The organism is Herbiconiux ginsengi, from assembly GCF_900107435.1.
In the GTDB taxonomy this organism is placed as follows: domain Bacteria; phylum Actinomycetota; class Actinomycetes; order Actinomycetales; family Microbacteriaceae; genus Herbiconiux; species Herbiconiux ginsengi.
This window is the reverse complement of the sequence record NZ_FNPZ01000011.1, coordinates 1-47,837: the sequence shown is the minus strand read 5'-3', so window position 1 is coordinate 47,837 and position 47,837 is coordinate 1. Positions and strand designations below refer to the sequence as shown.

The 47,837-nt window shown below is 69.8% G+C and carries 44 protein-coding genes and 1 tRNA gene; 20 read left to right on the top strand and 25 right to left on the bottom strand.

The features are described from left to right. Window positions 1-152: 152 nt before the first annotated feature. On the bottom strand, window positions 153-815 hold the full coding sequence (locus BLW00_RS22610) for a nucleoside/nucleotide kinase family protein (protein ID WP_245741752.1): 663 nt from the start codon (window positions 813-815) through the stop codon (window positions 153-155). Between the two features lie 197 nt (window positions 816-1,012). Between BLW00_RS22610 and BLW00_RS22605 the strand changes: the two genes are divergently transcribed. Both BLW00_RS22605 and BLW00_RS22600 read left to right on the top strand, forming a co-directional pair. Continuing rightward, the gene (locus tag BLW00_RS22605; protein WP_092558564.1) at window positions 1,013-1,741 is read left to right on the top strand and encodes an SDR family oxidoreductase; all 729 of its coding nucleotides are present in this window, start codon (window positions 1,013-1,015) and stop codon (window positions 1,739-1,741) included. A gap of 59 nt (window positions 1,742-1,800) precedes the next feature. Continuing rightward, window positions 1,801-2,778: a LacI family DNA-binding transcriptional regulator gene (locus BLW00_RS22600; protein WP_407650990.1), complete on the top strand. Its 978-nt coding sequence runs from the start codon at window positions 1,801-1,803 to the stop codon at window positions 2,776-2,778. Between the two features lie 90 nt (window positions 2,779-2,868). On the opposite strand, the gene BLW00_RS22595 is transcribed toward BLW00_RS22600, so the two are convergent. Both BLW00_RS22595 and BLW00_RS22590 read right to left on the bottom strand, forming a co-directional pair. After that, window positions 2,869-4,017, bottom strand: a complete 1,149-nt coding sequence (locus BLW00_RS22595) for a Gfo/Idh/MocA family protein (protein ID WP_092558560.1) — start codon at window positions 4,015-4,017, stop codon at window positions 2,869-2,871. Then, window positions 4,014-4,886 carry a class I fructose-bisphosphate aldolase gene (locus tag BLW00_RS22590; protein WP_092558558.1) on the bottom strand — a complete coding sequence of 291 codons (873 nt, stop codon included), beginning with the start codon at window positions 4,884-4,886 and terminating at the stop codon, window positions 4,014-4,016. Before BLW00_RS22590 ends, BLW00_RS22595 begins: the two co-directional genes overlap by 4 nt. A gap of 133 nt (window positions 4,887-5,019) precedes the next feature. On the opposite strand from BLW00_RS22590, the gene BLW00_RS22585 reads away from it, so the two are divergent. Both BLW00_RS22585 and BLW00_RS24300 read left to right on the top strand, forming a co-directional pair. Continuing rightward, entirely contained in the window at window positions 5,020-6,075 is a 1,056-nt protein-coding gene (locus tag BLW00_RS22585) for a carbohydrate kinase family protein (RefSeq protein ID WP_092558556.1), read from the top strand. Between the two features lie 142 nt (window positions 6,076-6,217). Further along, on the top strand, window positions 6,218-7,492 hold the full coding sequence (locus BLW00_RS24300; protein ID WP_175494577.1) for a LacI family DNA-binding transcriptional regulator: 1,275 nt from the start codon (window positions 6,218-6,220) through the stop codon (window positions 7,490-7,492). Between the two features lie 69 nt (window positions 7,493-7,561). Here BLW00_RS24300 and BLW00_RS22575 read toward each other — a convergent pair whose 3' ends face one another. Then, complete coding sequence (locus tag BLW00_RS22575) at window positions 7,562-7,858, bottom strand: hypothetical protein (protein ID WP_092558552.1); 297 nt, start codon at window positions 7,856-7,858, stop codon at window positions 7,562-7,564. Between the two features lie 72 nt (window positions 7,859-7,930). On the opposite strand from BLW00_RS22575, the gene BLW00_RS22570 reads away from it, so the two are divergent. The 6 genes from BLW00_RS22570 to BLW00_RS22545 all read left to right on the top strand — a co-directional run bounded on the left by BLW00_RS22570 (window position 7,931) and on the right by BLW00_RS22545 (window position 12,095). Next, a tRNA-Cys gene (locus BLW00_RS22570) sits at window positions 7,931-8,001 on the top strand. Window positions 8,002-8,048: 47 nt separating this feature from the next. After that, the gene (locus tag BLW00_RS22565; RefSeq protein ID WP_092558572.1) at window positions 8,049-8,453 is read left to right on the top strand and encodes a TOBE domain-containing protein; all 405 of its coding nucleotides are present in this window, start codon (window positions 8,049-8,051) and stop codon (window positions 8,451-8,453) included. Continuing rightward, window positions 8,450-9,292: a molybdate ABC transporter substrate-binding protein gene (gene modA / locus BLW00_RS22560; RefSeq protein WP_092558550.1), complete on the top strand. Its 843-nt coding sequence runs from the start codon at window positions 8,450-8,452 to the stop codon at window positions 9,290-9,292. Before BLW00_RS22565 ends, modA begins: the two co-directional genes overlap by 4 nt. 119 nt (window positions 9,293-9,411) lie before the next feature. After that, window positions 9,412-10,287, top strand: coding sequence for an ABC transporter permease (locus tag BLW00_RS22555; RefSeq protein ID WP_092558548.1), 876 nt, complete (start codon window positions 9,412-9,414; stop codon window positions 10,285-10,287). Beyond that, window positions 10,284-11,564: a sulfate/molybdate ABC transporter ATP-binding protein gene (locus tag BLW00_RS22550; protein WP_092558546.1), complete on the top strand. Its 1,281-nt coding sequence runs from the start codon at window positions 10,284-10,286 to the stop codon at window positions 11,562-11,564. The genes BLW00_RS22555 and BLW00_RS22550 overlap by 4 nt, the downstream gene beginning before the upstream one ends. A gap of 156 nt (window positions 11,565-11,720) precedes the next feature. Further along, window positions 11,721-12,095 (top strand): iron chaperone, encoded by a 375-nt coding sequence (locus tag BLW00_RS22545; protein WP_175494575.1) that lies wholly within the window; start codon window positions 11,721-11,723, stop codon window positions 12,093-12,095. Between the two features lie 21 nt (window positions 12,096-12,116). Here BLW00_RS22545 and BLW00_RS22540 read toward each other — a convergent pair whose 3' ends face one another. The 4 genes from BLW00_RS22540 to BLW00_RS23700 are packed head-to-tail and all read right to left on the bottom strand — an operon-like array spanning window position 12,117 to window position 14,854. After that, on the bottom strand, window positions 12,117-12,674 hold the full coding sequence (locus BLW00_RS22540) for a CDP-alcohol phosphatidyltransferase family protein (protein ID WP_175494573.1): 558 nt from the start codon (window positions 12,672-12,674) through the stop codon (window positions 12,117-12,119). Then, a complete protein-coding gene (locus tag BLW00_RS23705; RefSeq protein WP_175494571.1) occupies window positions 12,671-13,384 on the bottom strand; it encodes a hypothetical protein in 714 nt (237 codons plus the stop codon). The genes BLW00_RS22540 and BLW00_RS23705 overlap by 4 nt, the downstream gene beginning before the upstream one ends. 31 nt (window positions 13,385-13,415) lie before the next feature. Next, window positions 13,416-13,910, bottom strand: a complete 495-nt coding sequence (locus BLW00_RS22535; RefSeq protein ID WP_092558540.1) for a nitroreductase family deazaflavin-dependent oxidoreductase — start codon at window positions 13,908-13,910, stop codon at window positions 13,416-13,418. A 38-nt stretch (window positions 13,911-13,948) separates the two neighbouring features. Further along, on the bottom strand, window positions 13,949-14,854 hold the full coding sequence (locus BLW00_RS23700; RefSeq protein ID WP_245741751.1) for an aggregation-promoting factor C-terminal-like domain-containing protein: 906 nt from the start codon (window positions 14,852-14,854) through the stop codon (window positions 13,949-13,951). A 342-nt stretch (window positions 14,855-15,196) separates the two neighbouring features. On the opposite strand from BLW00_RS23700, the gene BLW00_RS22525 reads away from it, so the two are divergent. Next, window positions 15,197-16,039, top strand: coding sequence for an NAD(P)H-hydrate epimerase (locus BLW00_RS22525; RefSeq protein WP_092558538.1), 843 nt, complete (start codon window positions 15,197-15,199; stop codon window positions 16,037-16,039). A 21-nt stretch (window positions 16,040-16,060) separates the two neighbouring features. Here BLW00_RS22525 and BLW00_RS22520 read toward each other — a convergent pair whose 3' ends face one another. From BLW00_RS22520 to BLW00_RS22510, 3 genes are all read right to left on the bottom strand, one after another. Next, window positions 16,061-17,242 (bottom strand): cation:proton antiporter, encoded by a 1,182-nt coding sequence (locus BLW00_RS22520; RefSeq protein WP_092558536.1) that lies wholly within the window; start codon window positions 17,240-17,242, stop codon window positions 16,061-16,063. A gap of 10 nt (window positions 17,243-17,252) precedes the next feature. Beyond that, the gene (locus tag BLW00_RS22515) at window positions 17,253-17,747 is read right to left on the bottom strand and encodes a cation:proton antiporter regulatory subunit (RefSeq protein ID WP_092558534.1); all 495 of its coding nucleotides are present in this window, start codon (window positions 17,745-17,747) and stop codon (window positions 17,253-17,255) included. Between the two features lie 373 nt (window positions 17,748-18,120). Next, the gene (locus tag BLW00_RS22510; protein WP_092558532.1) at window positions 18,121-18,612 is read right to left on the bottom strand and encodes a MarR family transcriptional regulator; all 492 of its coding nucleotides are present in this window, start codon (window positions 18,610-18,612) and stop codon (window positions 18,121-18,123) included. A 95-nt stretch (window positions 18,613-18,707) separates the two neighbouring features. Here BLW00_RS22510 and BLW00_RS22505 point away from each other — a divergent pair, with 95 nt between their 5' ends. Beyond that, window positions 18,708-19,769 (top strand): ATP-dependent DNA ligase, encoded by a 1,062-nt coding sequence (locus BLW00_RS22505; RefSeq protein ID WP_092558530.1) that lies wholly within the window; start codon window positions 18,708-18,710, stop codon window positions 19,767-19,769. Window positions 19,770-19,779: 10 nt separating this feature from the next. On the opposite strand, the gene ligD is transcribed toward BLW00_RS22505, so the two are convergent. Further along, on the bottom strand, window positions 19,780-20,817 hold the full coding sequence (gene ligD / locus BLW00_RS22500) for a non-homologous end-joining DNA ligase (protein WP_092558528.1): 1,038 nt from the start codon (window positions 20,815-20,817) through the stop codon (window positions 19,780-19,782). A gap of 93 nt (window positions 20,818-20,910) precedes the next feature. After that, on the bottom strand, window positions 20,911-22,446 hold the full coding sequence (locus BLW00_RS22495) for an SPFH domain-containing protein (protein WP_092558526.1): 1,536 nt from the start codon (window positions 22,444-22,446) through the stop codon (window positions 20,911-20,913). 152 nt (window positions 22,447-22,598) lie between these two features. On the opposite strand from BLW00_RS22495, the gene BLW00_RS22490 reads away from it, so the two are divergent. After that, window positions 22,599-23,546 carry a class I SAM-dependent methyltransferase gene (locus BLW00_RS22490; protein ID WP_092558524.1) on the top strand — a complete coding sequence of 316 codons (948 nt, stop codon included), beginning with the start codon at window positions 22,599-22,601 and terminating at the stop codon, window positions 23,544-23,546. Window positions 23,547-23,579: 33 nt separating this feature from the next. Here BLW00_RS22490 and BLW00_RS22485 read toward each other — a convergent pair whose 3' ends face one another. From BLW00_RS22485 to BLW00_RS22475, 3 genes are read right to left on the bottom strand one after another with little or no spacing between them, the layout of a single operon-like run. Beyond that, complete coding sequence (locus BLW00_RS22485) at window positions 23,580-24,353, bottom strand: SDR family NAD(P)-dependent oxidoreductase (protein ID WP_217634482.1); 774 nt, start codon at window positions 24,351-24,353, stop codon at window positions 23,580-23,582. Beyond that, the gene (locus BLW00_RS22480; RefSeq protein WP_092558522.1) at window positions 24,350-25,981 is read right to left on the bottom strand and encodes a flavin-containing monooxygenase; all 1,632 of its coding nucleotides are present in this window, start codon (window positions 25,979-25,981) and stop codon (window positions 24,350-24,352) included. The genes BLW00_RS22485 and BLW00_RS22480 overlap by 4 nt, the downstream gene beginning before the upstream one ends. Before the next feature lies 1 nt (window position 25,982). Further along, complete coding sequence (locus BLW00_RS22475; RefSeq protein ID WP_217634481.1) at window positions 25,983-26,897, bottom strand: alpha/beta hydrolase; 915 nt, start codon at window positions 26,895-26,897, stop codon at window positions 25,983-25,985. A gap of 219 nt (window positions 26,898-27,116) precedes the next feature. Between BLW00_RS22475 and BLW00_RS22470 the strand changes: the two genes are divergently transcribed. The 4 genes from BLW00_RS22470 to BLW00_RS22455 all read left to right on the top strand — a co-directional run bounded on the left by BLW00_RS22470 (window position 27,117) and on the right by BLW00_RS22455 (window position 33,253). Then, window positions 27,117-28,271, top strand: coding sequence for an ABC transporter substrate-binding protein (locus BLW00_RS22470; RefSeq protein ID WP_092558517.1), 1,155 nt, complete (start codon window positions 27,117-27,119; stop codon window positions 28,269-28,271). Further along, window positions 28,268-28,990 (top strand): SDR family NAD(P)-dependent oxidoreductase, encoded by a 723-nt coding sequence (locus BLW00_RS22465; protein WP_092558515.1) that lies wholly within the window; start codon window positions 28,268-28,270, stop codon window positions 28,988-28,990. Before BLW00_RS22470 ends, BLW00_RS22465 begins: the two co-directional genes overlap by 4 nt. 562 nt (window positions 28,991-29,552) lie before the next feature. Then, window positions 29,553-32,192 carry an ATP-binding cassette domain-containing protein gene (locus tag BLW00_RS22460; RefSeq protein ID WP_092558513.1) on the top strand — a complete coding sequence of 880 codons (2,640 nt, stop codon included), beginning with the start codon at window positions 29,553-29,555 and terminating at the stop codon, window positions 32,190-32,192. Then, window positions 32,189-33,253 carry an ABC transporter permease gene (locus tag BLW00_RS22455; RefSeq protein WP_092558511.1) on the top strand — a complete coding sequence of 355 codons (1,065 nt, stop codon included), beginning with the start codon at window positions 32,189-32,191 and terminating at the stop codon, window positions 33,251-33,253. The genes BLW00_RS22460 and BLW00_RS22455 overlap by 4 nt, the downstream gene beginning before the upstream one ends. Window positions 33,254-33,332: 79 nt before the next feature. Here the strand turns inward: BLW00_RS22455 and BLW00_RS22450 are convergent, their stop codons facing one another. The 5 genes from BLW00_RS22450 to BLW00_RS23695 form a co-directional block, all read right to left on the bottom strand. After that, on the bottom strand, window positions 33,333-34,067 hold the full coding sequence (locus BLW00_RS22450) for an SDR family NAD(P)-dependent oxidoreductase (protein WP_092558509.1): 735 nt from the start codon (window positions 34,065-34,067) through the stop codon (window positions 33,333-33,335). A gap of 2 nt (window positions 34,068-34,069) precedes the next feature. Next, a complete protein-coding gene (locus BLW00_RS22445) occupies window positions 34,070-34,693 on the bottom strand; it encodes an NADPH-dependent F420 reductase (protein WP_092558507.1) in 624 nt (207 codons plus the stop codon). A 353-nt stretch (window positions 34,694-35,046) separates the two neighbouring features. After that, the gene (locus BLW00_RS22440; RefSeq protein ID WP_092558505.1) at window positions 35,047-36,267 is read right to left on the bottom strand and encodes an MFS transporter; all 1,221 of its coding nucleotides are present in this window, start codon (window positions 36,265-36,267) and stop codon (window positions 35,047-35,049) included. A gap of 202 nt (window positions 36,268-36,469) precedes the next feature. Continuing rightward, window positions 36,470-37,861 carry a sensor histidine kinase gene (locus BLW00_RS22435; protein ID WP_175494569.1) on the bottom strand — a complete coding sequence of 464 codons (1,392 nt, stop codon included), beginning with the start codon at window positions 37,859-37,861 and terminating at the stop codon, window positions 36,470-36,472. A 498-nt stretch (window positions 37,862-38,359) separates the two neighbouring features. Next, window positions 38,360-39,007: a response regulator gene (locus BLW00_RS23695; protein ID WP_092558501.1), complete on the bottom strand. Its 648-nt coding sequence runs from the start codon at window positions 39,005-39,007 to the stop codon at window positions 38,360-38,362. A gap of 523 nt (window positions 39,008-39,530) precedes the next feature. Between BLW00_RS23695 and BLW00_RS22425 the strand changes: the two genes are divergently transcribed. Then, window positions 39,531-40,301: a hypothetical protein gene (locus tag BLW00_RS22425; protein WP_139256859.1), complete on the top strand. Its 771-nt coding sequence runs from the start codon at window positions 39,531-39,533 to the stop codon at window positions 40,299-40,301. Between the two features lie 197 nt (window positions 40,302-40,498). Here the strand turns inward: BLW00_RS22425 and BLW00_RS22420 are convergent, their stop codons facing one another. From BLW00_RS22420 to BLW00_RS22405, 4 genes are all read right to left on the bottom strand, one after another. Continuing rightward, a complete protein-coding gene (locus tag BLW00_RS22420; RefSeq protein ID WP_092558497.1) occupies window positions 40,499-41,938 on the bottom strand; it encodes an FAD-dependent monooxygenase in 1,440 nt (479 codons plus the stop codon). Next, complete coding sequence (locus tag BLW00_RS22415; RefSeq protein WP_092558495.1) at window positions 41,931-42,977, bottom strand: Gfo/Idh/MocA family oxidoreductase; 1,047 nt, start codon at window positions 42,975-42,977, stop codon at window positions 41,931-41,933. The genes BLW00_RS22420 and BLW00_RS22415 overlap by 8 nt, the downstream gene beginning before the upstream one ends. Window positions 42,978-43,121: 144 nt before the next feature. Continuing rightward, window positions 43,122-44,846: a sigma-54-dependent Fis family transcriptional regulator gene (locus tag BLW00_RS22410; protein WP_092558493.1), complete on the bottom strand. Its 1,725-nt coding sequence runs from the start codon at window positions 44,844-44,846 to the stop codon at window positions 43,122-43,124. 154 nt (window positions 44,847-45,000) lie between these two features. After that, window positions 45,001-45,723: a GntR family transcriptional regulator gene (locus BLW00_RS22405; protein ID WP_092558491.1), complete on the bottom strand. Its 723-nt coding sequence runs from the start codon at window positions 45,721-45,723 to the stop codon at window positions 45,001-45,003. A 152-nt stretch (window positions 45,724-45,875) separates the two neighbouring features. On the opposite strand from BLW00_RS22405, the gene BLW00_RS22400 reads away from it, so the two are divergent. Together BLW00_RS22400 and BLW00_RS22395 are read left to right on the top strand one after the other, a co-directional pair. Continuing rightward, window positions 45,876-47,369, top strand: a complete 1,494-nt coding sequence (locus tag BLW00_RS22400; RefSeq protein WP_092558489.1) for an NAD-dependent succinate-semialdehyde dehydrogenase — start codon at window positions 45,876-45,878, stop codon at window positions 47,367-47,369. Window positions 47,370-47,372: 3 nt separating this feature from the next. Beyond that, window positions 47,373-47,837: iron-containing alcohol dehydrogenase (locus tag BLW00_RS22395; protein WP_139256858.1), on the top strand; the 465-nt coding region annotated here is incomplete at its 3' end.

Below are 47,837 nucleotides of genomic sequence, written 5' to 3'. Positions count from 1 at the left end.
GGTGGGGGGCGGTCGGGGCGGCGGTGGCGGATCGGGAGGGGGCGGTCAGGCGGGCGAATCGGGGTGCGGGTGGCGGCCGGGGTGGATGGGGTGGGGGGCGGTGGCGGATGGGGTGGGGGTGGATGGGAGGCGGAAGTGGCTGGGCGGCCTCCTCAGAGCACCGTGGTCAGGTGCAGCAGCAGGTCGGCGTTGGTGCGGGTGGCGTCGACCACGGCCGCGTTCTTCTCGTCGACCTCGCGCACCCAGTCGGCCGAGTCGGCCGGCGAGTGCCCGTAGGAGACACGGCGGCGCACCAGCCGATCGCGGCGGAGTTCGGGCGAGACGTCGACGAACCACGATTCGTGCAGGTGCTCGCGCACCGCGCTCCAGCCGTGGTCGTCGGCCAGCAGGTAGTTGCCCTCAGTGATCACGAGCGGAACGGATGCGGGCACCGGCACAGCGCTGCCGATCGACTCCTCGAGGGCACGGTCGAACACCGGCGCGTAGACGGTGTCCGCGCCCGACGGGCCCAGGCGCCCGAGCAGGGCGACGAACCCGTCGACGTCGAAGGTGTCGGGAGCGCCCTTGCGGTCGCGGCGGCCGAGGCGCTCGAGCTCCTGGTTGGCGAAATGGAAGCCGTCTTGGCCCACGAGCACGGCCTGGCCGCCGAGACCGGCGATGAGCGCCGCGCACAGCGTCGACTTGCCGGCGCCCGGCGTTCCGGCGATGCCGAGGATGCGCCGCTCACCGCTCGCGATGAGCGCTCGGCACCGCTCGAGCAGGTCGTCGAGAGTGACGGGAGTCGCGTCGCTCTGGTCGCTCGGGTGGTCGCTCACCGGTGTCCTCCTGGTCGTCGTCGACGGGCTCGGACCGTGCCGGGATGACGGTCCGCCGGGCCTACCGTACGCAGGGCCGGGCATCCGTGTCAATCGAAATGACACCGGTGACACGAATTCTCATGACACGGGTGTCATCCGCGTCATTCCGTGGTTATGATGGTGCGGCCACCACCCCTCGTTCGAACGGAAGAACCATGACTGACTTCACCGGCCGCACCATCCTCGTCACCGGCGCGTCCGGCGGCATCGGAGGCGCGACCGTGCGCCACCTCGTCGAGGCGAACGCCACCGTGCTGGCCTCGGGCCGCAACGTCGAGCAACTCGAGAAGGTGGCCGCCGAGACCGGCGCGACGCCGCTTCCCTTCGACCTCACGAGCGAAGACAGCATCCGCGAGGCCATCGAAGGTCGCGACATCTGGGGCGTCGTCAACTCGGGCGGCTGGGGCGGCGAGATCGCCACCCCGCAGGATTCCGACATCGAGGTCTTCGACAAGGTCATGGTCATCAACGCCCGGGGGTCGCTGCTCGTCACGAAGTACGCGTCGCGCGAGATGATCCGGCAGGGCTTGGGCGGCGCCATCGTCAACATCTCGAGCCAGGCCAGTCTCGTCGCCCTCGTGGGCCACATCGCCTACGGGTCGTCCAAGGCTGCGCTCGACAACATCACCCGGGTCTCGGCCCTCGAACTGGGCCCGTTCAACATCCGCGTGAACAGCGTCAACCCCACCGTCATCATGACGCCGATGTCGGCCTGGTACTGGGGACGCCCCGAGATCGAAGGACCCTACCTCGAGCAGATGCCCCTCGGCCGCTGGGCGACCGTCGACGAGATCGCGGCCCCGGTGGTCTTCCTGCTGAGCGACGCTGCGAGCATGATCTCGGGCGTCTCGCTGCCCATCGACGGCGGCTTCACCGCCCGCTGATCAGATCCGGATGCGCGCCACGGGCGGGCATCCGAACCCCGGGAGGGCAGATGGCGACAATGCGCGACGTGGCCGCGGACGCGGGTGTGAGCCCGAAGACCGTGTCCCGGGTGCTCAACGACGACCCGCACGTCTCCCCCGCGACGCGGGAGCGGGTGGAGCGATCGATGCGCGCGCTCGACTACGTGCCGAATGCCTTCGCCACCACCTTCCGCTCCGGCCGCTCCCCCGTCGTCGGTGTGGCGGTGCCCGACATCGTCGACCCGTTCTTCGCGGCGATCGTGAACGCGGTGGAGGAGGCAGCCCTCGCCGACGACCTCTCCACACTCGTCACGAGCCTCGGCCACGACCCCGCCCGGGAGCGGCCGGCGCTCGAATCGGTGGTCCGGCGGCAGCTCTCGGGGCTCGTCGTGGCGCCGACCACGAACGATCACCGCTATCTCGCGGCCTGGGCGGCCCGCATCCCGATCGCCTTCGTCGACCGCGCGCCGGGCGGGCTGGTGGCCGACGCCTTTCTGCAAGACGACCGCGGCGGCGCCCGGGAGGCAACCGCACACCTGATCGGGCATGGGCACACACGCATCGGCTTCCTCGGCGACGCGCTCTCGGCGCCCACCATCGCCGCCCGGCTCGAGGGCTATCGCGACGCGCTGGCCGAGGCGGGGCTGCCGTTCGACCCCGCGCTCGTGGCGCTGGGCGCGGCGACCCGACCGGGAGCGGCCGATGCTCTCGCGCAGCTGCGGGCGCCCGAGCTGGGCGTGACCGCGGTGTTCTCGTCGGATGCGCGCTGCACGATGGCCGCGGTGCCGGCGATCACCGCGCATCCGATCGCCCTCACCGCCTTCGGCGACTTCCCGCTCGCCGACTCGCTCACGCCGTCGATCACGGTCGTCGCCCAAGACCCTGCGGCGCTCGGGCGCCTGGCCGCCGCCCGCCTCGTGGAGCGCGCCGCGCATCCGGGCCGCCGCCTGCGCCGCACCACCGTGCTGCCCGTCGCCCTGGTCGAGCGCGACTCCTGCCGGATCGCCCCAGCCTGAGCCCCCACCCCCGCCGATCCGTCACTTGATGCCGCTTTGATGGGGTCTAAGCGGCATCAAGTGACGGATCGCCAGGGGTAGTGCGCGGGGTCAGAGGGTGACCGCGCGTCCCTCCTCGTGCGACTGGAGCGCCGCCCGGTAGATGTCGTGCGTGAGTGCCGCCTCCTCGGGGCGGGCGGCGCCGAAGCGGTCGCCGAGCGAGCCGTGTCGTTCGGCGAGGAACGCCGCCCACATCTGCAGGATCGAGTCGGAGAAGCCCGACTCGAAGATCGGCCCGGTCACGGTCGGCCACACCGACTGGCTGCCCACGTCGATCTGCTGCCAGACCTGCTCGCGCCCGCCGCCGGGCACGTCGACCACCGCGAACACTTCGACCGACTTCGGGTTCTTGGTGCTGAACCGCACCCCGCCGTCGAGTCCGATGGCCTCGAACTCCCAGGTGTTCTTCTGCCCCGGAGCGATCCGCTTCGTCTCGGTGGTGAGCGGGAACTGCACGCCCTCGTGCCGGGCCCGGCTGTGCAGCACCGCGTTCTCCCAGGTGTCGCAGGGCACGAGCGTGCCGTCGGGGCCGGGGCGCTCGGGCACGAGATCCTGCAGCACCGCGTAGACCGACTCGGGGGCCCAGCCGAGCCGCAGCGGCACGTGCCAGGTGTGCATGCCGAGATCGTTGAGAACCCCGGCCTCGCCGCAGAACTGCTTCTGCCGCTTCCAGTTCACGGGCTTCGACAGGTCGAGGTCGCTGGAGTGCAGAAAGCTGTTGCGCGCCTCGATGATGGTGCCGAGCGCCCCCGAACGCACGTAGTCGATGGCCAGCTGCGCCCCGGGGAAGAACGGCATCTCGCTCGAGCAGCGCACGAAGCTCTCCGGATGCGCGGCCATCTCCGCCAGCACGGCCTGCGCCGCGGCGCCGTCGATGCCGAACGGCTTCTCGGCCAGCAGGCTCTTGCCGCTGGCGATCACGTCGCGGTAGATCTTCTCGTGCAGGTCGTGCCGCACGGCCACGTACACCACGTCGATGCTGTCGTCGGCGAGGATGTCGGCGTAGTCGGTGGTCTTCGTGACCACCGTGTCGATCTCGTCGAACCAGTCGAGCGCGGCGGGATTGATGTCGCACACCGCGGTCAGCCGCGGACGCACGGGGTGGTCGATGAGGGCGGGCCAGCGCTGGATGGCGGCCGCGATCTCGCGCCCCATCAGCCCACCGCCGACGATGGCGACGTTGACGCGTTCGGCACTCATGCCTGCACCGCCCCGGACTCGGCGCGCGCGGCATCCGACTCGGCCAGGATCGCGAGACCCTGTTCCACGTCGGCGCCGTCGTGGAGCACCGCGAGCAGCGCAGCCGTGATGCCGGCCGGGTTCTCGTGCTGCACGATGTTGCGCCCGTAGACGATGCCCTGGGCGCCCGCGGCGAGCACGGCGACCGTGCGCTCGAGCAGCGTGCGGTCGTCGACGCGCCCGCCGCCGCGCACGAGCACGGGCACGTCGCCCGCGACCTCGATGACGCGGCCGTACTGGCTGAGGTCGTCGCTCGGGTCGGCTTTGATGAGGTCGGCGCCGAGCTCCACGCCCTGGCGCACGAGGGTCACGATCTTCTCGATGTCGCCGTCGACCATGTAGCCGCCGGCGGTCGAGTTGTCCTGCATCACGAGGGGCTCGATCATGAGCGGCATCCCGTAGCGCGTGGCCTCGCGCCGCAATTCGAGGATCGAGCGGATGTTCGCCTCGCGCACCTCCGGGTGCCCGGGCAGCTCCATCAGATTGACGCACACGGCGACCGCATCCAGTCGCACCGCTTCTTCGATGGCGTGCGGCACGTGGATGCTGAACAGCTGCGAGTCGAGCGGGTTGCCGTAGACGTTCGCGATGTCGGTGCGGAGCACCAGACCGGGCTTCTGCTTGCCCGGCACGCTCTGCAAGCGTCGCGCCTGCCCGATGGTGAGCTGCACGGCATCGGGGCCGGCGTCGACCAGGGTGCGCACCACCGCGTCCATGTTCTCGATGCCCGTGACGAACGAGCGTTCCCCGAAGAAGCCGTGGTCGACGGCCACGTCGAGCGCCCGGCCGGAGCGCGGGTTGAAGAGGCGATTGAGGCGGTACAGCGTCATTGCGGGAACTCCTGATCGTGGGGTGTGATCGGCCGGGGGTTTCGTCGACCCCTCTCGATGTGTCACAGTAATACCTGCGAGACAACGTTGTCTAGCCGGAATCGCCGGCTCGTCTCGACGCGGAAGGAGCGGCATGACCGCAATGGTGGTGGCCGGACACATCTGTCTCGACCTCACGCCGCAACTCGGCGCGAGCGCACGACTCGACCCCGGGCGGCTGATCGACGTCGGCCCGCTCGGCATCGGGCTCGGCGGTTGCGTGGCGAACACCGGGCTCGCCCTGGCCGACCTCGGCGCCGACGTGAGCCTGCACTCGACCGTCGGCGACGACGAGCTGGGCCGCATCCTGGCCGACACCGTGGCCCGCCGCCCGCGCCTGCACTCCGACCTCCACGTGGCCCCCGGTCGCACCACCTCCTACAGCCTCGTGCTCGAGCCCGCCGGGCACGACCGCACCTTCTGGCACCACACCGGCGCCAACGCCGTCTTCACCGGCGACACCCTCGACGTCGGCGACGCACCTCTGCTGCACGTCGGCTATCCGCCGCTGCTGCCTGCCCTCCTCGACGACGGAGGTGCTCCCCTCGAGCGACTGCTCCGGCGGGCGCGCGAGCGCGGGGCGACCACGTCGCTCGACCTGGCGGTGGTCGATCCGTCGTCGGAGGTCGGATCGGTCGACTGGACCGGCGTCCTGCGCCGGGCCGCCGCGATGACCGACATCCTCAGCCCGAGCCTCGACGACCTCACCTCGGCGCTCGGCGCGACTTCGGGCATCCCGCCGCTTCCCGCGGCCACCGCCGCTCAGGCCTACGCCGACCTGCTGCTCGGCTGGGGAGCCGCCGTGGTGGCGATCTCGGCCGGAAGCGATGGCCTTCTCCTCCGAACGGCGAGCGCCGAGCGGCTGCAGCGGGGAGGGCGCCTGCTGGCACCGCTCGCGTCGAGCTGGGCCGACACTTCGCTGCGGGTGCGCCCGTTCCTGGTCGAGCGGGTCGTGACGACGAACGGCGCCGGAGACGCCTCGACGGCGGGTCTGCTCTTCGCCGTCTCCCGCGGGGCCTCGCCCACGCTGGCGGCCCACACCGCGGCGGCGGCTGCGGCGGCCGTGATCTCAGGGCGGCGGCCGACCGCCGAGGTGATGTCGGGCATCCTGCCCGCCGCGGCGAACCTCTTCGCGACCGTGGAGGGCTGATGGCGCCGGGCGGCGCATGGGCCGGGGCGCGGCGCACGGGGCGGGGCCGCGCAGGGGACACCGGACGGCACGGCGCGTGGGCCGGGGTGCGGGACGGCGCGGCGTCACCGTCGCGGGGCGGGCGGCGGGCACGATGATCGACATGCCCAAAGCGCCCACCATGAAGGATGTCGCGGCGGAGGCGGGAGTGAGCCTCAAGACCGTGTCGCGGCACGTGAACGGGGCCACGAACATCGATCCGGTGCTCGCCGGCCGGATCGCGGCGGCGATCGTGACGCTCGGCTATCGGCACAACCTGGCCGCGGCGAGCATCCGGCCCGGGCGCTCGGCGAAGGTGATCGGTCTGGTGATCAGCGATCTCGGCAACCCGTACTGGTCGGCGCTGGCCCGTTCGGTGGAGCGGGTGCTGAGCGAGAACGGCTATCTGCTCATGACGGTGAGCTCCGAGGAAGACGCGGAGCGGCACCGCCTGCTCGTCGACCGCCTGATCGCGCAGCGCGTCGACGGGCTGATCGCCGCCCCACCGCGGCGCGACGGGCTCGACTGGGCGCGGTCGGCGGCGGCCGCCCTGCCGCTCGTGGCGATCGACCGGCCGGTGCTGCCGTCGGAGGCCCGGCCGGCCGACGACGGGTCTGCAGACGGCGATCGCCCGGGCGGCGCCTCTGCAAACAGCCCCGCCCTCCTGGGCGGCGCCTCCACGAGCGGGCACCCCAACCCGGACGGCACCGCCACGAGCGGGCACCCCGCCCCAAACGGCGCCTCCGCAAACGGGCACGCCACCCATGGCAGCGCCTCCGCGAGCAGCCATGCCACCCCGGGCGGCGCCTCAGCCAGCGACTGGGCCGACGCGGTCGCGGTCGACACCGTGCTCGCCGACAATGCGGGCGGGGCCGAGGCCGCCACTCGCGAACTGCTCGCTCAGGGCGCGCGGCGGGTGCTCTTCCTCGGCGACTCGCTCGAGCTCTACACGATGCGCGAACGCCTCGAGGGGTATCGGCGGGCGGTGCGCGGCGCCTCCGGTGGAGCCGAGAGCGACGCCGACGACCTCGTGGTCACCTCGGCGCACACCGCCGCCGAAGCGGCCGACGTCGTCGGTGCTCTGCTCGGCACCGGGCGGGCCGACGCCGTGTTCGCCGCGAACAACCGTTCCTCGATCGGCGCCCTGGAGGCGTTCACGCGCGCCGGCATCCGGCTCCCCCTGATCGGGTACGACGACTTCGAGTCGGCGACGCTCGTGCGTCCGGCGGTCTCGGTCGTCGCGCAGGACGTCGCGCTGATGGGCGAGACCGCGGCCCGCGCACTCCTCGCTCGTCTGACCGGCACGGCCGAAGCCCCAAGGGTCACGGTGTTGCCGACGCAGCTGATCCTGCGCGGATCCGAGCTGTCGCCTCGCGAACCTTCCCGATCCGCCCGGTGACCGTCCCGATCCGCCCGGTGAATCGAGTCCGGGGCGGGGGGCGACGCGACTCGACGAACGAGCGGCCGGTCAGTGCGCTCGCGGCTCGTCCAGGTCGAGACGGATGCGCCCTCCCGCGATGCCCCGGTCGCCGTCGGGCGTGGGAGCGGGCGCCACGAGGCGCTGCTCGACGTCGATGGCGTCGCGGGCCAGCGCGGCGTGCGGGTTGAACACCTCGTCGTAGGCCGCCGTCATGAGTCCGGCGCCCGGCGCACTCGCGCCGCACTTCTCCGGATGCCGGCGATACCAGGCGCCGAGCGCGAACAGGCCCACCACGACCGCGGCGAGCGCCACGACCACGGAGACGACCACGAGCGTTCCCGACATGGGCCGAGACTACCCCCGGCGTAACAATGACACCCCTGTGCGTTCGCTCGACTAGTGTCGACCGCACACCCCGGCGCCTTGGCGGAGTGGCTACGCAGCGGTCTGCAAAACCGTTTACACGGGTTCGAATCCCGTAGGTGCCTCGTTTTCAGCGTCCTTGATCCGCACGTGCGGCAGTAGCATGGATTCCATGTCGCAAATTCGGATCAAAGACGCCGCCGCCTTCCTCGGCGTCAGCGACGACACCGTACGTCGCTGGATCGACTCCGGTCTGCTCGAGAACAGCAAAGACGCATCCGGTCGCACCGCGGTCGACGGCCTCTCGCTCGCGCGACTCGCTCGCAAGAACGCCGTGCTGCCGGCCGATCCGTCGGAGATCGGGCGCAGCGCCCGCAACCGCTTCGTGGGGCTCGTCACCGGGATCACCCTCGACACGGTGATGGCCCAGGTCGAGCTGCAATGCGGCCCGCACCGCGTCGTCTCGCTCATGTCGAGCGAAGCCGTTCGCGAACTCGGCCTCGAACTCGGCTCCGTCGCCATCGCCGTCGTGAAGGCCACGACGGTCATGATCGAGACCCCCGGAGGCAACGCATGACCCGCGTGGCCACGAGGAACGCGGTCGCCCGCATCGCGGTCGGGCTGCTCGCCGCATCCGTCGTCGCGGTGCTGGCCGGATGCGCGGGGTCGGGTTCCGGCACGAATGACGGCCCCGGGGCTTCCACGCCGACATCCGCGACCCCCACCGCCGGCTCGCTCCACGGCTCGATCACGGTCTTCGCCGCCGCTTCGCTCAAACAGACCTTCACCGATCTCGCCGCGCGATTCGAGGCCGAGAACCCCGGCACCACCATCGAGCTGAACTTCGCCGGATCGAGCGACCTGGTGACCCAGATCACCGAGGGTGCGCCCGCCGACGTCTTCGCCTCGGCCGACGAGAAGAACATGTCCAAGCTCACCGACGCGGCTCTGATCGACCCCGCCGCGCCCGTCGACTTCGCCACCAACGTGCTCGAGATCGCGGTGCCGCCCACCAACCCCGCGGGCATCACCTCCTTCGCCGATCTGGCCGCGCCCGGCGTCAAGCTCGTGGTGTGCGCCCCGCAGGTGCCGTGCGGAGCGGCCACCGTCGCCGTCGAGCAGGCCTCGGGCGTGACACTCTCTCCGGTGAGCGAGGAGTCGTCGGTCACCGACGTGCTCGGCAAGGTGACCTCGGGCGAAGCGGATGCCGGGCTCGTCTACGTCACCGACGTCAAGTCCGCGGGCGACGCCGTGAAGGGCATCGAGTTCCCCGAGTCGAGCGGAGCGGTGAACACCTATCCGATCGCCGTGGTGAAGGACTCCGCGGAGGCGGAGGTCGCGCAGGCCTTCGTCGACTACGTGACAGGCTCGGTGGGCCAGAGCGTGCTCGCCGATGCCGGATTCGGAGCACCCTAGACCGCGCGCCGCCAGAGAGTCGTCAATTCGGGAGGACGTGGAGCGAAGCGGGCCCGAATACGGCCTCGCTTTCACTCTCCTCCTCCCGAAATCACCGCCACCCCGATCGTGAGGCTCCGATGACCGCCACACCCTCTGCATCCGCCCGCTACGCCGGCGTGCCTCGGTGGGTCGCGGTCGTCGCCGCGGTCGGCGCCCTCTTCGTGGTGGTGCCGCTCGTCGGGATGGTCGTGCGGGTGAACTGGGCGCAGTTCATCCCGCTCATCACCTCCGAGTCGTCGATCGATGCGCTCTGGCTCAGCCTCCGCACCTCGCTCACCGCGACCGCACTGTGCATCCTGCTCGGCGTGCCGATGGCGATCGTGCTGGCGCGCACGCAGTTCTGGGGGCAGAAGATCCTGCGATCGCTCGTGCTGCTGCCCCTCGTGCTGCCGCCTGTGGTGGGGGGAATCGCGCTGCTCTACACCTTCGGCCGCCGCGGGCTGCTCGGGTCGACGTTCGACGTGCTCGGCATCGAGATCGCGTTCTCGACCACCGCCGTCGTGCTGGCGCAGACCTTCGTGGCGCTGCCGTTCCTCGTGCTGAGCCTCGAGGGAGCCCTGCGCACGGTGGGCACACGCTACGAGGCGGTCGGGGCCACACTCGGCGCGGCTCCCACGACGGTGCTGCGGAGGATCACGCTGCCACTCGTGCTGCCGGCCCTGCTCTCGGGCGCGGTGCTCTCGTTCGCGCGGGCGCTCGGTGAGTTCGGGGCGACGCTGACCTTCGCGGGCAGTCTGCAGGGAGTCACGCGCACCCTGCCACTGGAGATCTACCTGGAGCGCGAGACCGATCCGGATGCCGCGGTGGCACTCTCGCTGGTGCTGGTGGTGGTGGCGATCATCGTCGTGAGCATCGCGCACCAGGCCGGGGAGTCGGGACCATTGCGGGGCGGACTGCGGGCGGCGCCTGCCACGACAGCACCCACGCCCGTGCGGAAGAGCGGGGCGGCATGAGCCTGGAGTTCGGCGCACGTCTGGCCGAGCGCGGGTTCGACGTCTCCCTGTCGGTGGCCGAGGGCGAGACCGTGGCGGTGCTCGGGCCGAACGGCGCTGGCAAGTCGACGCTGCTGAACGTGCTCGCCGGGTTGGTGCGCCCGGATGCCGGCCGGGCGATGTTGGGCGAGACGGTGCTGTTCGACGTGGGGCCGCGCGACGGCGGAGCACGGGATGATGCGGGGCGGGGCAGCTCCGGCGCACCGGAGCACGCGGGGCGGGGCGGCGGCGGTCGCCGCGACCCGGGCAGGCGGCGGTGGCTGCCGCCGCACGAGCGCGGGGTGTCGTTGCTGGCCCAGGAGGCGCTACTCTTCCCTCACCTGAGCGTGCTCGACAACGTGGCGTTCGGCCCGCGCAGCCGCCGCGGCGCGCGCCGGCGGCCGAGCACGGGCGACGCGAACGAACTGGCGGCGCGTTGGCTCGACGAAGTCGACGCCGCCGAGCTCGCCGATCGCAAGCCGGCCCAACTCTCCGGCGGGCAGGCGCAACGTATCGCGGTCGCCCGCGCCCTCGCATCCGACCCCCGCCTCCTCTTGCTCGACGAACCGATGGCCGCTCTCGACATCGCCGTTGCGCCCGCCCTCCGCCGCATGCTCCGGCGCGTGCTCGACGGGCGCACGGCGATCATCGTCACCCACGACATCCTCGACGCCTTCACCCTCGCCAACCGCGTCGTGGTGATGGACGGCGGCCGCATCGTCGACATCGGCCACACCCGCGCCGTGCTCGAACGCCCCTCGAACCAATTCACCGCGGGCCTCGCGGCCCTGAACGTGCTGATCGGGGTGGCGGATGCGTCGCAGCCGGCGACGCACATCGCGGATTCGGCACTGGCCGACGCGGCCGGCTCCCGCGAGCCGGAGTGGGGATCGGTCGTGATCGAGGGCGGGCAGCGCATCGTGGCGGCCGCCGACGAGCCGCTCGTGCCCGGCGCACGCGCCGCAGTGGCCGTGAGGCCGGCCCTCGTCTCGGTGGAGACCTCACCGCCCTTCGCCGACACCTCCGCCTCCGCAGCAGCCATCTCCGCGGCGAGTGCGCGCACCACCGCCTCCACCACAACGAACATCGTGCCCGGCACCGTGCTCGACCTCGAGCCGCGCGGCGACGTCGTGCACGTGCGCACCGAGCGCATCGCCGCCGACCTCGCCCCCGCTGAGGTCGCCGCCCTCGACCTCACCACTGGAGTCACCGTGCTCTGCCGTTTCGACGCAGCCGACGCCGTCGCCTATCCGCTCTGATCCCGTCGACACCGGCACCGGCACCGGACGCGACCGCCATAATGCACAGAATGCGTGGCACCGGGGTCCTATGAGGCGTCGGTGGTGCTCATTCCCTGCATTGTGGCGGCCTCCATCGGGAAATACCCTGAAACCAAGCCGATCGAGGAGGATCACGTGCCACGCGGATACGCTGCCGAGACCGTCGAGGAGTACCTCGCCGCCGTGCCCGACGAGCAGCGCCCGGCGCTCGCCGCCGTGCGCGCGGCGCTGCTGGCGGCGATCCCGGACGCGACCGAGGGCATCTCTTACCAGATCCCGATCTTCTCCTACCGCGGCAAAGGCCTGCTCGGTCTCTCCGCCGCCCAGAAGCACTGCAGCCTGCACCTGATGAGTCCACCGCTCGCCAAGGCGCTCGAAGCCGAGGGCGCACTCACCGAGGGAAGACTCTCGGGCGCCACCGTGCAGTTCCCGAACGACGCCCCGCTGAGCGAAGCCACCGTGCGTCTCATCGTCGAGCGGCGGATCGCCGAGGTGGATGCCCGCGGCTGACCGGCCCGGGCCCGAGGCCGCTCAGCCCGCGTCGGCCTTTTCGGAAGGTCGCGCCGGAGCCCGCAGCAGCGCGTAGGTGTACTCGAGGTTCGCGATGGCGTGCAGCACGCATCCGGCGCCCACCACGATCAGCGCGAACAGGTTCAGCCCCGCGTTTCCGGGCCAGAACGACGCGATCACGAGCAGCAGCGGGAACCCGACCATGAGCAGCACGGTGCGGAAGCGCCCGATCCACCGCACCTTCACGATGCCGGGCTTTCGCACCAGGATGGTGATTCCGAGCAGCAGATCGCTCAGCAGGATGACGATCGCCATCCACAACGGCACCAGCGCGGCCACCACGAGCGTGGCGCACACCACGAACTGGCTGACGCGGTCGGCGATCGGATCGAGTTTCTTGCCGAGATCGGTCTGCTGGTCGAAACGGCGGGCGATGAAGCCGTCGGCCCAGTCGGTGATGCCGAGCACGACGAGCGTGATGAGCGCCAGAAGCGGGTTGCGAAATACCAGGAGCAGCACCACGAACAACGGGGTGAGGATGAGGAGTCGCCCGAACGAGATGGCGTTGGGCACGTTCACGCTTCGGGCAGCGCCTCGGTCGTGATGATCGATCCGGTCCAGCCCTCCTGGGCGGCGATCACTCCGGTGAGTTCGGCGTTGATGTAGAGGATGCCCCCGTCGGCTCCGGCGGAATGGAAGTAGGAGTCGCTGAACACCGAGTCGCTCAGCACGACCTTCACGTTCGGATACGTCTGCACGATGCGCGCGATCGCGCGTTCCGGATCGGACACCCCTCCTCCTCTCGGCAGCCAGCGCTTTCGATAGCTTGAACCCAGCTTACTTCCAGGGGGAGACATCGATGGAGTTCGCGACCGCATCGCTCGGCGGCGGCATCGCGGTGATCCGCGGCGACGGGCGATTGAACACGGTCTCCAGACCGCACCGGCCCTGCGCGACAGTGACGTCGTCGGGGCGCGAGCGGATGCCGCGAGCTCGGCGAAGCGGGCGACGGCGGCGTGCGGCGAGGACGTGCGGCGCACGATCGCCGAGAGGCGGTGGCCGTGGCCGGCAACCGCGTAGTCGATGCGACCGGACGCGGTGTCGACGACGGCCTGGAAGAGGGTGGCGACGCTGCCGACGCTCCCGAGGTCGCCGGCGAGCTTCGCGTTGACCGCCCCGACGGCGCTCACGCCGTCGGCGCCGGTGCGCGATGGGAACGCGGCTCGCACCGCTGCCGTCAGGATGGCGCCGGCCGCGCCGGTTCCCCCATCCGCACGTTTTCGCGCCATCCTCCGCGTCCGAAGCGCGAAGACGTGCGGCTCAACGCCCGGAGGCGACGGGCGTGAGGCGGAAGATGCGCAGCGTGCGACCGGATGCGCGTTCGTAGCCCCGATAGCCCGGCCACTGCCGCTCGATGTACGCCCACACCGCTTCCCGCTCGTCGTCGCCGATCAGGATCGCGCGCACGTCGACGTGTTGACCGTGCAGGCTCACCCAGGCATCCGGATGCGCGAGCAGATTCGTACTCCACGCCGGGTGGTGCGGTCCGGCGAAGTTGCTGCCGGTGACGAGCATCCGCCCTCTGGGCTCCGGACAGTACATCAGGGCCGTCTCGCGTTCGAGGCCCGACTTCGCGCCGGTGGTGTGCAGAACGAGGGAGGGCACGAGCAATCCGCTCAACTGCACGCGCCCGCGCGTCAGCCAGGTCATGCCGCGCTCGAGCGGTGGCATGATCGTGGGCCCCACCCGCCGGAAGAACCGGCTGCGCGAGAATCGCGCGACCACCCGCCGCACCCCTCGAACGATCGACGCCATGCCCTCACGCTAGTGCGAAGGCCTGGCATCCATCGGGATCAGTACCAGTTCACGGACTGCGAGTGTCCCCACGCGGCGCACGGGGTGCCGTAGCCGCGGGCGATGTAGTCGAGGCCCCAGGAGATCTGGGTGACGGCGTTCGTGGCCCAGTCGTCGGCGATCGACGACATCTTGCTGCCCGGCAGCGACTGCGGGATGCCGAAGGCGCCGCTGCCGGCGTTCTCGGCCTGGTAGTTCCAGTCGGACTCCTTGGTCCAGAGCGAGTCGAGGCACTGGAACTGGTCGTCGCCCCAGCCGTACTGGCTGGCGGCCATCTGCGCTGCGACGGTGCGGGCGCCGTCGGGCGTGTTGGCGGCTGCGATCGCGTCGGCCGCGGCCTGTGCGTCCGCCGCGGCCTGCGCGGCTGCTGCGGCTGCGGCATCCGCTGCGGCCTTGTCGACCGCGGCGGCCTGTGCCTTGGCCTGGCTCGTGACCGTGACGGCGGTGTTGGTGAGAGTCTGCACCGTGGTGGTGTCGAGGTACGGGTAGTTCGCCAGGGAGGCGACCGAAGAGATGAGCGGGGCGGTGTCGACCTTGCCCTTCACCGTGGCCAGCACGGCGGTCGCCTGGGCGACCGTCTCCTCGGCGCGGGTGTCGGCCCGCTCGGTGGTGCGCTGCAGCAGCTCGGCGTGCTCGTCGACCTTCGGAGCGGTGGTGGCGCCGGCCGAGGCGGTCGAGCCGGCGGCGTTCTCTGCGTTGGCGATGGCCGGATTCGCGAAGGAGGCGAGCGTCACCAGAACGGCGGCCGCCGCGATGCCGGCGAACGGGGCGATGACGGAGCCGCGCTGAGGGCGGAGCGAGCGGCGCGTGACCGCGGATTCGGTCGGGGCCGGGGCGGTGTTCGGGGCGGTGCTTTTCTGCGGGGTGAGCGTTTCGGGCGTGGTCTTGCGGGGAGCGTTGAACATGTTTTCCAATGGTTGAGCCATGGGTGCATGCGCACGGATGCGCTCGGGAGCACTCCTGCCGCAGAACTCGCTTCTCGAGCGGGCGCGGCGGAACAGCGCGACGAAGGGTCGCGGGTCCGCGCGGCAGTTGGCGGTGACGGTCGGTGTCGGGTTACCGGGAAGCCGGCACGGCTTCGGCGGTAGCGTTCACGGAGATCCGGGGGGGGTATCGGGTGTTCGGGTTTCCCGGGGCAAACGATTGAAGCAACAAGTATGTGCGGTGATCCTGAGAGGTTTCTCCACGTGACCAGGCGTTTCCCGATCGCGGTTGCGCCCCTGCCGTGACCGGCCGACGATGAGGGCATGATCCGCGGATACACCGCCCAGCAGGTGCGCGAGGCCGAGAGACCGCACCTGGCCGCCGGCGAGCCACTCATGCAGCGGGCCGCGCAGGCGCTCGCCGACCGCATCCTGCAGCTGCTCGAGTCCCGGCCCGATGCCCCACGGCCGCGGGTTCTGCTGCTCATCGGCTCGGGCGACAACGGGGGCGACGCGTTGTTCGCCGGGGCTCGCCTCGCGCGCTCGGGGGTGTTCGCGGGCGCGGATGTCCCGCGTCGCACCGTGGAGGTCTCCGCCCTCGGTGTGGGTTCGCGGATGCACGAGGCCGGCCGCGCCGAAGCGCTCACCGCGGGAGTGCGCTTCGTCGACGCCGACGCCGCGACCATCGACGCCCTTGGCCGAACCGACACCGCCGACACCGCCCTCCGCTCCCCTGCCGAGGCCCCGCGCGAGTTGCCGGCCCGCGCGACATCCGACTACGACATCATCGTCGACGGGATCATCGGCACCGGAACGTCCACGGGCTCCCCCGCTCTCCGCGGCACGGCCCGCGCGGTGGTTCTGGCCATCCGCTCCGGTCTGGGAGAGCGCGCCGGGGCCGACGGTGACATCGGCGGCCCGACCGAGGCCACCCACGCACCCGGACCGATCGTGGTGGCGGTCGACATCCCGAGCGGTATCGACCCCGACACCGGCGCGGTCGCCGACGACGCGGTGCTGCCGGCCGACGTCACCGTCACCTTCGGCGGCATCAAGGCCGGCCTGCTGCTGGGTGCGGGCGCCCGCCTGGCAGGCCGGGTCGACCTCGTCGAGATCGGCATCGAGAACGATCTCGCCGCCATGACGCCGGTCGTCGACCTCCCCTGACCCGCCCGGGGTTCACCCCGACTAGCTCGCGATGGCCCGGCGACGCCGCCGCACCGCATCCTTGAACCATGCCGTATCGGGAATACGTGCCAGGAACGGCCCCACCACCACCGTGATCAGCACGTAGGCCGTCGCCAGCGGCGCCAGCCTCGGCTCGACCCCGGCCGAGAGCGCCAGTCCGGCGATCACGATCGAGAACTCTCCGCGCGGCGTCAGGGCCAGGCCCGCGCGCCACCGCCCGGGCACCCCGATCCCGGCCCGCCGCGCCGCGATGTAGCCCGAAGCCACCTTCGTCGCCATGGTCGCGACCGCCAGCAGGGCGGCCGGGATGAGCATGGCCGTGAGTTCGCTCGCATCCGTCGTCAACCCGAAGAACACGAAGAACACCGCGGCGAACAGGTCGCGCAACGGCGTCAGCACTTGGCTCGCCCGCTGCGCGACCCGCCCCGAGACCGCGATGCCCACGAGGAACGCCCCCACCGCCGACGAGACGTTCACCTCGGCCGCGAGCCCGGCGACGAGCATGGTGAGGCCGAGCACCCCGAGCAGCAGGGGCTCCGGATGCTCGGGCGTGAAGATGCGCGAGATCACCGAGCCGTGCCGCAACGCGATGTAGAGGATGACGGCCACCACCCCCACGGCGATGGCGACGGCGATCGCCCCTTGCAGCAGGCTCACCCCCACCACGAGCGCCGCGAGGATCGGCAGGTAGAACGCCATCGCGAGATCTTCGATCACGAGGATCGCGAGCACCACGGGCGTCTCCCGGTTGCTCAGCCGCCCGAGGTCGCGCAGCATCTTCGCCACCACACCCGACGACGACACCCACGTCACGCCGGCGAGCGCCACCGCCGCCACCGGCCCCCAGCCCAGCAGCAGCGCGAGCAGCGCCCCCGGCAACGCGTTGAAGAGCCCGTCGATGAGCCCCGCCGTGCGCGACTGCCGCAGGTTGGTGAGCAGCTCCTGCGCCGTGTACTCCAGGCCCAGCAGCGCGAGCAGCAGGATGACCCCGATCTCCGAGCCGACCTGGAAGAAGTCCTCACTGGCGTCCAGGGGCACGATGCCGCCCTCGCCGAACAGCAGCCCGACCACGAGATAGAAGGGGATCGGCGAGATGCCGATACGGATGGCGAGCCTCCCCAGCAGGCTCATACCCAGCAAGAGCGCGCCGACCTCGATCAGAATCAACGTCGTCTCATGCATGGGCGGGCCCCTAGCCCGGGCCGTTGGCGATGATGTGGCTGAGGGCGTCGAGGCCCTCGCGCGTTCCGACCGCGACGATGATGTCGCCCGGTCGCAGGATGTCGGCCGGCGTCGGCGACGGGATGACCTTGGTGTCCCGCACCAGCGCGACGATCGACACCCGCGTGCGGGTGCGCGCCTTGGTGTCACCGAGCGGACGGTTGAGGTAGGGCGAGTCGGTGGGCAGCAGCAACTGCTCGGTGAACAGGCCCGCCGCGTCGCCGGCGAGGCTGGTGAGCCGGCTCATGGTCACCGAGCTGCCGAGCAGGTCGGCGAGCGCCGCCGCCTCGTCGTCGGTGAGGGGAACCGAGTCGCTCGAGGAGTCGGGGTCGTCGAGGTCGAAGAGGGCGAGATCCCGGTCGCCGTCGCGGTGCGAGACGACGCTCACCCGCCGCCCGTTCTCGGTCAGCAGGTCGTGCCGGACACCGATGCCCGGCAGGTCGACCTTCTCGATTCGCACGCCCACGAGGCAACGGTAGCAGGCGCGAGACCGGCTCCAGGGGTTGCGATCTCGCCGAAGGGGCGCACGATGGGGAGGAGGCACATCCTGCCGCGCTCGACGACCTCCCGATCCCCGCTCGTCGTCGACCACGGATGCGCGCCGCGCCGCCGCCGACCACGCGCGTCGTCCGTTCGGCCGGGCTCCGGATGACCCACGTGAGCCGTGCGACCCGCGCGACCCGCGTGTGCCGGATCACGGCGCACCCGACCACGGCCTCGATCCGACCCCGGCCGCCAAGGAGCATCCGAAGACCGTGGCCCTCGCCGTCGCCGCGGCAGCGGGTGTCGCCACCGGCGTCGTGGTCCTGGTGCGCGCGATCGCGAAGGGAGGGCGGCGCTCAGGCGCCGACGGCCCCCGACATCCGGTCGAGGAACGCCACCACGATCCCCCGCTCTTCGGCCGTCAGCGACTCGGCGACCTCGAGCATCCGCGCGTGCGCGTCGGCCAGCGCGGCCCGCACATCGCCGTCGGCACTGTCGGTGGGCATGAGGATGAGGGCGCGCCGGTCGGTCGGATGCGGGCGGCGTTCGATGTGCCCCGACTTCTCGAGCCGGTCGATCAGCGTGGTGGTGGAGGCGGAGGAGATGTCGAGCAGCTCCGCGAGATCCTTCGGGCTGATGAAGCGCCCGGTCTGCCGACCGCGGATCACGTGCCGCACGGCCAGGATGTCGTTCTCGCCCATCCGCATCTGCTGGCGGGTGCGGGCGCGCATCCGGGTCTCGGCTACGCGGTATCGTCGGAGCGCCTGCAGCACGTCGACGGCGGCCTGCGACTCAGGCTCTCCCGAGTACCAGAAGTGAGTGACAGAATCTCCCTCGGGCGCATCCATAGGCTCAACAGTAGACCGATCGCAACGTAACTAGATTACCTAGCGAAAATCCGACGCGACTGTCGCGCGCTGCCCGATCAGAGCATGATCGAGGCATGGCCTCCACTGCCCTCGCCACCGCCGCCGCCGTCTCCCCCATGCTCGCGAAGGCGGTCGACGCCGTCCCTGAGCCCGACCGCATCGACGGAGGGCTGAGCTACGAACCGAAATGGGATGGCTTCCGCGGCATCGTCTCGTTCGACGGCACCACCGTCGAGATCGCGAGTCGCGGCGCGAAGCCGCTCACCCGCTATTTCCCCGAGCTGGTCGAGGCGTTCGCACACCTGCTCTCCGGGCCCTGCGTTCTCGACGGCGAGATCGTGGTGCGCAGCGGCGCGCCGGGCGGTGAGAAGCTCGACTGGGAGCTGCTGTCGCAGCGCATCCACCCGGCCGAGAGCCGGATCGCCCTGCTCGCCGAGCAGACGCCCGCGATGTTCGTGGCCTTCGACCTGCTCGCGCTCGGCGACGAGTCGCTGCTCGACGCACCGTTCGGCGAGCGGCGCGCCGCCCTCGAGACGTTCGCGGCCGGACTCGGCGACCCCATCCACGTGTCCCAGGCGACGACGGATGTCGCGCTCGCCCGCCGCTGGCTCGTCGAGTTCGAGGGCGCCGGCCTCGACGGTGTGGTGGCCAAACCCCTCGCCGCGCCGTACGCACCCGGCAAACGCGTGATGCTCAAGGTGAAGCACCACCGCACCGCCGATGTCGTGGTGCTCGGCTACCGCGTGCACAAGAGCGGACAGGGCGTCGGATCGCTGCTGCTCGGCCTCTACGACGCCGACGGCGAACTGCGCAACGTGGGCGGCGCCTCGGCGTTCAGCGACGCGCGGAGGCTCGAACTGGTCGACGAACTGGCCCCGCTCGTGCTGCACGACGCATCCGGAGCAGCCGTCACGGGCGAGACCGAGCGCAGCCGCTTCTCGTCGGGCAAGGACGTCTCGTTCGTGCGTCTCGAACCCACCCGCGTGATGGAGGTGCGCTACGACCAGATGGAGGGGATGCGCTTTCGCCACACCGTGCAGTTCGACCGCTGGCGACCCGATCGCGATGCCCGCTCCTGCACCTTCGAGCAGCTGGAGCGACCGATCGCCTACGACCTGAGCGACGTCTTGGTGTGACGCCCCGGCATCACTCCGCCGACGCCGCCGGCTCCTTCTTCGCCCGGCTCGGCTGCACCCGCGGCGGTTCGCCCGGCATCTTGGGGTAGTCGGGCGGGAACGGCAGTTCGCCGAGCCCCGCCGCCAGGTCGCGTTCCCACCAGCCGAGCGCCTGCTCGATGGTGCCCGGATGCGCACCGAATTCGGCCCACGGGTCACCCACCGTCGCGAGACGCTCCGGCAGGGTGAGGATGGTGAACGTGCGCGGATCGGCGCTCTCCAACTCGTCCCAGGTGATCGGGCACGAGACGGGTGCGTGCGCGAGGGCGCGCGGACTGTAGGCGCCGGCCATGGTGCGGTCGCGGTTGGCCTGGTTGAAGTCGACGAAGATGCGCTCGCCGCGCTCTTCCTTCCACCAGTTCGTGGTGACCTTCTCGGGCATCCGCCGTTCGAGCTCGCGCGCGATGCCGATGACCGCGTGGCGCACCTCGAGGAACTCGTGCGTGGGCTCGATCGGCGCGAACACGTGCAGGCCGCGGTTGCCGGAGGTCTTGATGAAGGCGGTGAGACCGGCCTCCTCGAGCACCGCGCGCAGGTCGATGGCCGCGGGGATCGCGTCGTCGAAGTCGGTGCCGGGCTGCGGATCGAGGTCGATGCGCAACTGGTCGGGAAAATCGGAGGTCTCGGCGCGCGAGGGCCAGGGGTGGAACACGACGGTGTTCATCTGCACCGCCCACACCGCCGCCGCGGGTTCGTCGATCACGAGCTGCGGATGCGTGCGGGCGCTCGGGTAGACCACCGGCACGGAGCGCACGTAGTCAGGGGCGCCCTTCGGCGGGTTCTTCGAGAAGAACTGCTCGCCGTCGATGCCGCCCGGGAAGCGCTGCAGCGAGAGCGGCCGGTCGCCGTTGGCGGCCACGAAGGCCTCGCCGACCGTGATGATGTACTGCGCCAGGTCGCGCTTCGTGATGCCGGGCTCGGGCCAGATCACGCGCGAGGGGCTCGACAGCCGCACCTCCCGCGGTCCGTGCGGCCCCGGCACGGTCAGCATCTCGACTTCGCTCGCCATGGCCCCACGCTACCCGGCGCATCCTCTTTCGTCACCGACTCGTCCCTAACTGGGCCAAAAAGCGCCGGGAAGCCCCGTTCGGGACGAGTGGATCTACTCCGCGGGGGTGGAGGCGGTCGGGGCGGCGCGGGTGGGGGCGGGGGTTGCCTGCGCGAAGGCGGCGCCGGCCGCCGCGCCCGTGGCTCGGCCCGTGACGATCTCGGCGATGTCGATGCCCACGAGATCCTTCACGAGCTGCATCGACGTCGCCAGCTGGGCCGCCACGTTCTGCCCGACCTGGCCGGCACCCTCGCCGTCGCTGGAGATCACGGTCATGTTCGAGATCGCCGCCAGGGGTTCGGATGCGGCGCGCACGATGGCCGGCAACTGCCCGATCACCTGCTGCCGCAGCAGGTCGTCGGCGCGCTCCTCGAGGGCGTCGGCCTGCGCCCGGGTCGCCTCCGCCTCGGCGGCGCCCTTCACCCGGATGGAGTTCGCCTCGGCCTCACCCTCGGCCCGCAGTGCCTCGGCCGCCGCGATGCGCCGGTTCTTCTCGGCGATACCCTCGGCCTCGGTCGCCTCCGCGGCCGAGCGCCGGCGGTTGCGCTCGGCGATACCCTCGGCCTCCACGGCCTCGGCCTGGGCCTTGCGGCGGTCGCGCTCGGCGTTGGCGGCGGCGACAGCGGCCGCAGCATCCGCCTGCGCCTTCTTCTCCAGCGAGTACGCCTCGGCGTCGGCCACGGCGCGGATCTCTGCGTCGAGCTCCTGCTTGCGCAGGCCCACGCGCTTGCCGGCCGTGATCTCCTGCTGCGCGATGACCTCCTGCTGCGAGATCGCCTCGGCCAGCGGGCGGGAAGCAGATGCCTCGGCCCGCGCCTTGTCGGTCTCCTTCTGGATCTCGGCGTTCCGCAGATCGAGCTTGCGCTGCTGCTCGGCGACGGCCTGGTCGGCCTCGATGCGGGCCTCCTCCGAGGTGCGGCGGGCGACCGACTCGGCCACTTCGGCGACCTGCTTCACGCGCGCGGCCTCGGCGCGGCCCAGGTCGCGGATGTATCCGTTGTCGTCGTCGATCTCCTTGATCTGGAGCGTGTCGATCTGCAGACCCTGCACGTCGAGCGACTCGCGCACCGCATCGAGCACCTGGCCCTGCAGCGCCTGCCGGTTGGTGATGATCTCGGTCACCGTCAGCTGACCCACGATCGATCGCACCGAACCCGAGAGCACCTCTTCGGTCGACGTCTCGATCTGGTCCTGCTGGTTGAGGAAGCGCTGGGCGGCGGCGCGCACCATCGACTCCGAGCCGCCCACCTTCACCACCGCGACGGCGTTGACCTTGATGGTGATGGCGTCCTTCGTCTGCGCGGTGGCCTGCACGTTCAGTTGGCGGCTGCGGAGCGACAGCTTGAAGTGCGCCTCGACGATCGGCTTCACGAACACGCGCGATCCGAACACCACCCGCTGCCCGGCGTTCTCGGTCTCCTCGAGCGGCGTCTGGCCGGCTTTCACGGCCTTCTGGCGGGAGGTGACGATGATCGCCTCATCGGGCTTGGCGACTTTGATGCCGCGCAGCAACGTGATCACCACGATCAAGACGATGATCACGGCCACGGCGACGAGCGCGGCGATGAGGAGGGAGTCGAACGGGAACATGAGGCGGCCTTCCTGGCGGGAGCGGTCGTGACGGTGAAATCGTTCGGGGTCGATTCCGGTGCCTCCAGTATGTCGGGTCGACCGGGCCACGGGCCTGTCGCGCCCGTCGAAATGTGCCAAGATGGGCGCGCCAGTGAACCGTTGGAGGACCGATGCCGAGCGACGAGACCGTCAGCGATTTCGTGCGGAGGCTCGCCGCCGCTCCCACGCTCGAGGAGCTCCCCGAGATCGCCGATCCGGTGGATCGCGCGCCGCGGAACCCGCCGCAGCAGATCCAGGAGAAGTTCGTCGGCGCCAACTACGAAGCCGCCTACGCCGAGGCCGAGCGCTTCGTCGACCGCGCGTTCGAGCAGTGGCCGGAGGGCGATCTCGCCACCCAGACGGTGCTCGACTTCGGCTCGGGCTGGGGCCGGATCAGCCGGATGCTGCTGCGCCGGCTGCGCGCCGACCAGCTCTGGTCGAGCGACGTCGACTCGAGCATGTCGGTGCTGCTGCAGAGCACGCTGCCGGGCCTGAACGCCGTCACCAATGCTCCCTGGCCGCCCACCGTCTTCCGTGAGGGCACCTTCGACGCGATCACCGCGTTCAGCGTGTTCTCGCACCTCTCCGAAGACGCGCACCGCAAGTGGGCCGCCGAGTTCGGGCGGCTCACGCATCCGGGGTCCCGCGTGTACATCACCGTGCTCGAGGCTCAGTTCCTCGCCGTGGTGGCCGGGGCCCAGGCTGCCGTGGCCGCGGGTGAAGCCGACAAGTTCGCCACCAACCTCGCCCAGGTGGTTCCGGATGCCGAGGCGAGCGCCAAGGCCGCCGGCCATGGCCAGTTCGTGTTCGCCGGGGGCGGCGCCGACGACGACGGGCCCCGCGCCCGCAGCTTCTACGCCTGGGCCGTCGCTCCCCGTCCGTGGGTCGAGAAGGTCTGGGGCGAGGCCGGCTTCTCGCTCGAGTCGTGGGTGCCCACCGGGGAGCTCTTCGACCAGGCGATGGCCGTGCTGGTGCGCCAGGACGACGGATGGAAGGCCCCGCGCGTGCACCGCAATCTCGTGCAGCGCGGCGCCCGCAAGCTCGGCCGCGGCATCAACAAGCTTCGCCGCCGCGGCTGACGGGCGACGCCGACCCACCCGGTCGCCCCGGCGCTACCGCGCCGTGTAACCGCCATCCATCGGCAGATTGACCCCGGTCACCCAGCTCGCCTCGTCGGAGGCGAGGTAGAGCACCCCGTAGGCCACGTCGATCGGCCGGCCGAGCCTCCGGATCGACTGGTTCGCCGTCATCATCTCCTCGTAGGCGGGCAATCCGCCCGGGAACTCGGCGGCGATGCCCTCGACCAACGGCGTCAGCACCGTCGACGGGTTCACCGAGTTGACGCGGATGTTGTAGCGACCGTACGACGCCGCATCCTGCCGCGTCTGCATCGTCACCGCCCCCTTGGCCACGTGATACGGCGTGAACTCGTCGTTGCCGATGAGCCCGTAGATCGACGAGAAGTTCACGATCGACCCGCCACCCCGCTCGATCAGGTGCGGCACGGTGTGCTTGGTGGCGAAGAACACGCCTTTCACGTCGACCGCGAAGAGCGCATCCCACTCCTCCTCGCTCACCTCGTGGGTGGGTTTGTCGACCCCGATGATGCCGGCGCAGTTGATCAGGATGTCGAGCCCCCCGAAGACGGCGGCCGCGGCGGAGACGACGGATGCGACACTCGCCTCCCGAGACACGTCCATCTCCCAGAACCGCGCCGCTCCGCCGGCCGCCACGATGTCGTCGGCCACGGAGGCCCCGAGCACGGCGTTGAAGTCGGTGACCGCGACGGTCGCCCCCTCTGCCGCGAACAGCTCCGCGGTCGCGCGGCCCATCCCCGAGGCCGCGCCCGTGATGAGCGCGACCTTGCCCGCCAGCCGGCCCGTCACGCGTTCACCGGCGCCGGCGCGAGGAACGACGCGTAGCCCTCGGCCTCGGCCCGCCGGCAGTGCTCCTGGTACACCTGGCCTCCCCCCATGTAGACCTGGAACTCCTCGGCCTTGCCGGGCACGTTCTCACCGAGGAACCACGCCTTGGCCTTCTTGCCCTCGCTGTACATGACGGTGGCCTTGCCGGTGCGCTCGGTCTCGGCGGCCCACCACTCCTCCGACTCGGGGGTGGCCTCGAAACGCTCGATCCCGTTCTCCTCGGCCCACTTCAGCGCCCGCTGCAGCCATTGGGCGCCGAGCTGGATCGGCACCACCAGGTTCGAGTACGGCGTCTGCGGCCCGAGCGACATGAAGAAGTTCGGGAACCCGTTCGCGTTGATGCCGAGGTTCGACTTCAAGCCGTCCTCCTGCCACTTCTCGCGCAGGGTGCGCCCGCCGCGTCCCCGGATGTCGATGTGGGTGAGCGTGCCGGTCATCGCGTCGAATCCGGTGGCGAAGATCAGCACGTCGAGCTCGTACTCGGTGTCGCCGACCTTCACGCCCTTCTCGGTGATCTGCGTGATGGGCTCGCTCGCCGTGTCGATCAACTGCACGTGCGGGAGGTTGAAGGTGTTGTAGTAGCCGTGTCCGGTGGGCACGCGCTTGCCGTTGAACGAGTAGGTCTTGGGCGAGAGCAGGTCGGCCGTGGCCGGGTCTTTCACGATCTCGCGGATCTTCGAGCGGATGAATTCCGCCGCCAGCTCCGAGGACTCGTGGTTGGTGGCGAGGTCGTTGAAGCACTCGTTGGCGAAATGGAATCCGCCCTCGTTCCACTTCGACTCGAAGATCTCGCGCCGCTTCTCGGGCGAGACCTCGAGCGCCGAGAACTCGGCCGGTTCCATCGCCACCCCGAACGGATGGTTCGCGGCCTTCTCGTAGATCGCGTCGTAGTTCTCCCGCACGTACTGCATCTCTTCCGTCGAGACACCCTCGTTGGTGGTCTCGACGATGAAGTTCGGGGTGCGCTGGAACACGAAGAACTCGTGGACCTCGGGCGCGATCACCGGAACGATCTGGATGCCGGAGGCGCCCAGCCCGATCAGTCCCACCTTCTTGCCGGCGAGGTCGACCCCGGTGCGCGGCCAGTGCGCCGTGTGGTATTTCTCGCCCTGGAACGTGTCGATCCCCGGGATGTCGGGGTAGATCGCCTGCGAGAGCACACCCATGCCGCTGATCAGGTATTTCGTGGTGACCGACGACCCGTCGGCGAAGTTCACGGTCCAGAGGTTCGCGTCTTCGTCGTAGACGGCGGAGTCGACGCGGGTGTTGAGACGGATGTCCTTGCGCAGGTCGAGCCGGTCGGCCACGAAGTTGAGGTACTCGAGCACCTCGGGTCCTGACGGGTACCGCTGCGACCAGGTCCACTCCTCGCGCACCTCCTTCGAGAACGAGAAGGAGTAGTAGCTGAACTCGCTGTCGGTGCGCACGCCGGGGTAGCGGTTCACCCACCAGGTGCCGCCGATGCCGTCTTCGCCGTCGACCACGAGAGTCTTCAGGCCGATCTCGCGCAGGTGGTGCAGCAGGGCGAGTCCGGAGAATCCGGCGCCGATGACCACGGCGTCGAAATCGCGAGAGGGGGAGGTGCTCATGTCAGTTGTCCTTTCGAGTGTTCGTGTACCAGGCGGCGAGGTCGGCGATCGCCTGATCGGCTTCGGGCAGGTTGCCCGCCTGCAACGGGTAGACGTGCTGCATCCCCTCGCCGACGGCGAAGGTGACGTCGACCCCGGCGGCGCGGGCGAGCGCATCCAGTCGCTGGGCGTCGTGGAAGAGCGACTCGGCGTCGCTGGCCACGATGTACAGCGGCGGGAAGCCGGTGAAGTCGGCGTAGAGCGGGTTGACCAGCGGATGCGTCGGCGATGCTCCCCCGGAGAGGTAGCGGTCGATGTTGCCCTGCAGGCCTTCGCGCGCGATCAGGAAGTCGGTGTCGTCGTTGGTCTCGATCGTGGTGCCGGAGTTCTCCATGTCGAGCCAGGGCGACATGGTCGCGACCCGGCCGGGCAGCGGTTCGCCCTCGTCGCGCAGTCGGAGCACGGAGGCGATGGCGATGCTCGCGCCGGCGCTGTCGCCGACGAAGGTGACATCGGCCGGTGAGAACCCGTCGGCGAGGAGCGCGCGATACACGGCGAGGGTGTCCTCGATCTGCGCCGGATACGGGTGCTCGGGCGCGAGCCGGAAGTCGAGCACGAACGCGGTGGCCCCGCAGGCCCTGGCGAGGTGCCCGGCCAGCTTGCGGTGGCTCGACGAGGAGCCGAGCGCGAATCCGCCGCCGTGCAGCACGAGCAGGATCTGGGCTGGGTCGGCGTCGAGCGGCGTCACCCGGATGCCCGGAACACCGCCGATCGAGGTCGTCTGGTAGGTCACACCCTCAGGTTCCGTCGTGGCGCGCTGCCAGTCCTCGAAGACCCAGCGCAGCAGCTGCAGCGACATCTCCGGGTTGGCCTCGAACTCCACGGTCCACTCGGCGTAGATCCGGCCGAGCAGGTCGGTGGGCTGATTCGCGGACATGCAATCTCTCCTCATCGTCGGGGAATGACACCAGGATGACCGCGCGGATCGGCTCCCGAACCGCTTGTCGCAAAATGACGCACCGCTGTCTCAGGGTGATGCGAAACACCCGCGGGAATGCTCTGAGACTTCTAGAAACGCCAGGCCTCCGCCCGGCATGCGTGTCCACGAGAACACCAGCAGCGGTCCACTCAACGAAGAGAAAGCGGGACGATTCCCATGTTCACCAAGAAAGCGTCACTCGCCGCGATCGGCGCGGTGGCGATACTCGCCCTCGCCGGTTGTTCCACCGGCTCCCTCTCCTCCGCCGGCGACGACGCGGGCTCCACCGACTCCTCCGGTGCCGCCTCCGAGGTCACCGTCGGCACGGTCGGCGTTCAGGGCGACATCCAGGACATCAGCGAATTCTGCGGCGACAAGGATCTCACCGTCGCTCTCGCCGACGGCTTCGGCGGCAACTCCTGGCGCAAGATCACGCGGGCCATCTTCGAAGAAGAGGCCGCGAAGTGCCCGAACATCAAGAAGGTCATCTACACGGACGCGCAGGGCGACACCCAGAAGGCCATCAGCGACATCAACTCGCTGGTCGCCCAGGGCGTCGACGTGATCGTCACCTTCGTCGACGGCGGCGAGGCGCTGCTGCCGACCATCAAGAAGGCCACCGAGGCCGGCGTCAAGGTCGTTCCCTTCGTCGGCTCCCCCGGCGGCGTGCCCGGCACCGACTACGTCGACTTCGTGTCGGAGGACATCAACACCTACGGCAAGAACCTCGCCGAGTGGACCATCGAGAAGATGGGCGGCAAGGGCAACCTGGTCATGCTGGGCGGCATCGCCGGCAACTCGTACTCGCAGGCCGTGTTCGACGGCGTGATGGAGGCCGTGCAGGCCAACCCCGGAATCACCCTCCTCAACGAGGACGGCCCCGTCGCCACCGACTGGGAGCCCGGCAAGACGCAGCAGGTGGTCGCGGGCCTCATCACGAAGTACGGCGACATCAACGGCATCGTGGCCGACTACGGCGGAGGTTCGGTGGGCGGCATCCGCGCCTTCGAGGCCGCCGGCAAGCCGCTGCCCGTCTGGTCGGCCAACGACTCGAACGAATTCGCGTGCCTCTGGTACCAGTACAAGGATGCGCAGCCGACCTACCAGATCGCCACCGAGTCCTCGCGCAACTGGGTCGTCGCGGCCGCTCTGCACAAGGGCCTCGCCGCCGCCAACGGACTGCCGAACGACGAGCCGTCGACCTACAACCTCGAGATCATCGAGGACTCGACGAACCCCGACCTGCAGCCCAAGTGCGAGGCCGACCTGCCGCCCGACGCGATCCTCTCCTCCGGACTCAGCGTCGACTCGCTGAAGAAGCTCTTCCAGTGAACCGGCTCGACGGCAAGGTCGCCATCGTGACGGGCGCCGGGCGCGGCATCGGCCGCTCCATCGCCGAGGCCTTCGCGGAGGAGGGCGCCACGGTCATCGCGACCGGGCGCGCCGCCTCCGACACCACCTTCCCCGACGGGGTGCACTACCAGCAGCTCGACGTGGCGAAGGAGGAGGACTGGAAAAGGGTGGTGGCTGACACCATCAGCACCCACGGGCACGTCGACGTGCTGGCCAACAACGCCGGCATCATCGCCTACGAGACGCTGCACGACCTCACCCTCGACGACTGGAACACCGTCATCGCGGTGAACCAGACCGGCACCTGGCTCGGCATGCGCGAGGTCATCCCGCACATGATCGCGCAGGGCGGCGGATCGATCATCAACATCTCGTCGATCTGGGGCTCGGTCGCCGTCTCCGGCGCCCACGCCTACCACGCCACCAAAGGCGCGGTGCGCAACATGTCCAAGAGCGCGGCGATCACCTACGCCAAGGAGAACGTGCGGGTGAACTCGGTACATCCGGGGTTCATCGAGACACCGCTCACCGATGCGCAGGCGCCGGAGATCAACGAGTACGTGGTGTCGATGACCCCGATGGGCCGGGCAGGCAAGCCGAACGAGATCGCCGCCGGGCTGGTGTTCCTCGCCTCCGACGAGGCGAGCTTCGTGACGGGGTCGGAGCTCGTGATCGACGGGGGGTATCTGGCGCAGTGATGCTGCCGTGGGCGCCGTGCTTCGCGCGGCGTCCACGGGTCGCGCCGGTCCTTGCCCGGCGCTCCGCGACATGTTCGCGTGAGGTCGCTTCGCGGCCTCGCGCTCACCCTGGGTCGTCGATAAGGGCCTGTTGCCTTGGATCTCGTGCCGAGCGGTGCCGCGGCTCCGCCGTCCGCCTCTCCCCTCACTGCTTCCCCGCTCCACCTCCATCTCACGTCTCACCTCACCCTCCGTCCCACCACCGATTCCTCGCCTCACCTCCATCTCACGTCTCACCTCACCCTCCGTCCCACCACCGATTCCTCGCCTCACCCCCACCTCACGTCTCACCTCACCCTCCGTCCCACCACCGCTTCCCCGGCCCACCTCCACCTCACGTCTCACCTCACCCTCCGTCCCACCACCGCTTCCCCGGCCCACCTCCACCTCATGTCTCACCCCACCTTCACGTCCCACCACCGCCTCGCCGTCCCACCCCACCTCCACCTCGTGTCACCGCCCACCGCCGATTCCCTCCGACCACCACCACTGCTCAACCCCGAACCCATAAGGAGATGCCGAGATGACGAATTCCGACCTCTACGACGTCGCCACCGTGAGCGGCGATGCCGCCACGACCACCGCCGACGCGAATGCCGCGCGGAACTTCGGCCCCACCGTGCTGAAGCTCGACGGCATCGTCAAGACCTTCCCGGGGGTTCGCGCCCTCACCGACGTCACTCTCGACGTGCTCGCCGGCGAGGTGCACGCCCTGGTGGGCGAGAACGGTGCGGGCAAGTCGACACTGATGGCCGTCGCATCCGGAGCCCTGGCACCGAACGAGGGCACCGTGCAGATCGGCGGCGCACCGCTCACGAGCGCGTCGCCCGACGAAGCGCGCGAACTCGGGCTCGGCATCGTGCGGCAAGACCCGGCCCTGCTGCCGGATCTCACCGTGGCCGAGAACATGGCCGTCGGCGTCGGCTACAAGCGGGTGGGCGGTCTCGGCCGTGCCGTGGCGTGGTCGCAGCGCCAGCTCGACGGCTGGGAGATGGGCATCGACGCGAAGACCCGCGTGATCGACCTGTCGGTGGAGCAGCGCTTCATCGTGGAGATCGCGAAGGCCCTCGCCCTCGACCCGAAGGTGCTCATCCTCGACGAGCCCACCGAGCACCTCTCGCTCGAAGAGGTGCAGAAGCTCTTCCGCAAGGTGCGGGAGCTCGTGGCCGGCGGCACCGCCGTGGTCTACATCTCGCACCGCATCCCCGAGGTGAAACAGATCGCCGACCGCATCACGGTGCTCCGCGACGGTCAGGTGCGCGGCACCTTCGACGCCGACGAGGTCGACGAGTCGCAGATCGTGGAGCGGGTCATCGGGCGCAAGCTCGAGACGGTGTTCCCGGAGAAGGGGAGCGCCACCGGATCGGTGGGAGCGGATGACCGGCTCGCCGTCACCGACCTGCACAGCGACGAGTTCCACGACATCACCTTCGCCGTGAAGGCGGGCGAGATCGTCGGGCTCGCGGGTGTGCAGGGCAACGGGCAGACCCAGCTCATCCGCGCGCTCGCCGGGCTCGAACCCACCACCGGCACGATCGCGGTGGGCGGCACGCCGATCTCGAACGGCTCGAACGCGGCCGCCTCCGCCGCCGGTGTGGTCTACGTTCCGGCCGACCGGCACGGCGAGGGCGTCTTCCTGCCGCTCTCCGTGGGCGACAACATCGCTGCCAAGACGCTGCCCAAGGTCTCCCGCGGCGGCATGGTGAGCGAACGCCGCATCGTCCAGACGGCCGTGGAGCAGATCAAACGACTGGCCATCAAGACGCCGTCGCCGCGCACCCCGATCTCCTCGCTCTCAGGAGGGAACCAGCAGAAGGTCGTGCTCGCACGCACCCTGCTGGCGAAGCCCACGGTGCTGCTCGCCGAAGAGCCCACCCAGGGCGTCGACGCCGGCGCCCGCGTCGACATCTATCGCATCCTCCGCGACGCCGCCGATTCGGGCGCGGCCGTGGTCATCCTCTCCTCCGACGGCGTGGAGCTGGAGGGCCTGTGCGACCGCGTGCTCATCATGTCGCGCGGCTCGGTGGTGCAGGAATTGGTGGGCGAGGAGGTCTCCGAGGCCGCCATCGCCCGCGCCGCCCTCACCTCCACCACGGTGCGCGAGCGGACGGATGCCGACAAGTCGGCGCGCGGTGTGAAGCTGCGGCGGTGGATGCGCGGCGACCAGTCGCCCGCCGCCGTTCTGGGCGCGATCTTCCTGCTGCTCGGCGTGGTGGTCGCGGCCACGAACCCCTCGTATCTCGGCGCGTTCAACATCAACAACCTGCTCTTCATGGCCGCTCCCCTGCTCTTCGTCGGCGCCGCGCAGCAGGTGGTGGTGCTCGGTTCCGGGTTCGACCTCTCCGTCGGGCCCCTGATGGGGTTCTTGGTGGTGCTCGCGTCATACTGGATCGTCGACGGCGGCAATCTCTACGTCGGGATCGCCCTGATGGTGGCGGGGGCGATCGCCACCGGGGTGATCAACGGGTTCCTCGTGACGAGGTTCACTATCAATCCGGTTGTGGTGACCCTGGCCACCTACATGGCGCTACAGGGCATCTATCTCGCTCTGCGCTCGACCCCGGGTGGCATCATCTTCGGACCGATCGCCGACCAGATCCAGGCCCGCATCGGCATCGTGCCGGTCGTCACCATCGTGGCGGTCGTCGTGCTGCTCGTGCTCGAGTTCGCGTTGCGCCGCACCCGCTGGGGCGTGGAGCTCCGCGGGGTCGGCTCGCGGATCGACGCGGCCGGGCGCCTGGGCATCAAGGTCAAGCGCACGCAGTTCTTCTCCTACGTGCTCTGCTCGTTCCTGGTGCTGCCCGCGGCGGTCATCATGATGGCGCAGATCGGCATCGGCGACGGACGGCCCTCGCTGTCGTACACGCTGTCGTCGGTCACCGTGGTGGTGCTGGCCGGTGCGTCGATCTTCGGTGGACGGGGGTCGTTCATCGGCATCCTCGCCGCCGCCTTCCTGGTGCAGCAGGTGCTGAACGTGTCGCCGTTCCTCGGTCTCTCGCAGGCTTGGTCGTACTGGCTGCCCGGCCTCATCACCCTGGCCGCGGCCGTGCTCTACGCGCAGCTGCGGCGCACCCGACGGCGCAAGCGGGCGGTGGCGGGCATCCCACGCGAACCCCGCACGCCGATCGCCTCGCCCATCTCCTCCGAAGGGAGCGCGTCATGACCACGCCCACCACCACCCGAAGCCCCTCCGACGCGCCGACCGGCGGGAGCGCACCGGCACCCAACGCCGTCGAGTCGACCTGGCGCCGGATGCTCTCCGGCAGCTGGGTGGGCATCGTGGTCGCCACCGCGCTGCTCTTCGCGCTCTCGCCGATCATCGCCCCCGGCAGTCTCGGAGCGGCGCCGCTGCTCAGCATGCTGCCGTTCGCCTCCGTGCTGGCCATCGTGGCCGCCGGGCAGACCCTGGTGGTGCAGCAGCGCGGCCTCGACCTCTCGGTGCCCGGGATGATCGCGCTCGCCGCTGTGCTCTCCACCGGTCTTCCGCAGAACTACGGCTGGCCGCTCTGGGCCGCCGTGATCGCGGGCATCGTGGGCCCCGGCATCGTGGGGCTCGTGAACGGCATCCTGGTGACGTACTTCCGGGTGATGCCGCTCGTCGTCACCCTCGGCATGAACGCCGTGCTGCTCGGCACCGTGTTCTTCGTCGCCGACGGCACACCCTCGGGCGCACCCGCGGCACTGAACGGCTTCGCGCTCGACCGCACCCTGGGCATCCCGAACACGCTGCTGATCGCCGTGGTGATCGTGGTGATCGCCGGTCTCGTGACGCAACGCTCGATCATCGGCAAGCGGCTCACCGCGGTCGGCGTGAGCGAGCGGGCCGCGGCGGCTCTGGGCATCCGCGTCAATGCCTACCAGATGTTCGCCTACGCGTTCGCGGGCCTCTGCTACGGAGCGGGCGGCGTGCTGCTCGCGGGCTACACGAAGACCCCGGCGCTGTTCCTCGGCGACTCGTACCTGCTGCCCTCGGTGGCGGCCGTGGTGCTCGGCGGCACCGCGCTCACCGGTGGGCTCGCGAGCGTGGTGTCGACCGGTATCGCGGCGCTCTTCCTCACCCAGCTGGGGCAGCTGCTGCGCTCGGTGGGCTGGCAGGATGCGCTGCAGCTCATCGCGCAGGCGGTGGTGCTGATCGGGGTCGTCCTGCTCCGCGAACTCGTCCCCGGCCTCCTCCGCCGAAGAGCCGCCCACCGCGCGTCGTCCCGCGAGTCCCCACCCGCCTGACTCGCCGGGTAGCGCTAAGTGCCCGCTCCGATCGAGGGAACGCACACGTCGCGCTACCCGGCGATCAGGCTGCGGAGGCTCAGATCACAGTGGTGCCGCCGTCGGCCACCAGTTCCATGCCGTTGACGTAGCTGGAATCGTCCGACGCGAGGAACAACGCGACCGATGCGATCTCTTCGGGTCGGCCCAGTTCGCGCCGAGGGATGACGGATGCGAACATCTCCTTCATCTCCGGGCTCAGCACGTCACCCATCATCGCGGTGGCGACCGAGCCGGGGGTCAGAACGTTCGCCCGGATCTTCCGGTCTCTCAACTCGGACACCCATACCCGCGCGAAAGCGGGGAGCACCGCCTTGCTCGCGGCGTACACGCTCCAATCGGGATAGCCCCTCAGAGACGCGTTCGAGCCGGTCATGATGATCGAACCACCGTCGTTCATGAGCGGCAACGCTTTCTGCACCGTGAAGAGCGTGCCGCGGGCGTTGAGCGAGAAGGCGGCATCGAACTGCTCCTCGGTGATCTCGCCGAGCCTGGCCGACTGGCCGCCTCCGGCGCTCGCCCACAGCACGTCGATCGAACCCTTCTCCTGCTGAACCGTCTCGAACAGACGATCCAGGTCGGCGAGGTTCGCGGCATCGGCCCGCACCCCCGTCACATTCCGGCCGATGGACTTCACGGCTTCGTCCAGGGCATCCTTCCGCCGGCCGGTGATGAAGACATGAGCCCCTTCACGCACGAACAGCCTCGCGCCGGCCAGGGCCATCCCGCTCGTGGCGCCGGTGATCACCGCGACCTTGCCGTCCAGCTTTCCCATGATCACTTTCCTCCGAGATCGACGCCGAGCGAGAGGCCGAACCCCAGGCCGCTTCGTGCGAGCCCCATCTCCAACAGGCTCGCTCCCTCCAGCCAGTGCGCCATGCCGAGGTCGCCGACGTCACGAGGCCGATGCCCGATGAGCGTGATGAACGCCGCCAGGCTCGCCTTGGCGTCGGCGCTGTCGCCGGCCATGAACACGTCCCGCGGACCACCCGAGGCGAGCACGTCACGGAAGAGGGTGTTGAACGCCTTCACCACCTGAGTGTCGGCCGGGGCGGCCGCGGCGATCAGTTGCGCGACGGATGTGTCGTGCGGGACGGCCAGCCCCGTGGCGGTGGGGCTGAACGGGTTCGTGATGTCGACGACGATCTTGCCTGCCAGCGCCTCTCCGTATTCGCGGACGACATCCACGGCGCTCTCGAACAGGACGGCCAGGACCACGATGTCGCCGGCGGGCGCGGCGCCCCACGTTCCGACCGTGGCGCCGCCGCCGAGCGTGCGGACCAGTGACGCCGCCTTCGCGGCATCCCGGGCCGAAATCTCGACCGTGTCGCCGCCTTTCAGAGCCAGGGCGCCGATGGCGCCGGCCATGTTCCCCGAGCCGATGATACTGATGCTCGTCATGCTGTTCTCCTTCGTCGTGGTTCTGTCGGTCAGCCGTGGGGCGGTCGCTGTGGAGTCGACTCGAATACAAGGTGAGGCACCCCTCCGGTTGGTGGATGAAACCGGAGGGGTGCCTCATCTATTCCGAGGGAGGGGAAAACGCCCACGAAATGGTTGGTCCGTGGAAAGCGCTCGCCTCATCCCTGGAGAACCCGTCTTCATTGCGGTCCTCGACCACGTTCCATCCGTCCTGCAGCCGTCGGTGTCAGGTGTCGACATTTTGCGAGAATGCGATGGCCGCGCCGCTCACACCCATGGGGGCAGCTGCCGAGAGGAACGCATGGGTGGATGCCGTGCGTCGTGGCGCCGCGTGACTAACGGTCGAGTTCGTCCTCCACGAACACGGGTCGCGCAAGCGTGATCGCCGGGATGGTCGCCACGAGGGCGACCGCGAGCAGAAAGAGCAATGGCAGGGTCCACCCGCCAGTGACGTCGTGCAACAGCCCGACGATCAGCGGACCGAGCGCGCCGAGCGCGTAGGCGATCCCCTGGGCGAAGCCACTCAGCGCGACGGTGCCGCCCTGGGTTCGGGTGCGGACGTTGATGAGCACGAGGCTGACCGGGAACAGGATCGACCCCGACCCGATGAGCAGCACCCAGAGGAGCGTCGATGTCGCGGGCGCGAACAGCAGCCCGAGGTACCCGAAAGCGAAGCTCGCGACACCGGCGGCGATCAGCCAGCCGACAGTGCGCATCCGTTCGACGAGAAGGGGCGCGATGAGCGCTCCGGGCACACTGACGATGCCGGTCACCGCGAGCAACACCCCAGCCTCGGTCGGCGTCGAACCGGCGACGTCGCCGAGGATCTCCGGCAGCCACGCGAACGCCGCGTAGGTGCAGATCGTGCTCGTCGAGAACAAGACGGTGATCGACAGGGCCACGCGGGAGCGCCACAGTCGCTTGACGAGGGCTGCAGGCCGGGACTCGACGGCAACCGCATCCGGGAGTCGTAGGCGGCGCTCCCGCGCCAGGATGATGATCCACGGAACCAACGCGACCACTGATGTCGCCGACCACACACCGAGCGAGAACCGCCAGCCGCCCTGCTCGGCGATCGGGGCGGCGAGCGCAGCAGGCACGGCCGTGCTCACTCCCACGATGCAGGCATACACCGCGGTGAGCAGAGCGACGCGGTCGGGGAAGTACCGCCGGACGATGGACGGGAGGAGCACGTTGCCGATGCCCGTACCGGCGAAGGCGACGATGCTCCCGACGAGCAGTATCGCGAAGCCCGGGGCGATCGCGCGGGTGATGTGACCCGCGGTCATGAGCACCAGCGCGAGCAGGATGCCGCCGTCGAGACCGATGCGGCGAGCGACCTGCGGCGCGATGAACCCCGATACCGCAAAGAGGATGGGCGGCAATGTGCCGAGCAATCCGACGCCGATGTTCGATATCGGGATGTCCGCCCGGATGTCGCTGAGGATCGGCGATATCGCGGCAACCGCTTGGCGAAGGGTGAATGCGACGAGCACGATACCCAGCAGCGCGGCCCCGCGTCCCGCCCAGATCGGCAGTGGGCGGTGCTCGGGCATCCACCGAGTCTAAGTTGTTGCCGCGCAGCTCCGGTCCGCAGCCTTGAGCTCGGCGCCCGTCGTGGCGTATGGCCCGACCACCCCGCACTGCAGCCCCCAGCGGAAACACCACCTCGCCCCGAGACGGGCCGGCAACGACCTGCCCGAGAACGGGCACCGGATCGGCGGTCACGACCGGGGACAGGTCTTCCCAGGGAATTGCTCACCGCACGGAGTCGTCCAGACGTTCGGATGTCGAGCGAAAGATGATCTGGGCGAGCGTCGCGGTGCCGGAGAGGCGGCGGCGGGAGCAGTCGACAACATGCGGGCTCTGCGTGAATCCGCTGAGCGGGTCCGTGGAGGGTCGTGGACCGATCACGGTCAACTGCATTCCATCGCGCACCGGGAACACGGTGACGACCAATGAGCTTCTTCGCGGCGAGTTGCGGACGGCCATGAGGATCGCCCGGCCGATCTCGATTGCGACCGCAGGGTTCGGTGTGTCCAGCGCACCGAGATTCACGCTGAGCGAGACGTCGCGCGTGCGGGTCTCGGAGAGTGCGGCGACCACGGCACGGCCGAGGTTGAGCAGTTCCGGGCTGATCCGGGCCAGTTGCCGGAGATACATCTCCTCGCGGCGACAAGCGTCGCGGACGCTCGCGGAACGGGGATCGAGGTGGCCGTCAGCAATGTCTGCCAGGAGGCGGATCGCGGCATCCAGTCCGGCTTCGCGCCAGCGCGCGTGGGACGGTTGTGCGTCAGCCTGCCGATACGTGACACGGGCCACGGACCGGCGCTGTCGCGGTAGCGCCGATTGACGGCCGCGTCGGGAGTCGGTGTTCAGGATGCGGGTCCAGATGCGGCCGAGGCCCGCGACGACTGCGACGATGACGGCGCCGACAGTGGCGGCGGACGCCCGCCAGACGAGTGGGTCGCCCGACCCGAGAACCACGGCGGCATCTGAGGGGGCGATCGGTACTCGCAGCACGATCGCGGTTCCTTCTCGAGGCGCCGTGCGGAGGTCCACCGTGATCGCATGGTCGGCAGCCCGGGCGAAGATCGAGTTCGCCAACCCGTAGCCGGTCGCCGTCGCGCGGTCGAACCCGATCCCGTCGTCTTTCACGATCAGGCTCAGCTGCCCACCTTCGTGGTGGTAGCCGACCTCGACGTCGTTGCTCCCTGAATGCTTGGCGGCGTTCGTGATGGCTTCCCGGGCACAGGCCACTAGGGCTCTCACCGTCGCCGGTGACAGCTGCCCGGTCACGCGATCCAGGTGCTCGTCGTCGAGACCCGTGCGGCGGATGGGCAGACTCAGGAAGCCGAACACCTCGTGCAGCGAGGCGCGCGCGTCGAGACCATCGGCCGAACGCTCGGTCAGCGCGCGGAGCAGAGCGACATCGCGGGCGCATTGCTGTCGTATCTCGTCAGTGGAGATGGTACCGGCCACGCCGTTGGCGATCGCGAGCAAGGTGTTGATCGCGGTGTCATGGAGGAGTCTGGTGTCTTCGGCGACCCGGAGTCTCGCACGGCGCTGCACGCCGACATCAAGGGTCGTCCGCTCGGTTTCCGTGAACTCACGGTCGGTCTGCGGTGCGACGCTGATACGTCCTGGCACCCTGACGCCCACCGCTACTCCGCGTCCCGCTGCCGGTGAATCAGCTTTCACGTGCGTCACCCTCTCGTGTTCGGACACCGGTAGTCCCCGCATTCGGTGTCTTCACTTAAGGAGTCGCCCAGCACGGAAAGGTGACGCCGACGGTGCGTGCCGATTCCGGGAGGCTCTCCTCCCAGTCCGGGGCATGGCTGGATGGTCTGCCCGGCGTGGTATCCCCACCTCCAGCGATCCCGACGGCATGACGCTCGAACTCGTCGATCCATGAGCTCGGGGCGCATCACGATGCGCTCAAAGATCGGTACCGGCATCCCACGCCAGACGACGATCGGATTCGGTGTCTACACGAATGCCGGCGCACCTGCCGGAAGCCGGGTGTTCACGTCATCCGTCTGGGACAGTGGGACAACAGCCGACCCGGCGTCGTCTGTCGCCCTCGGATGGTCATCGCCCTCCTGCCCGGCGCGACCGGTCCGGGTGATCGCCGGTCGATCTGACGGCTCAGGTGGCCGAATACGCCGTCTCGGTGTAGCCGTCGGCCACGGCTATCCGGTGCAGGTCGAGCTTCGTGCTGACCGGCCGGCCCGCCGCCGTGTACTTCGCCTTGACCCGGTCGATGTACTGCTTCGCCGTGTCGCGCTTCACTCCGATCGACGTGGCCACGGCGTCGAGGGTCAGCCCCGAGGCGTAGAGCACCAGAGCGCGCTCCTCCTGGACACTCAACGGGGGCCGCGTCGGATCGCTCGCGATCACGCCCGCCAGCTCCGTCGTCATCCATTCCCCGTGATTGAGCACCGCCCAGATCGCCGTCACGATGTCGTCTTCCGAGTCGCGCTTGCCCACGATCCCGCCGACCCCGGCGCGCACGATCTCGCGCACCAGAGCGGGCGATACCAGCGCCGAGAGCACCACGATCCGCAGCCCGGCCTCGACCAGTCCCTTGACCACGGCTGGATCGACGCTCGGCTGGCGGTCGGCCATGAGATCGAGGATGAGCAGGTGCGGCCAGCCGGCTCGCTCGGCGGTCTTCAGCCAGGCGAGGAACTCGGGCATGGTCTCGGAGCCGTGCACCACCCGGAGTCCCGCTTGGCTGCCGACGAGCTCCTCCGTGCGCTTCCGCTGCAACAGATGGTCTTCCACGATCGCCACACGCCACTCCCGCGTCGCATCGGCGCCCGTCGTCGGCGCGCTCCCGTGCACATTCCCCCCAACGATTCCCACAAGCAGGAGTTCACCCAACGACTCCCGCAAACGGGAGCCTAGCAAGCATCTACAGCTGTCGTTTCTCACTCCCCGACGTCGCAGCGCTGACGGCGGCCTGCAATCGAAGCAGCGGCAGGTCGGTCGCGGTGATGACGACCGGTGTCGAGCATCTCGGGACGTGATCCCCGTTCGGGGGTCATTCAACCGATTGCTCTTCTTCATCCCTGGACGCCGCTGGCAATCTGTCAGACAACCGGGAACAAGCACGCAGGCATCCTGGTCGGAAAGAGCGCGATGGGGGTCGTTGGCGCATGGTTCTGGGCACAGCAACGCCAGCCGTCGCCGCCTTCCCGACTCGGGCGGGTTTCGACCGACGAGACGGCCGGGGCAACCGGACTCCTGTGCGGAAAACCATGACGTACCTCCGGCTCTATCGAATGGGGAATGTGATCCGATGAACGAGAACAACATGAGAGCAGAGAACAGCGGCCTGTCCCGAAGGGCGGTCATTCAGGGCGCGGCCTGGTCATTGCCTGTCGTCGCCCTCGCCGTGGCCACGCCGACTGCCGCCGCGTCCACCGTCTGCACCGCGACGATCAGCACGACCACGGCTGCCTACTCGAGGCTCAGCGCCACGTCGGCGCTGTTCACCTGGGTCGCTCCATTCGGAGACGGCAAAGACCTCACGCTGATGCTCACCGCTGAGAACAACGGCGCGAGCAACATGACCATCAACACGACGAACAACCTCGTACTGGACAGCTCCACGCAAGGCGGCGAGGCTCAAGCGAGCGTTCGCCTCTCGCTCGACACGGCTGACCTCCGCAACATCGGCGGAGGTGAGCGGGTGACGTTCAACTTCGCCCTCGACGGCGTGCCCACGACGGTCAACGACCTTTCCTACAAGATCAAGGACATCGACGGGGTGCAAGCGCTCGACAATCGCGGAGGCGCGGAGCGTGTCTATCTGTCCGAGGGCGCCGGCACCTACAACGCCACCTGGATCCAGGGCCAGGGAACAGGCAGCGACCCGTGGCGTCCGTCCACCGGCTCACCGAACCCAGAAGTCGCTCCGGCCAGCGCCGCCGGAAACGTCGCTGTCACCGTTGCGTCCGTCAGCGCGTTCAGCCTCACCTTCATCGCCAACAACTCCGGGCGGGCTGTGGGCGACCGTCCCAACCAGAACATCTGGGTCGGCCCCTTCACGTTCACCGCGCTGAACCCCGCCTGCTCACTGTGACCGGTATGGAGAATCGGCAGAGGGGCGCCTCGCACTGATCATCTCGAGGCTCCGGCGGTGTCCGCAGGTCGGGCCTTGCCCGGCGCCGTGCGACAGGTTCGCGTGAGGTCGATTCGCGGCCTCACGCGAACTCTGGGTCGTCGAGCACGACCCACCCGCATCCAGGGCTGCGCACCACGATGAGGGTGCGCGGTGCGTCAACGCGGAGCGCCGAACCAGGCGAAGAGGTGCGCCTCGAGGTCCCGCTGCTCGTCGCCGAGCCAGGCCACGTGGCCGTCGGGGCGGAGGAGAGCGGCGGGAGCGGGGAGGGCGGGAGCGGGGTCGGCGAGGAGGTCGACGCGATCGGACCAGCCGGCCACCGAGAGGGTGCCGGCCTGGTCGAGGAGGAGGCCGCGGCCCTGACGGAGGTGGGCGTAGAGCGGGCCGTCGGAGAGACGGATGTCGCGCATCCGGCGACCGACCAGATCGGGGGCCGTGGGGTCGCCGAAGTCGTAGCGGATGCCGGTGCCGGTGACCTTCTCGACCAGGAATCGCGACACGTCGTCGAAGCCCAGCAGCTCGGTGAGGAGCCGGCGCACGGCCTGAGGGCCGTGCTCGGACGAGATGAGGAGCGACTGCACGCGGGTGGTGTTCAGCACGTCAGCGGCCACCGGGTGACGCTCGGCGTGATAGCTGTCGAGCAACGTCGCGGGCGCCCATCCGTTCACGGCAGCCGCGAGTTTCCACCCGAGGTTGAAGGCATCCTGGATGCCGAGGTTCAGCCCCTGACCGCCCAACGGCGGATGCACGTGCGCCGCGTCGCCGGCGAGGAACACCCGTCCGGTGCGGTAGCGCTCCACGAGCCGGGTCGCGTCGGTGAACCGCGACAGACGGCGCGGCGAGTGCACACCGAAGTCGGTGCCCGCGTAGGCGCGCAGCTGCGTGCGGAACTCCTCGAGGGTCGGCGGCGTGGCGCGATCCTCCGAGACGGTCGCTGCGGGCACGACGGCCCGGTGCCATCCGTTGCCCGCCGGACCGATGCCGAAGCCCTTGTGCGTCTTGCGCACCTCCTCTGCCACTGCGGCCAGCTCGTCGGGCGGCGTCGTCACCTCGAACTCGCCGAGCAGCCACTCCGTCTGGGCCGGATCGCCGGGAAACCCGACGCCGAGCATCCGGCGCACGAGACTGCGTCCGCCGTCGCAGCCGACCAGCCAGCGCGCACGCAGCCGGTCCCCGCCGGCCGACTCGACCGTCACGCCGTCGTCGTCCTGCTCGAAGCCGGTCAGCTCCTGCGCGCGACGGATGTCCGCGCCCAGCTCGGCGGCATGTTCGGTCAGCAGGCGGTCGGTGACCGGCTGCGGGATGCCGAGGAGATAGCCGTGCGCACTGTCGATCGGCGCCGGCGATCCCGACGGCGGCTCGAGACCGGCGAACCGGCGGGCGCCCTCCGGATACTGCTTCCCGTGCTCCAGGAACCGTTCCAGCAGTCCTCGCTGGTCGAGGATCTCGATGCTGCGCGGTTGCAGCCCCAGCGAACGCACCAGGTCGCTCGGTTCGGCCTCCTTCTCGAGCACCACCACGTCGACGTCGTGCAGCCGCAGCTCGGCGGCCAGCATCATGCCGGTCGGGCCGCCCCCGCTGATGATGACGTCAGGCATGCGAGATCTCGTGGGCCTTCTCGATGATCTCCAGCACCAGGAGCGAGTCGCGGGGGTCGACGGGCAGCGGCCCGCCGCTCGTGAGGGCCTCCGCGAGCAGGCGGTAGAACTCGGGATAGGCGCCGGGTGCGAGACTCACGGCGCTGGTCGACTCGGGCGAGCGCAGCAGGCCGTCGGGATGCCCGTGCCCGAATTCCGGGTCGTCCACCGGGAGATCCGCCTTCAGCTGAGCCTCCTGCGGGTCGAGCCCCTCGGTCTCGAACACGGCGTGCGAGCCCACCACGCGGAAACGCGGGCGGTTCCACGGCGACACCGCGCTGAACCACAACCGGCTGCGCACCCCGTTGTCGTGCCGCAGGGTGACGAAGCTGTCATCGTCGGTGACACTGCCGGGGCGCCGCCGATCGAGTTCGGCGTGCACCCCCGTGGCCACGTCGACCGGCCCGAAGAGCCGGATCGCCTGGTCGATCAGGTGCGGCCCGAGGTCGAAGAGGATGCCGCCGCCCTCCCCCGGCGTCACGACCTCCTTCCACTTCGTGCCGATCTCCGGCTTCCACCACTCGAACGCCGACTCGAACTGCCGCACCTCACCGAGTGCGCCGTCAGCGCCCTGCCCGATCAACCGCTCGACCGTCAGGAAGTCCCCATCCCACCGCCGATTCTGAAACACCGTCACCCGCCGCCCCACGGCCTCCGCGTGCGCGATCACCTCACGCGCCTCAGCCGCCGACAACGCGAACGGCTTGTCCACCACCACATCCAGCCCCGCCTCCAACGCCCGATGCGCCAGCGGCCCATGCGTGTCGTTCGGACTCGTGATCACGACGAGATCAAGCTCAGAAGCTCGCGCGAACACATCGTCGACCCCCGAAACCACCACCCCGTCCCCATACCGAGCGGCCGCGTCAGCGGCTCGCTCCCCATTCGAGGTAGCAACCATCCGCAACTCATATCGAGGGTCGGCCGCAATCAACGGTGCATGAAAAACGCGCCCGCCCGTCCCATACCCAACAACAGCGGTGCGCACTACCCGATCCATACCCACGACGTTACGCGCCCCCTCTCCCCGATCGCGTAGCGGAGGGCGGCGGGTTTCGTGCTCCCGCCGCCTTTGAGCTCCGCTCAACCCTTAGGCGGGAGTGCGAAACCCGCCGCCCTCCGCGCCCCACCCGAATCAACGACCCTAGGCCGTCAACCGATAAGCCTTCATCTTCCGATAAACGGTAGCCCGAGACAGACCCAGAATCTCCGCCGCCTTAGACCGATTCCCATCAGCCTCCTGCAACGCCTTCCGGATCGCCTCCAACTCCACGCGCTCGATCATCGACAGCACCCGAGTCCCCTGCATCGCCGGCGGCAGATCCCCCGGCAGCACCGCGCCGCGCTTGCCGGTGATGGAGAGCTGCTCGAGCACGCTGCGCAGCTCCTTGAGGTTGCCGGGCCAGCGGTAGGTGCGCAGCAGTTCGAGTGCGTCGGCGCGCAGCTCGAGCCCCGCGCCGGGAGCGATCTGCTCGGCGAACACGTGCCAGAGCGCCGACACGTCGGCGGCCCGATCGCGCAGCGGCGGCACCCAGATCACCGACATGCCGAGCTTGCCGCCCTGCGTCTCGGCCTCTTCGCGCGACGGTGCCGAGAGGGTGAAGAGCACGGGGCCGCGGCCGGTGGTGGTCTCCACCAGCGACTTCACGCCGTCGACGGTGTGCGCGTCGAGGGTCTCGATACCGCGCACGATCACGGGCGCCGAGGCGTTCAGCCGTTCGGAGAGCTTCTGCAGCCACTTGCGGCTCCCGGTGACGTGGCGCTCGGCGGCATCCGTCACCAGTCCCTGCGTCACCGGCGACCCGGGGCGGAAGGGCAGGCCGAGGGCGAGCGACGCCTTGCCGGTGCCGGGCTCGCCGGCGATGATCAGCGGCCGCCGCGATTCGCGGTGCCGTGCCACCTGGTGCACCACCGTGAGCCACTCCGGCGAGCGCCCCACCAGCTGCGGGCGGGCCGGGCCGATGCTCATCGTGGTGTTGCGGCGTTCGCGGTCGAGCACCACGATCACGCCGGCGCCCCCGTCGAGGGCGGTGACCTTGAGTTCCGCGGTTCCGGTCGACAGCTCGAGCGCGAAGCGGCCCGAGCGCGGCTGCTCGGTGGTGAGCTGCTGGATGAGGTTGAGGTCGGCCATGGTGAGCCGCCCGGCCTTCTGGCTCTGCATCACGAGGCCCTGCGGCCCGAAGGCCACGACCGGGCCCGACTGGGCTCGTGCGGTGTCGAGGAAGGTGCTGAACATCATCCGGGCCGCCGGTTGCTCGACGTCGAGCACCTGCTGCTCCAGCTGCATGGTGACCGAGTTGATGAGCGGGCGGAGCAGGCCGCTGCGCTCCGAGATGTCGCTCGAGATCGTGACCACCGCGAGCAGCTTTCCGGTGATCGGATGCCGCACCGGCGATCCGGTGCACACCGCCCCGCTGTAGAAGTCGGCGAAGTGCTCGACGCCCGAGATCTGCACGCTCTTGCCCGTGGCGGCGACGGTGCCCACCCCGTTGGTGCCCACGACGTCTTCGGCGAGCACGGCGCCGCGCACCGTGCCGAGGCGGTCGAGGTGGTGCAGGGCGTTGGGGTCGTGCGACCAGCGCTGCAGGATGCGCCCCTGCGAGTCGGCCAGCAGCAGACCGAGTCCCGTGCCGTCGAGGTCGTCGGAGACCCGGGTGAGCGGAGCCTGGAACATGTCGAGCAGGTGCGCGTCGAGCAGGTCGTCGGCGACCAGCGGAACGTCGCGGATGTTGCTCGGCACGCCGAGGGCGGCTTTCGACCGCTGCCACGAGCTGAGCAGCTCGGGATTGACGGTGTGGGTGGGTGCCCCCGCGGCCAGGAAGTCGTCTTTGACCTCCTGCACGCGGTCGGCGTCGAAGTGGAGAGGCACGGTGAACTCCTAGGGTCTGTCCGCGGGTTCGGACGACGCCGCTTGTCTCGTCGTCGAGAACATCGGACCGGTCGGGTGCGTGCACACCGGGAGGGACTGGTGGGTGGATCGTATCGTCATCTTCATGGCTCCTCGGTCGGAGGTCAAGTCACAGCTAGATTGCGATTTCGGTGGCGCTTTCGGCGCGGGAATCGGTGTCGCTCTGGTGCAGACGCTTCGTGTATTCCAGGATGGCCAGTTCACCGGCCAGTTGGATGTGGTGCTCGCAGGCGCGGCGGGCGGCATCCGGATCGCGGTGCTCGGCGATCTCGCGGGCGATCTGCCGCAGCTCCTCCATCGACAGGGCGACGCGGTGCTCGTCGACGAAGGCGTAGCGGCGGAACAGGCCGATGCGCGTGTGCACCCCGCGGAGGTCGTTCTCGAGCACCGGGTTGCCGGCTCCTGCGAGCAGCAGGTCGTAGAACTGCTCCTTGCTCTCCTCGCGGGTGTGCACGGTGCCGCGGAGGTAGGTCTCCTCCATCTCCACGATGAGCGCCCGCATGGCGGAGGCCTGTTCGGGGCTGGCGCGCCGGGCGAACAGTTCGCCGGCCAGGCCCTCCAGCACCCTCCTCACCTCGTACAGCGCCTGGATGTCGCGCTTGGTGAGCACGGTCACGATGGGTCCGCGGTTCGGCAGCATCGTGATGAGGCTCTCGGTCTCGAGCTGCCGCAACGCCTCGCGGATCACGGTGCGGGAGACGCCGTAGCTGTCGCACATCGCGTTCTCGAGCAACCGCTCCCCCGGGGCGAGCACGCCCTCGAGGATGTCTTCGCGGAGCAGGCGCACCACCTGTTGACGCAGGGGTGCGGCGTGACGTTCGATCTTCGTCGATTGCATCTGGTCTTCCTCGTGCAGTCGATGTGCCGACTGCGTCGTCGTGGCGACTGTCTCAATTCGATGCACCGGCGCATCCGGACAGTCATTGCATCGTACCGTAATACGAGATGATCGTGAGACGCTCTCGAAGACGTGAGTGAAAGGACAGACCAATGACGACTCTGACGACGGAGAGCGGAAGCGTGACGCTCCGTGACCACACCGTGCCGATCGGCCTCTACATCGACGGCGGGTGGCTGCCCGTCGAATCGACCTTCGACGTCGTCAACCCGGCCACCGGCGAGGTCGTCGCCCAGGTCGCCGACGGCGGGGCGGCGGATGCGCTGGCCGCTCTCGACGCCGCCGCGGCCGCGCAGGATTCCTGGCGCTTCGTGCCGCCCCGTGAGCGGGCGAACCTCTTCCACCGGGCGCACGCCCTCCTGCTCGAGCGCGCCGATGCCATCGCCGAGGTGATGACCCTCGAGAGCGGCAAGCCGCTCGCGGAGGCACGCGGCGAGTTCCAGCTGTCGGCCGACTTCTTCCTCTGGTATGCCGAGCAGGTGGCGCACCTCCATGGCACCTACGCCGAGGGTTCCCGCGGGGGCTACCGCGTGGTCACGACCCACCAGCCGGTGGGGCCCTCGCTGCTCATCACACCCTGGAACTTCCCGCTGCTCATGATCGCGCGCAAGGCCGGAGCCGCACTCGGTGCAGGTTGCACGGTCGTCGTCAAGTCGGCCAAGGAGACACCGCTCACCGGCGCCCTCTTCGTGGAGGTGCTGCACGACGCGGGCTTCCCGCCCGGCGTGGTGAACCTCATCCACACCACCCACTCGGCCGACGTGTCCTCCGCTGTGATGGCCGACCCGCGGCTGCGGAAGGTGAGCTTCACGGGCTCCACCGGGGTCGGCAGCACCCTCCTCAAGCAGGCGGCGCCCGGCATCGTGAACGCGTCGATGGAACTCGGCGGCGACGGCCCCTTCGTGGTGCTCGACGACGCCGACGTCGAACTCGCCGCCCAGCAGGCCATCGTGAACAAGTTCCGCAACGCCGGGCAGGCCTGCGTGGCCGCGAACCGCATCATCGTGCACAGCGCGGTGGCCGAGGAGTTCACCCGCCGCTTCGTCGAGCTCACGAAGAAGCTGCGCGTCGACGACGGGTTCGCCGACGGCGTCGACGTGGGCCCCATCATCTCGGCCAAGCAGCGCGACGGGGTGGCCTCGCTGGTGGCTCAGCTCAGTGCCATCGACTCCGAACTGCTCACCGGCGGCTCGCCCGTCGACCGCGACGGCTTCTTCTTCGAACCCACGGTGTTCAAGGTCAACGACCGCGACAACGACGTCTGCAACAAGGAGCTGTTCGCCCCGATCGCCACCATCTACACGGTCGACTCCACCGCCGAGGCGATCCGGGTGGCCAACGACACCAGCTACGGCCTGGCCGCCTACGTCTTCACCCGCGACCTGTCGCGCGCCATCGCCGTGAGCGAGCGGCTCGATTCGGGCATGGTGGGAATCAACCGCGGGATCATGGCCGATCCCGCCGCCTCGTTCGGTGGTGTCAAGTCGTCCGGCCTCGGCCGCGAGGGCGGGCACCACGCCATCGACGAGTTCCTCGAACCGAAATACCTCGCCATCACCGTCGATGAGAGCAAAGGACTGGAATAGAGCATGAGCACCACCACGCCCGACATGGGCATCCTGCGCCAACCGAAGACCGTGCTCTTCGGACCGGGCAAGCGGCACCAGATCCCGCACATCGTGCGGCCCCTCGCCGAGCACCTGCTGGTGACGACGGATGCGCGGATGGCCACGACTCCCGAGTTCCTCGAGATCATCGAGGCCATCAAGGCGACCGGCGTCGACGTCTCGATCTACGCCGAGGCCGAGCCCGACCTCCCGCGCGAAGACGTCGTGCAGGTGATCGAGCGCTTCGGACACACCCAGGTCGACGCCATCCTCGGCATCGGCGGCGGCTCCTGCATGGATCTCGCGAAGGTGGTCTCGATCGTGCTCGCCAACGGCGGCGACGTGCGCGACTACTACGGCGAGTTCCTCGTGCCAGGGCCCGGCGTGCCGGTCATCACCGTGCCCACGACGGGCGGCACCGGCGCCGAGGTCACCTGCATCTCGGTG

What these genes read in the sequence shown, in the direction of transcription:
- BLW00_RS22605 (WP_092558564.1), top strand. Translation starts at nt 1,013, where the DNA reads ATGACTGACTTCACCGGCCGCACCATCCTCGTCACCGGCGCGTCCGGC.
- BLW00_RS22600 (WP_407650990.1), top strand. Translation starts at nt 1,801, where the DNA reads ATGCGCGACGTGGCCGCGGACGCGGGTGTGAGCCCGAAGACCGTGTCC.
- BLW00_RS22595 (WP_092558560.1), bottom strand. Translation starts at nt 4,017, where the DNA reads ATGAGTGCCGAACGCGTCAACGTCGCCATCGTCGGCGGTGGGCTGATG.
- BLW00_RS22590 (WP_092558558.1), bottom strand. Translation starts at nt 4,886, where the DNA reads ATGACGCTGTACCGCCTCAATCGCCTCTTCAACCCGCGCTCCGGCCGG.
- BLW00_RS22585 (WP_092558556.1), top strand. Translation starts at nt 5,020, where the DNA reads ATGACCGCAATGGTGGTGGCCGGACACATCTGTCTCGACCTCACGCCG.
- BLW00_RS24300 (WP_175494577.1), top strand. Translation starts at nt 6,218, where the DNA reads ATGCCCAAAGCGCCCACCATGAAGGATGTCGCGGCGGAGGCGGGAGTG.
- BLW00_RS22575 (WP_092558552.1), bottom strand. Translation starts at nt 7,858, where the DNA reads ATGTCGGGAACGCTCGTGGTCGTCTCCGTGGTCGTGGCGCTCGCCGCG.
- BLW00_RS22565 (WP_092558572.1), top strand. Translation starts at nt 8,049, where the DNA reads ATGTCGCAAATTCGGATCAAAGACGCCGCCGCCTTCCTCGGCGTCAGC.
- modA (WP_092558550.1), top strand. Translation starts at nt 8,450, where the DNA reads ATGACCCGCGTGGCCACGAGGAACGCGGTCGCCCGCATCGCGGTCGGG.
- BLW00_RS22555 (WP_092558548.1), top strand. Translation starts at nt 9,412, where the DNA reads ATGACCGCCACACCCTCTGCATCCGCCCGCTACGCCGGCGTGCCTCGG.
- BLW00_RS22550 (WP_092558546.1), top strand. Translation starts at nt 10,284, where the DNA reads ATGAGCCTGGAGTTCGGCGCACGTCTGGCCGAGCGCGGGTTCGACGTC.
- BLW00_RS23705 (WP_175494571.1), bottom strand. Translation starts at nt 13,384, where the DNA reads ATGGCGCGAAAACGTGCGGATGGGGGAACCGGCGCGGCCGGCGCCATC.
- BLW00_RS22535 (WP_092558540.1), bottom strand. Translation starts at nt 13,910, where the DNA reads ATGGCGTCGATCGTTCGAGGGGTGCGGCGGGTGGTCGCGCGATTCTCG.
- BLW00_RS23700 (WP_245741751.1), bottom strand. Translation starts at nt 14,854, where the DNA reads ATGTTCAACGCTCCCCGCAAGACCACGCCCGAAACGCTCACCCCGCAG.
- BLW00_RS22525 (WP_092558538.1), top strand. Translation starts at nt 15,197, where the DNA reads ATGATCCGCGGATACACCGCCCAGCAGGTGCGCGAGGCCGAGAGACCG.
- BLW00_RS22520 (WP_092558536.1), bottom strand. Translation starts at nt 17,242, where the DNA reads ATGCATGAGACGACGTTGATTCTGATCGAGGTCGGCGCGCTCTTGCTG.
- BLW00_RS22510 (WP_092558532.1), bottom strand. Translation starts at nt 18,612, where the DNA reads ATGGATGCGCCCGAGGGAGATTCTGTCACTCACTTCTGGTACTCGGGA.
- BLW00_RS22505 (WP_092558530.1), top strand. Translation starts at nt 18,708, where the DNA reads ATGGCCTCCACTGCCCTCGCCACCGCCGCCGCCGTCTCCCCCATGCTC.
- ligD (WP_092558528.1), bottom strand. Translation starts at nt 20,817, where the DNA reads ATGGCGAGCGAAGTCGAGATGCTGACCGTGCCGGGGCCGCACGGACCG.
- BLW00_RS22495 (WP_092558526.1), bottom strand. Translation starts at nt 22,446, where the DNA reads ATGTTCCCGTTCGACTCCCTCCTCATCGCCGCGCTCGTCGCCGTGGCC.
- BLW00_RS22490 (WP_092558524.1), top strand. Translation starts at nt 22,599, where the DNA reads ATGCCGAGCGACGAGACCGTCAGCGATTTCGTGCGGAGGCTCGCCGCC.
- BLW00_RS22480 (WP_092558522.1), bottom strand. Translation starts at nt 25,981, where the DNA reads ATGAGCACCTCCCCCTCTCGCGATTTCGACGCCGTGGTCATCGGCGCC.
- BLW00_RS22475 (WP_217634481.1), bottom strand. Translation starts at nt 26,897, where the DNA reads ATGTCCGCGAATCAGCCCACCGACCTGCTCGGCCGGATCTACGCCGAG.
- BLW00_RS22470 (WP_092558517.1), top strand. Translation starts at nt 27,117, where the DNA reads ATGTTCACCAAGAAAGCGTCACTCGCCGCGATCGGCGCGGTGGCGATA.
- BLW00_RS22460 (WP_092558513.1), top strand. Translation starts at nt 29,553, where the DNA reads ATGACGAATTCCGACCTCTACGACGTCGCCACCGTGAGCGGCGATGCC.
- BLW00_RS22455 (WP_092558511.1), top strand. Translation starts at nt 32,189, where the DNA reads ATGACCACGCCCACCACCACCCGAAGCCCCTCCGACGCGCCGACCGGC.
- BLW00_RS22450 (WP_092558509.1), bottom strand. Translation starts at nt 34,067, where the DNA reads ATGGGAAAGCTGGACGGCAAGGTCGCGGTGATCACCGGCGCCACGAGC.
- BLW00_RS22445 (WP_092558507.1), bottom strand. Translation starts at nt 34,693, where the DNA reads ATGACGAGCATCAGTATCATCGGCTCGGGGAACATGGCCGGCGCCATC.
- BLW00_RS22440 (WP_092558505.1), bottom strand. Translation starts at nt 36,267, where the DNA reads ATGCCCGAGCACCGCCCACTGCCGATCTGGGCGGGACGCGGGGCCGCG.
- BLW00_RS22425 (WP_139256859.1), top strand. Translation starts at nt 39,531, where the DNA reads ATGAGAGCAGAGAACAGCGGCCTGTCCCGAAGGGCGGTCATTCAGGGC.
- BLW00_RS22420 (WP_092558497.1), bottom strand. Translation starts at nt 41,938, where the DNA reads ATGCCTGACGTCATCATCAGCGGGGGCGGCCCGACCGGCATGATGCTG.
- BLW00_RS22415 (WP_092558495.1), bottom strand. Translation starts at nt 42,977, where the DNA reads ATGGATCGGGTAGTGCGCACCGCTGTTGTTGGGTATGGGACGGGCGGG.
- BLW00_RS22405 (WP_092558491.1), bottom strand. Translation starts at nt 45,723, where the DNA reads ATGCAATCGACGAAGATCGAACGTCACGCCGCACCCCTGCGTCAACAG.
- BLW00_RS22400 (WP_092558489.1), top strand. Translation starts at nt 45,876, where the DNA reads ATGACGACTCTGACGACGGAGAGCGGAAGCGTGACGCTCCGTGACCAC.